At 71.0% G+C, this 57,671-nt stretch carries 50 protein-coding genes and 1 pseudogene; 30 read left to right on the plus strand and 21 right to left on the minus strand.

The genetic code is table 11. The features are described 5' to 3' along the window. Positions 1-203: 203 nt before the first annotated feature. The 5 genes from ACFW5B_RS15645 to ACFW5B_RS15665 all read right to left on the minus strand — a co-directional run bounded on the left by ACFW5B_RS15645 (position 204) and on the right by ACFW5B_RS15665 (position 4,203). A complete protein-coding gene (locus ACFW5B_RS15645) occupies positions 204-1,571 on the minus strand; it encodes an MFS transporter (protein WP_386439132.1) in 1,368 nt (455 codons plus the stop codon). A gap of 145 nt (positions 1,572-1,716) precedes the next feature. Continuing rightward, entirely contained in the window at positions 1,717-1,995 is a 279-nt protein-coding gene (locus tag ACFW5B_RS15650) for a muconolactone Delta-isomerase family protein (protein ID WP_386439133.1), read from the minus strand. A gap of 38 nt (positions 1,996-2,033) precedes the next feature. Then, complete coding sequence (locus ACFW5B_RS15655) at positions 2,034-2,741, minus strand: alpha/beta fold hydrolase (RefSeq protein WP_386439135.1); 708 nt, start codon at positions 2,739-2,741, stop codon at positions 2,034-2,036. Then, complete coding sequence (locus tag ACFW5B_RS15660) at positions 2,738-3,451, minus strand: 4-carboxy-4-hydroxy-2-oxoadipate aldolase/oxaloacetate decarboxylase (RefSeq protein ID WP_386439402.1); 714 nt, start codon at positions 3,449-3,451, stop codon at positions 2,738-2,740. Before ACFW5B_RS15660 ends, ACFW5B_RS15655 begins: the two co-directional genes overlap by 4 nt. A gap of 23 nt (positions 3,452-3,474) precedes the next feature. Beyond that, on the minus strand, positions 3,475-4,203 hold the full coding sequence (locus tag ACFW5B_RS15665; RefSeq protein WP_386439137.1) for a PIG-L deacetylase family protein: 729 nt from the start codon (positions 4,201-4,203) through the stop codon (positions 3,475-3,477). Positions 4,204-5,028: 825 nt separating this feature from the next. On the opposite strand from ACFW5B_RS15665, the gene ACFW5B_RS15670 reads away from it, so the two are divergent. Next, a complete protein-coding gene (locus ACFW5B_RS15670; protein WP_386439139.1) occupies positions 5,029-6,201 on the plus strand; it encodes a DUF2993 domain-containing protein in 1,173 nt (390 codons plus the stop codon). A 230-nt stretch (positions 6,202-6,431) separates the two neighbouring features. Here the strand turns inward: ACFW5B_RS15670 and ACFW5B_RS15675 are convergent, their stop codons facing one another. Continuing rightward, positions 6,432-6,974 carry a DUF4232 domain-containing protein gene (locus ACFW5B_RS15675; protein ID WP_386439141.1) on the minus strand — a complete coding sequence of 181 codons (543 nt, stop codon included), beginning with the start codon at positions 6,972-6,974 and terminating at the stop codon, positions 6,432-6,434. 408 nt (positions 6,975-7,382) lie between these two features. Between ACFW5B_RS15675 and ACFW5B_RS15680 the strand changes: the two genes are divergently transcribed. The 14 genes from ACFW5B_RS15680 to ACFW5B_RS15745 all read left to right on the plus strand — a co-directional run bounded on the left by ACFW5B_RS15680 (position 7,383) and on the right by ACFW5B_RS15745 (position 25,365). Then, positions 7,383-8,813 carry a cellulase family glycosylhydrolase gene (locus ACFW5B_RS15680; RefSeq protein WP_386439143.1) on the plus strand — a complete coding sequence of 477 codons (1,431 nt, stop codon included), beginning with the start codon at positions 7,383-7,385 and terminating at the stop codon, positions 8,811-8,813. Between the two features lie 406 nt (positions 8,814-9,219). After that, the gene (locus ACFW5B_RS15685; RefSeq protein WP_386439144.1) at positions 9,220-12,594 is read left to right on the plus strand and encodes a pyruvate carboxylase; all 3,375 of its coding nucleotides are present in this window, start codon (positions 9,220-9,222) and stop codon (positions 12,592-12,594) included. A 163-nt stretch (positions 12,595-12,757) separates the two neighbouring features. Then, the gene (locus tag ACFW5B_RS15690) at positions 12,758-13,573 is read left to right on the plus strand and encodes an SDR family NAD(P)-dependent oxidoreductase (RefSeq protein ID WP_386439147.1); all 816 of its coding nucleotides are present in this window, start codon (positions 12,758-12,760) and stop codon (positions 13,571-13,573) included. Between the two features lie 253 nt (positions 13,574-13,826). Beyond that, positions 13,827-14,429: a DUF4328 domain-containing protein gene (locus ACFW5B_RS15695; RefSeq protein WP_386439149.1), complete on the plus strand. Its 603-nt coding sequence runs from the start codon at positions 13,827-13,829 to the stop codon at positions 14,427-14,429. Between the two features lie 337 nt (positions 14,430-14,766). Beyond that, positions 14,767-14,934 carry a hypothetical protein gene (locus ACFW5B_RS15700; RefSeq protein WP_386439151.1) on the plus strand — a complete coding sequence of 56 codons (168 nt, stop codon included), beginning with the start codon at positions 14,767-14,769 and terminating at the stop codon, positions 14,932-14,934. 204 nt (positions 14,935-15,138) lie between these two features. Next, positions 15,139-16,722, plus strand: coding sequence for a radical SAM protein (locus ACFW5B_RS15705; protein WP_386439153.1), 1,584 nt, complete (start codon positions 15,139-15,141; stop codon positions 16,720-16,722). A 108-nt stretch (positions 16,723-16,830) separates the two neighbouring features. Next, positions 16,831-18,723 (plus strand): carbamoyltransferase C-terminal domain-containing protein, encoded by a 1,893-nt coding sequence (locus tag ACFW5B_RS15710; protein ID WP_386439155.1) that lies wholly within the window; start codon positions 16,831-16,833, stop codon positions 18,721-18,723. Between the two features lie 142 nt (positions 18,724-18,865). Beyond that, positions 18,866-19,768 (plus strand): phytanoyl-CoA dioxygenase family protein, encoded by a 903-nt coding sequence (locus ACFW5B_RS15715; protein ID WP_386439157.1) that lies wholly within the window; start codon positions 18,866-18,868, stop codon positions 19,766-19,768. Then, on the plus strand, positions 19,761-21,125 hold the full coding sequence (locus ACFW5B_RS15720) for an MFS transporter (RefSeq protein WP_386439159.1): 1,365 nt from the start codon (positions 19,761-19,763) through the stop codon (positions 21,123-21,125). Before ACFW5B_RS15715 ends, ACFW5B_RS15720 begins: the two co-directional genes overlap by 8 nt. Positions 21,126-21,128: 3 nt before the next feature. Continuing rightward, positions 21,129-22,058, plus strand: a complete 930-nt coding sequence (locus ACFW5B_RS15725; RefSeq protein ID WP_386439161.1) for an NAD(P)/FAD-dependent oxidoreductase — start codon at positions 21,129-21,131, stop codon at positions 22,056-22,058. Positions 22,059-22,166: 108 nt separating this feature from the next. Next, positions 22,167-23,084 (plus strand): SGNH/GDSL hydrolase family protein, encoded by a 918-nt coding sequence (locus ACFW5B_RS15730; RefSeq protein WP_386439163.1) that lies wholly within the window; start codon positions 22,167-22,169, stop codon positions 23,082-23,084. 11 nt (positions 23,085-23,095) lie between these two features. After that, a complete protein-coding gene (locus tag ACFW5B_RS15735; protein ID WP_386439165.1) occupies positions 23,096-23,281 on the plus strand; it encodes a hypothetical protein in 186 nt (61 codons plus the stop codon). A 1-nt stretch (position 23,282) separates the two neighbouring features. After that, positions 23,283-25,175, plus strand: coding sequence for a carbamoyltransferase (locus ACFW5B_RS15740; RefSeq protein ID WP_386439167.1), 1,893 nt, complete (start codon positions 23,283-23,285; stop codon positions 25,173-25,175). Further along, on the plus strand, positions 25,153-25,365 hold the full coding sequence (locus ACFW5B_RS15745; protein WP_386439169.1) for a hypothetical protein: 213 nt from the start codon (positions 25,153-25,155) through the stop codon (positions 25,363-25,365). Before ACFW5B_RS15740 ends, ACFW5B_RS15745 begins: the two co-directional genes overlap by 23 nt. 70 nt (positions 25,366-25,435) lie before the next feature. Here ACFW5B_RS15745 and ACFW5B_RS15750 read toward each other — a convergent pair whose 3' ends face one another. After that, positions 25,436-26,059: a class I SAM-dependent methyltransferase gene (locus ACFW5B_RS15750; RefSeq protein ID WP_386439171.1), complete on the minus strand. Its 624-nt coding sequence runs from the start codon at positions 26,057-26,059 to the stop codon at positions 25,436-25,438. Between the two features lie 134 nt (positions 26,060-26,193). After that, positions 26,194-27,227, minus strand: a pseudogene (locus tag ACFW5B_RS15755) (FAD-dependent monooxygenase). A gap of 25 nt (positions 27,228-27,252) precedes the next feature. On the opposite strand from ACFW5B_RS15755, the gene ACFW5B_RS15760 reads away from it, so the two are divergent. Continuing rightward, positions 27,253-27,534 (plus strand): TetR/AcrR family transcriptional regulator C-terminal domain-containing protein, encoded by a 282-nt coding sequence (locus tag ACFW5B_RS15760; RefSeq protein ID WP_386439403.1) that lies wholly within the window; start codon positions 27,253-27,255, stop codon positions 27,532-27,534. Between the two features lie 134 nt (positions 27,535-27,668). Further along, positions 27,669-27,977, plus strand: a complete 309-nt coding sequence (locus ACFW5B_RS15765; RefSeq protein WP_386439173.1) for a hypothetical protein — start codon at positions 27,669-27,671, stop codon at positions 27,975-27,977. An 85-nt stretch (positions 27,978-28,062) separates the two neighbouring features. On the opposite strand, the gene ACFW5B_RS15770 is transcribed toward ACFW5B_RS15765, so the two are convergent. Beyond that, positions 28,063-28,542, minus strand: a complete 480-nt coding sequence (locus ACFW5B_RS15770) for a nucleoside deaminase (RefSeq protein WP_386439175.1) — start codon at positions 28,540-28,542, stop codon at positions 28,063-28,065. 375 nt (positions 28,543-28,917) lie between these two features. Between ACFW5B_RS15770 and ACFW5B_RS15775 the strand changes: the two genes are divergently transcribed. From ACFW5B_RS15775 to ACFW5B_RS15785, 3 genes are all read left to right on the plus strand, one after another. Then, on the plus strand, positions 28,918-30,075 hold the full coding sequence (locus ACFW5B_RS15775; protein WP_386439177.1) for a hypothetical protein: 1,158 nt from the start codon (positions 28,918-28,920) through the stop codon (positions 30,073-30,075). A 309-nt stretch (positions 30,076-30,384) separates the two neighbouring features. After that, complete coding sequence (locus ACFW5B_RS15780) at positions 30,385-32,097, plus strand: amidohydrolase (protein WP_386439179.1); 1,713 nt, start codon at positions 30,385-30,387, stop codon at positions 32,095-32,097. A 28-nt stretch (positions 32,098-32,125) separates the two neighbouring features. Then, positions 32,126-32,896, plus strand: a complete 771-nt coding sequence (locus tag ACFW5B_RS15785) for a LuxR C-terminal-related transcriptional regulator (protein WP_386439181.1) — start codon at positions 32,126-32,128, stop codon at positions 32,894-32,896. Positions 32,897-32,989: 93 nt separating this feature from the next. Here the strand turns inward: ACFW5B_RS15785 and ACFW5B_RS15790 are convergent, their stop codons facing one another. Further along, complete coding sequence (locus ACFW5B_RS15790) at positions 32,990-34,141, minus strand: Dyp-type peroxidase (protein WP_386439183.1); 1,152 nt, start codon at positions 34,139-34,141, stop codon at positions 32,990-32,992. Positions 34,142-34,393: 252 nt separating this feature from the next. On the opposite strand from ACFW5B_RS15790, the gene ACFW5B_RS15795 reads away from it, so the two are divergent. After that, positions 34,394-35,605 carry a right-handed parallel beta-helix repeat-containing protein gene (locus ACFW5B_RS15795; RefSeq protein ID WP_386439405.1) on the plus strand — a complete coding sequence of 404 codons (1,212 nt, stop codon included), beginning with the start codon at positions 34,394-34,396 and terminating at the stop codon, positions 35,603-35,605. A gap of 7 nt (positions 35,606-35,612) precedes the next feature. Here ACFW5B_RS15795 and ACFW5B_RS15800 read toward each other — a convergent pair whose 3' ends face one another. From ACFW5B_RS15800 to ACFW5B_RS15815, 4 genes are all read right to left on the minus strand, one after another. Next, a complete protein-coding gene (locus ACFW5B_RS15800; protein ID WP_386439406.1) occupies positions 35,613-36,317 on the minus strand; it encodes a hypothetical protein in 705 nt (234 codons plus the stop codon). Between the two features lie 300 nt (positions 36,318-36,617). Beyond that, the gene (locus ACFW5B_RS15805; RefSeq protein WP_386439185.1) at positions 36,618-39,149 is read right to left on the minus strand and encodes an SdrD B-like domain-containing protein; all 2,532 of its coding nucleotides are present in this window, start codon (positions 39,147-39,149) and stop codon (positions 36,618-36,620) included. Positions 39,150-39,971: 822 nt separating this feature from the next. Next, a complete protein-coding gene (locus ACFW5B_RS15810) occupies positions 39,972-40,628 on the minus strand; it encodes a maleylpyruvate isomerase N-terminal domain-containing protein (RefSeq protein ID WP_386439188.1) in 657 nt (218 codons plus the stop codon). Beyond that, entirely contained in the window at positions 40,625-41,509 is an 885-nt protein-coding gene (locus ACFW5B_RS15815; protein ID WP_386439190.1) for an NAD(P)-dependent oxidoreductase, read from the minus strand. The genes ACFW5B_RS15810 and ACFW5B_RS15815 overlap by 4 nt, the downstream gene beginning before the upstream one ends. Before the next feature lie 127 nt (positions 41,510-41,636). On the opposite strand from ACFW5B_RS15815, the gene ACFW5B_RS15820 reads away from it, so the two are divergent. Beyond that, positions 41,637-42,746, plus strand: coding sequence for a GlxA family transcriptional regulator (locus tag ACFW5B_RS15820; RefSeq protein ID WP_386439192.1), 1,110 nt, complete (start codon positions 41,637-41,639; stop codon positions 42,744-42,746). Positions 42,747-42,820: 74 nt separating this feature from the next. On the opposite strand, the gene ACFW5B_RS15825 is transcribed toward ACFW5B_RS15820, so the two are convergent. From ACFW5B_RS15825 to ACFW5B_RS15835, 3 genes are all read right to left on the minus strand, one after another. Continuing rightward, complete coding sequence (locus tag ACFW5B_RS15825; RefSeq protein WP_386439194.1) at positions 42,821-43,132, minus strand: hypothetical protein; 312 nt, start codon at positions 43,130-43,132, stop codon at positions 42,821-42,823. 89 nt (positions 43,133-43,221) lie between these two features. Further along, entirely contained in the window at positions 43,222-43,941 is a 720-nt protein-coding gene (locus tag ACFW5B_RS15830) for an HAD family hydrolase (protein ID WP_386439196.1), read from the minus strand. A 223-nt stretch (positions 43,942-44,164) separates the two neighbouring features. Then, positions 44,165-45,085 (minus strand): ScbA/BarX family gamma-butyrolactone biosynthesis protein, encoded by a 921-nt coding sequence (locus ACFW5B_RS15835; protein WP_386439198.1) that lies wholly within the window; start codon positions 45,083-45,085, stop codon positions 44,165-44,167. A 99-nt stretch (positions 45,086-45,184) separates the two neighbouring features. On the opposite strand from ACFW5B_RS15835, the gene ACFW5B_RS15840 reads away from it, so the two are divergent. From ACFW5B_RS15840 to ACFW5B_RS15875, 8 genes are all read left to right on the plus strand, one after another. Then, positions 45,185-45,805 carry a ScbR family autoregulator-binding transcription factor gene (locus ACFW5B_RS15840; protein WP_386439200.1) on the plus strand — a complete coding sequence of 207 codons (621 nt, stop codon included), beginning with the start codon at positions 45,185-45,187 and terminating at the stop codon, positions 45,803-45,805. A gap of 126 nt (positions 45,806-45,931) precedes the next feature. Beyond that, positions 45,932-46,756: a HipA family kinase gene (locus ACFW5B_RS15845; RefSeq protein ID WP_386439202.1), complete on the plus strand. Its 825-nt coding sequence runs from the start codon at positions 45,932-45,934 to the stop codon at positions 46,754-46,756. Continuing rightward, positions 46,753-47,148 carry a DUF3037 domain-containing protein gene (locus ACFW5B_RS15850; protein WP_386439204.1) on the plus strand — a complete coding sequence of 132 codons (396 nt, stop codon included), beginning with the start codon at positions 46,753-46,755 and terminating at the stop codon, positions 47,146-47,148. The genes ACFW5B_RS15845 and ACFW5B_RS15850 overlap by 4 nt, the downstream gene beginning before the upstream one ends. Positions 47,149-47,425: 277 nt before the next feature. Then, positions 47,426-48,187: a 3-oxoacyl-ACP reductase FabG gene (gene fabG / locus ACFW5B_RS15855; protein ID WP_386439206.1), complete on the plus strand. Its 762-nt coding sequence runs from the start codon at positions 47,426-47,428 to the stop codon at positions 48,185-48,187. Between the two features lie 29 nt (positions 48,188-48,216). Next, on the plus strand, positions 48,217-48,987 hold the full coding sequence (locus ACFW5B_RS15860) for an SDR family oxidoreductase (protein ID WP_386439209.1): 771 nt from the start codon (positions 48,217-48,219) through the stop codon (positions 48,985-48,987). 278 nt (positions 48,988-49,265) lie between these two features. Then, entirely contained in the window at positions 49,266-49,934 is a 669-nt protein-coding gene (locus tag ACFW5B_RS15865) for a uracil-DNA glycosylase (protein WP_386439407.1), read from the plus strand. A 125-nt stretch (positions 49,935-50,059) separates the two neighbouring features. Next, positions 50,060-50,596 (plus strand): hypothetical protein, encoded by a 537-nt coding sequence (locus tag ACFW5B_RS15870; protein ID WP_386439211.1) that lies wholly within the window; start codon positions 50,060-50,062, stop codon positions 50,594-50,596. A 253-nt stretch (positions 50,597-50,849) separates the two neighbouring features. Then, the gene (locus ACFW5B_RS15875) at positions 50,850-51,758 is read left to right on the plus strand and encodes a Gfo/Idh/MocA family protein (protein ID WP_386439213.1); all 909 of its coding nucleotides are present in this window, start codon (positions 50,850-50,852) and stop codon (positions 51,756-51,758) included. On the opposite strand, the gene lnt is transcribed toward ACFW5B_RS15875, so the two are convergent. The 4 genes from lnt to ACFW5B_RS15895 all read right to left on the minus strand — a co-directional run bounded on the left by lnt (position 51,727) and on the right by ACFW5B_RS15895 (position 57,564). After that, a complete protein-coding gene (lnt, locus tag ACFW5B_RS15880) occupies positions 51,727-53,259 on the minus strand; it encodes an apolipoprotein N-acyltransferase (protein WP_386439215.1) in 1,533 nt (510 codons plus the stop codon). The genes ACFW5B_RS15875 and lnt overlap by 32 nt on opposite strands. Positions 53,260-53,398: 139 nt before the next feature. Beyond that, positions 53,399-53,881, minus strand: coding sequence for a nuclear transport factor 2 family protein (locus ACFW5B_RS15885; RefSeq protein ID WP_386439217.1), 483 nt, complete (start codon positions 53,879-53,881; stop codon positions 53,399-53,401). A 62-nt stretch (positions 53,882-53,943) separates the two neighbouring features. Then, positions 53,944-55,896 (minus strand): ABC transporter ATP-binding protein, encoded by a 1,953-nt coding sequence (locus tag ACFW5B_RS15890; RefSeq protein WP_386439219.1) that lies wholly within the window; start codon positions 55,894-55,896, stop codon positions 53,944-53,946. A gap of 147 nt (positions 55,897-56,043) precedes the next feature. After that, positions 56,044-57,564, minus strand: a complete 1,521-nt coding sequence (locus tag ACFW5B_RS15895; RefSeq protein WP_386439221.1) for a GAF domain-containing sensor histidine kinase — start codon at positions 57,562-57,564, stop codon at positions 56,044-56,046. Positions 57,565-57,671 lie beyond the last annotated feature (107 nt).

The following is a 57,671-nucleotide window of genomic DNA, read 5'->3' on the forward strand; positions in this document are numbered from 1 at the left end:
TGTTTATCCTCCCGCCTCTGGTTTGTCCCCCCCGCGCCGTCCCGACCTCCCCCCCCCCCCCCCCCCGGGGGGGCGCCCGGGGGGGGGGCGCCCGGCCCGGGCCGACCGACCACTGAGCGGCTGACCGAGCAGATGGCACCGCAGGAGCAGGAGCAGGGGCGTCCCCCCTGCCCCTGCTCCTGCTCCAAGGTGTGGTACCGCTGTCAGCCGGTGGTGCCCTCGGTGAGCGGGTGGGCCGGCTTGGCCTTGGCCGGCCCGGAGGCCGGCTCCTCGGCGTGGAGAATCCTGCTGTTGGCGCACAGAATGGCGGCCAGGCTGACCAGGCAGACCACCGCGACCAGCGCGGAGACCGCCGCGCTGCTGCCGAAGTCGGCGAACAGGGCCGTGGCCAGCAGTGGGGTGATACCGCCGCCGAGGATCGAGGCGATGGTGTAACTGATCGTGGAACCGCTGTAGCGCAGCCGGACGGGGAACATCTCCGTGATCAGCGCCGGCTGTGGGCCCGCCATGATCGAGTTGGCGACGGTGATGCCGAGGAGCGCCACCACGATCAGGGCGACCGATCTGGTGTCGACGAGCCAGAACAGCGGGAACGCCCACACCGCACCGACCGCCGCGCCGACGGCGAAGGTGGCCTTGCGGCCGAAGCGATCCCCGGCGAGACCCGCCGCGAGCACCATCAGGAGCCACACCACACTGACGCAGACGAGGATCCACAGCATCGTCGAGATGGGCAGCTTCAGGGTCGCGGTGCCGTAGGAGACCATGTACACCGAGACCAGATAGCCGATGGCCGGTGCCGCGATGGACGCGAGGCTGCCGATCAGAATCTGCACCGGGTTGCGCCGGAACACCTCGACGACGGGCAGCTTTTCGATCTGACCCGCCTCGCGGACCTTGGTGAATTCGCCGCTCTCCTCGATACGCAGGCGGATCACCAGGCCGACAACGATGAGGACCGCACTGGTCAGGAAGGCGAGGCGCCAGCCCCAGGCGGCAAAGTCCTCGGGCGACATCACGCCGGTGAGCAGCAGGAACGCCAGCTGCGACAGCAGGATTCCGGACGGCAGGCCCAGCTGCGGGAAACAGCCGTAGAGTGAGCGCCGCTTGGCCGGTGCGTTCTCGACCGCCATGAGCACGGCACCGGCCCATTCGCCTCCGACCCCGGCGCCCTGCACCAGGCGGAGGACGATCAGCAGGACCGGTGCCCAGATACCGATCGCCTCGTAGGTGGGTATCAGGCCGATCAGGGTCGTCGCGCCGCCCATCATGAGCAACGAGATCACCAGCATCGACTTGCGGCCGATCCGGTCGCCGTAGTGGCCCATCACCACGCCACCGATGGGACGGGCGATGAACCCGACAGCGAACGTCCCCAGGGCCGCGAGCGTGCCCGCCAGATCGGAGAAGCCGGGGAAGAACTGAACGCGGAACACGAGGGTCGCCGCGATGCCGTAGATGAAGAAGTCGTACCACTCGATCGTGGTGCCGATGTAGCTGGCGAAGGCGACCGTGCCGGGCTTGCGGCCGGGCACGGCGCCACTCCGCTGGGTGGGCGAACTGCTGGACATGGACGCTCCTCGTTGAGCAGATGCCCGGTCCGGGCGGACCGGGCGGGATCGAAGGTGATGCGGTGTGGTGCCCCCCCCTGCCGACCGGTCAGACGCGGTCGATGTCCATCAGCGCAGGCCGATCAGCTGCGCCTGAGGCAGGCGCTCACTGCTTTTCCTGCGGGTGCGTGGCGAGTGCTTCGACGGTGACGTCCATCCACACCCACATCGGCAAAGAGGTCAGCGCGTCGTGCAGGGCCGCGGGGTCCTCGGCCTCATAGAGCCCGAGGGTGGCGTTGCGCCCGGGCACCCGCCACAGCCGCTTGAGGGTTCCGGCCTCACGCAGTTCCATGGCCCGCTTGCGCTCGCCCTTCCTGAGCCGGTCGCGGACTTCGTCGGCGGTGTCGTTGGGCAGTCGGTTCTCGGTGCGGACCAGGAATTCCACGGTGCTTCTCCTCAGCGGCGGGAACGGTTCGGCGGGCATCAGCCCGCTGCGACGTCGAGCAACAGCGCAGCGAGTGCGCCGGGGGCGGTGACCATGGCCTCGTGGCCGGTGGCTATCTCGTGGGTCGGCCAGCCCCGGGCAGCGGCCTTCGCCGCCTGCGGTGTGAACACCCGCATCCAGTCGACGCATTCGATGAACACGGCCGGGACGTGCGCACCTTTCCCCGTCAGCCGCAGGGGCTCGGTGTAGGTCAGCCACGGGTGCGGGGTCAGCCGCGGGGTGAGCCAGTCGACGTCCGCCTCATCGGTGACGCCGAGCTTCTCCAGAGAGCGGACCGGTATCAGCCAGCCGTACCCGGGGCCCGCGACGGACTGGTGGTAGTGGTCGGCGACCGTGGCGGGCAGCAAGTCGATGGCGGCGTCGCCGTCGTCGCCGACGAAGGCGTCGAGATGGATGCGCTTGGCCAGCCGCTCGGGGACACGGTCGGCCACGCCGGTGATCACCTGTCCGGCATAGCTGTGCCCGACCAGGACGACATCGCGGGCGTCGTACGTCTCCAGAAGGGCGACGATGTCCTGGACGTGGGTGGACAGTCCGACCTGCGGGGTGAGCAGATGGGCGCGGCCGGACAGACCCGTCAGGGTGGGGGTGTACACCTCGTGCCCGGCGGCGCGCAGTGCGGGGACCACCCGCTGCCAGACCCAGCCGCCGTGCCAGGCGCCATGGACGAGGACGAACGTGCTCATCGGCAATCCTCCGTGCGGGCGGTGTCGGGGCCGGGCTCGTCGTCGGCGTCGACATAGCGCACACCGAGCCGATCGAGCAGCGGTCGCATGTCGTAGATGTCGAGACCCAACTCCCCCTGACGGAACCGGCGGCGCTTGGCCTCCTCGTTCGCCTCGCGGCGGGCGCTCGCCCCGACGACGGCCTCGCCGTCGGCGAGCGGGATACACAGCACCCCGTCGTCGTCGGCGACGATGATGTCGCCTGGGTTGACCAGGTGCCCGGCGACCACCACCGGCACGTTCACCGAGCCCGGCACGGCCTTCGCCGTGCCTTGTGCGTGCACCGCGCGGGACCAGACGGGGAAGCCCATCGCGGTGAGGTCGGCGACGTCACGGACCCCGGCGTCGGTGACCAGGCCGAGGACTCCACGGTGGTGGAGTTGGGTGGCGAACAGTTCCCCGAACATGCCGTCGGTCGACCGCGAGGTGGTGGCGACCACCAAGACGTCGCCGGCACGGCACTGCTCGATGGCGGCGTGGATCATGAGGTTGTCGCCCGGGTGCGAGAGTACGGTCACGGCGCGGCCCGCGATGCGCGCGCCGGGATAGATCGGCCGCAGCGCGGGTCCGAGCAACCCCCTTCTGCCGCACGCCTCGTGGGCGGTGGCGACACCGCTTTTGGCCAGGGCGGCCACGACCTCGCCGGACGGTCCCCGGCTCGTGCGGACGATGACGTGCCCGCTCTCCCGCCCGCTCACCGGAGTTCGTCCCCGACGAGGGGAAAGACCCGCTGATACGCCTCGGCCTGCACGATCGATGTCGCGCCGCCGTTGCGGACCGCCTGCACACCGCGGCGCAGACCGAGGTCGGTGTAGTACTGCACGAGGTGTGACTGCGCGCGCATGCACTCCATGGCCTTGCGCTTGCGGTCGAAGACCGGCGTGATGTCCAGCAGCAGGTTCGGCACGAAGCCGCACTGCTCGGGCTGGTGCGGCTCGAATTGCAGGACCTGGGGGGCGCCGATCGGGGCGGTGGTGCGGTCGTGCCCGGCGGCCTGCGCGACCTGCCGGGCGAGCAGCGTGGCCTCGTGTGCGGCATTGTGATCGCGGTTGTAGGGGTCGGAGGCGACGTGGGTGAGCAGCACCTCGGGCTGTGCCGCGCGCATCTCGGCCACGATCCGGTCCAGCCCGGCGTCATCGATCCGCAGCGGATAGTCGCCCAGGTCGAGGAAGGTGATGGACGCACCGAGAGCCGCGGCAGCGGCCTCGGCCTCCGCCCGCCGGCCTTCCTTGGCCTGCTCCAGGGTCATGCCCTCCTGCTTCCACAGGCCCTGTGATTCGCCGCGCTCGCCGTAACTCAGGCATACGATCCGCACGTCATGGCCGCGTTCGGCATACAGGGCCAGCGCGCCGCCGGCGCGCCATACGAAGTCACCGGAGTGGGCGCTGATCACCACAACGGAAGGACGCTTGTCGTCAGCCATTGCTGCTGTCCTGACCTTTCTCGGCGGTCCTGCCGCCGCCGGGGTTATGGGGGAAGCGGGGAGTCGAAGGGCCTCCGGGCCAAGCACGCGTGCCCGGCCCGGAGCGCGCAGATCGTCTTGGTGTCGTCGACCTGCGCGTCCTTGCTGAGGAGGGCACAGTGGTGGCGGGGTTTCCTCCGAGGGCATCGGATCCGCAGATGCCCCGCGCTCAGGACGTCCTGACGTCCCGCTCTGTCGCTGCGCAGCCGGTCGTCGCAGAAACAGGAACCAGCCGGCGTCCCTAGGCGCGCACCCGGGCGATTACCGGCGGCGAGGGTGTGCTCCTGGTACCGACGCCCCAGCACAGACAGGGCGAGGAACCCGGTTCGGAGGACACGTACGGTGCCCGCCCATCCGGATGCGCTCGTCGACGTGGCACTGTCGTCCTGACCGCGGAGTGCCGGGCCGGACGACTACTTCACCCCGGCGGTGAAAGGCAGTTCGGCCGCTTCCTTGCGGTGGGGCCCGCCACGTCGATGCCACGTCGATCACCTCCTCCCGGCGCCTCTCCTGGCCACCGCACGTCTTGGACGGCGACAGGTCCGACGCTACAGAGCGGTGAGATCCCGGGTATCTCGCTAATGACCGGACTCGCTCGGAGGCATGTCCCACCGCCTCTACGTCATTCGTCGCGAACCACCGGGAAGCGTCGGCGGACGGAGGACAGAGACCGCAGGGCCTGGGCTGTGCTCATCTCGCCGCTCAGACCGGCTGTACTCCGGCGTGGACCCCGCCGCATGCGCGCGCCCTTGGTTCGAGTGCCCGGGCTGTGGTCGCATGGAGGCGATGCTCTCCAACGAACCTTCCACAGACTCCAACGCGCGGGTACCGGCGCGCCGTGCTCCCCAGGACGGCCGGGCCCCGAACAACCAGGGCCCGGACGAGCCGTCGCCCCGGAGCGGCCAAGAGCCGGGCGCCTCGTCGACCCGGGGCAGCACCTGCGTCGCCGGCGCAGCCGGAGCCACCACCGCAGCCGAAGCAGGCACGGACACCACGGTCACCGGCGACGGAAAGGTGCGTCCGCGGGCCGGGCGTAAGCCGCGGCGGATCGTGCGGAGAAGCGCGAAGGCGGTCGTCGCGCTGGCCGTGGTTCTTGCGTTTCTTGCGCTCGGGGACCGGTGGGCCGTGCTCTACGCGGAGAACCTGGCGGCGCAGCAGGTGCAGAAGGCGCTGAAGCTGCGCGCCGAGCCCGGGGTGCACATCGACAGCGTTCCGTTCATCGGGCAGGTGCTCGCGGGCAACATTGACCACGTCGAGGTCGACGTTCCCGATGTCGACGCCGGGCCGGTCTCCGTCGCTCAGGTGAAGGGGACGGTGGATGACATCCGGATCGTCGGCAGCCTGCCGTCCTCGGTCAAGGGCGCGGTGCTGAGCCGAGTGCGCGGTGACGTCCTGCTGGACTTCAAGGACCTGAACCGCGAAGTCGGCGCGTCCCGGATCCACTTGAGGCCCGGCCCCGAGAGGAACACGGTGCTGGCCGGCGGCGAACTGCCGGTGGGCGACAAGCGGGCCCAGGTCCGGGGGCGTGCACAGTTGCAGCGCACCGGGGACCGTGGCCTGCGCATGACCGTGCAGGACACCCGCGTGGTGCTGCCCGGCCTGCTCACCTACGTACCGGGCAAGGGCGGTGGCCTGCAGCTGACCGCACCCGTCGCCGACAAGGTGGACGAGGGCGAGCTGCAACAGGCAACAGGGAAGCATGTCCGTCCGCAGCAGATGATGAAGGGCCGCGTGCTGGACACGCTCGTGGATCATCCCTCGCTGCTCAAGCCCACCGGCATCGACCCCTCGCTCATCCAGGGCCTGCAGAAGCTCCGGGAGCCGAAGGTCGCGCAGCAGATGGAGTTCTCCGCTCAGCTGCCGGACAACCTGCCGGGCGACATTCGGCTGCGCGGCATCTCCGTGACGGAGAACGGCATCCGGGCGCAGCTGACCGGCAAGGATGTACCGGTGGGCTGAGGCATCGCTTCTCAGTCGTCGTTTCTTATGGTGTTGACGGGGCCAATCCGGCCTCGATGGTGCCGATGCCGATGGCGTTCCGGCCCGGGTGCCCACTTCGTCAGTGCATGACCGGACTGCAACGAGGGAAGCCCCCGAGAACGCCGCCGAGTTCGCCGGTCGTGGCGGCCATGCGGAGCGAACGGCGCAGTGCGCTCCGCATGGCACTTCCTCAGCGGCCGTCCAGTCGGCTACCTCCCCACCGGGTTGAGGTAGGTGGCCGGGTGGGTGGCGCCGTCCTGCTTGAGGATCTGGCCGCCGAACGGCCACTTCAGGGTGAAGTGCTGCGTCTCGTTCGGCGGGGTCACCAGGAACTTCGCCGGAACGAACTTCTCCCTCTGCGGCGTGGACCTGGCCACCGGGAGCAGAGTGATGCTGAAGTCCACCGTGTCCCCCTGCTCCAGGACCATCTTTTCGGGCTTCTGGGAGGAGCGCGCCAGCGACCAGGTGCCGTCGGTCTGCTGAGCGCCGATCATGTCGACACCGGCGAAGCCGGACAGGGTGCAGGTGCGCTTGCTCTGGTTGGTGAACCAGATGTACGCCTGGGTCTGCTTGTCGGTCTGTTCCATCTCCGGCCTCGCGTCCTCGCCCGTGGCGAAGCCGGCCTTCAGGTCGGCGGTATGGCAACGGGTCGGCTCGGCCTTGGCCGGGGCGGCCGAGGCCGGGATGGCGGTAGCGGCGGTGCCGGCGACGACGACGGCCGTAACGGCAACGGCGGTGAGCTTGCTCTTCATTTCGGGTTCCCCCCTCGAATGCGAATCGGCGCGCGGGTTCAGTGCGCGCCTACGCACCTGAAGATGCGCCATGCCCGGGGGAGGTTCGGTGCGCCAGGGGCTGTTTCCGGACAATCAGGGTGTGGGCCGTCGCGGCGTCGTGGCATCGCCGGGAGGGCACCGCAACGGCCCGCGACCTCGCCCGGCGTCCGGTCCAACACAGCGGGACCGATGACAGCGTGTGCGACCCGCGTGCGACCTGAGCCTCATGCGGAGCCGCATGGCGCGTTGGTTCCCCTCAGCGTATTGGTCAAGAAGCAAAGCCCCGCCAACTCCCGCCAAACCCTGGGAACCTGACGCACCCGCCAGTAGCATCCGGTCGGCCAGTAGCACGCCGCCCAAGCAGTCACCCTCGAAAGGGTCTCCTGCATGCGCTTGACCTCGCGTGTCGTCCCCGCCGTCCTCGCCGTGGCCGCCTTGCTGCTCGGCGTCCTCCCCGCGCAGGCCCAGGCCCACCCCGACCGCGCCCCCGGCCGCGCCCCCGACCGGGTCACGGTCGGTGACCGGACCTTCATCGCCGACGGCCAAGGCCGCGCGCTCCAGTGGCGCGGCTTCAACCTCGCCGACAAGAGCAGCCGAGGCACCAACGCGTTCGCCGGCATCCACGAGAGCGACCTCAAAGACATGGCCGGCCGGGGCTTCAACCTCGCGCGCCTCGTGTTCTTCTGGGACGATCTCGAACCCACCCCCGGGCACTACGACCGCGGCTACCTCACCAAGATGCGCCGCATCCTCGACTGGGCGAACCGCTACCACATCAAGGTCATCCTCGACGCCCACCAGGACGTATACGGCCCCCACTTCGGGTCCCGCGGCATGCCCGACTGGGCCACCCGCGACGAGGGGCTGCCGTTCTGGCCGATACCCGACGACTGGTTCTCCGAGTACTTCGAGCCGTCCGTACAGACCGCCTTCGACCATCTGTACAAGGACGCCGACCTGCGCGCCGCGCACGCCCGCATGTGGATGACGGTCGCCTCCGCCCTGGGCAGGCACCCGGCACTGCTCGGCTACGACCTGATGAATGAGCCGTTCGCGAAGTTCCTCGAAGGCGAGGACCTCCCCGCCGCCGCGGCCCGCTTCGAGGCCACCGAGCTCACCGAGCTGTGGAACCGCCTCGCCCAGGCGATCCGCCTGGTCGACCACCGGTCGTGGGTGTTCGTCGAGCCAACGGTCATCGTCGGTCTCGGCGTGCCGACCAAGATGGGCCACATCGACGACCCGCACGCCGGCTACGCGCCGCACTTCTACGAGACCGGGATGGAAACCGGCGCCGACTACGACCCCGACGGCACCTTCATCCCCGCCTACGAGGCCGCGATCAGCGATTACCCGGCCCGTCACCGCATGCCGGTGATCGTGGGGGAGTGGGGCGGCAACCCCTACGTTCCGCACGCAAGCCGGTTCGTCACCGACATGACGGCCTCCATGGACCGGTTCTCCAGTGGCTGGACGTGGTGGCAGTGGTGCCGGGGCGGCGGCTACTGCTTCCTCGACCCCACGGGCGCCGCGAAGCCCAACGCCAAGCTGCTCGTCCAGCCGTACGCGCGGGCCGTCGCGGGCGACCCGCTCACGTTCGCGTACGACCCGGCTGCACGGATCTACACGCTCACCTTCCGCACCCGCGACAACGCAGCGGGGCCCACCCGGATCACCGTCCCCAGGGACACGTACCCGGGCGGCTACCGCGTCGACATCCAAGGCAGCAAGGCCAGTTGGGACGACCACGGCCAGACCGTCAGCGTGCGCACCCACGGCAGGGCCGGAGCCGCCTACCGGGTCACGATCAGCCCGAGGTAGCCCAACCGATGCGCTCGGGGGCCGCGGCCCGCGGCCCCCGCAGCAACGCAGGAAACCCCTTCTCCACATCACTGCGGGCGATCACCTGCCTACGGAGCCGGTGACACCGCCTCCCCCGCGTACCTGTGGTCCGTGAGCTTCAGCGCGAGCGCCCCGCACGAGCGGGTCGCCTCCGTCGTGACGGCACCCCGGGTGACCAGTGTTTTCGCAGCTCAGAGGGGTTCCGGGGGGAAACCACGGGCTTCCGGGTATCGGTGTGTTTCACCACCTCCGGCAGGGTTCATGCCGACCCATTGCCGAATTGCATCGCGCCTGGTGAGCTAGGCAAGTCACTGCAGGCCCGGTGGCTGACCTGCCCGTCGCGGACACTACGGTGGCCGTCAACGGCAGGCTGAAGGGATCGAGCATGTTCCGCAAGGTACTGGTCGCCAATCGTGGCGAGATCGCGATTCGCGCTTTCCGCGCCAGCTACGAGCTGGGCGCGAAAACCGTTGCCGTCTTCCCGCACGAGGACCGCAATTCACTACACCGGCTGAAGGCCGACGAGGCCCATGAGATCGGCGAGCCGGGACACCCGGTGCGTGCCTACCTCTCCGTCGAGGAGATCGTCCGTGCCGCGCGCCGGGCGGGCGCGGACGCGGTCTACCCGGGCTACGGGTTCCTGTCCGAGAACCCCGACCTGGCGCGTGCCTGCGAGGAGGAGGGCATCACGTTCGTCGGGCCGAGCGCGGAGACGCTTGAACTGACCGGTAACAAGGCGCGCGCGGTGGCCGCCGCACGCGCGGCCGGCGTGCCGGTGCTCGGTTCCTCGGAGCCCTCCAGCGACGTGGACGCACTGGTCCGTGCCGCCGAGGACATCGGCTTCCCCGTCTTCGTGAAGGCGGTCGCCGGCGGCGGCGGGCGCGGTATGCGCCGTGTCGAGGACCCCGGCATGCTGCGCGAGTCCATCGAGGCGGCGGCCCGCGAGGCCGCGTCCGCGTTCGGCGACGCCACCGTCTTCCTGGAGAAGGCGGTCGTCGATCCCCGCCACATCGAGGTGCAGATCCTCGCCGACGGGCGGGGCGAGGTCATCCACCTCTTCGAGCGCGACTGCTCGCTCCAGCGCCGGCACCAGAAGGTGATCGAACTCGCGCCCGCGCCGAACCTCGACCCGGCGCTGCGCGAGCGGATCTGCGCCGACGCCGTGAGGTTCGCCCGGCAGATCGGCTACCGCAACGCCGGCACCGTGGAGTTCCTGCTCGACCGCGACGGGAACCATGTCTTCATCGAGATGAACCCGCGCATCCAGGTCGAGCACACGGTCACCGAGGAGGTCACCGACGTCGACCTCGTCCAGTCGCAGCTGCGTATCGCCGCAGGTGAGACGCTGGCCGATCTCGGTCTCGCGCAGGACAAGGTCGCGCTGCACGGCGCCGCCCTGCAATGCCGTATCACCACCGAGGACCCCGCCAACGCCTTCCGTCCGGACACCGGCAGGATCAGCGCCTACCGGTCGCCGGGCGGCTCGGGGATCCGCCTGGACGGCGGCACCACGCACGCCGGTACGGAGATCAGCGCGCACTTCGATTCGATGCTGGTCAAGCTCAGCTGCCGGGGCCGGGACTTCAGTACCGCCATCGGCCGGGCCCGGCGAGCGGTGGCCGAGTTCCGCATCCGCGGTGTGGCCACGAACATCCCGTTCCTGCAGGCCGTGCTCGACGACCCGGACTTCCGGGCCGGGCGCGTCACCACCTCGTTCATCGAAGAGCGCCCGCACCTGCTCACCGCGCGCCACTCCGCCGACCGCGGCACGAAGCTGCTCACCTACCTCGCGGACGTGACGGTGAACAAGCCGCACGGCGCACGGCCCGAGCTGATCGACCCGACCACCAAACTGCCGCCGCTGCCCGCCGCCGAACCGCCCGCCGGCTCCCGGCAGCGGCTCGCCGAGCTCGGCCCGGAAGGGTTCGCCCGGTGGCTGCGGGAGTCCCCGGTCATCGGTGTCACCGACACCACCTTCCGCGACGCCCACCAGTCACTGCTGGCCACCCGGGTCCGTACCAAGGACATGCTCGCCGTCGCCCCGGTGGTGGCGCGGACGATGCCGCAGCTGCTGTCCCTGGAGTGCTGGGGCGGCGCCACCTACGACGTGGCGCTCCGCTTCCTCGCCGAGGACCCCTGGGAGCGCCTGGCCGCACTCCGTGAAGCCGTCCCGAACATCTGCCTGCAGATGCTGCTGCGCGGCCGCAACACCGTGGGCTACACGCCGTACCCGACAGAGGTGACCGACGCCTTCGTGCAGGAGGCCGCGGCCACCGGTATCGACATCTTCCGGATCTTCGACGCGCTCAACGACGTCGGCCAGATGCGGCCCGCCATCGACGCCGTACGGGAGACCGGAACGGCCGTCGCCGAGGTCGCCCTCTGCTACACCGCCGACCTGTCCGACCCGTCCGAGCGCCTGTACACCCTGGACTACTACCTCCGCCTGGCCGAGCAGATCGTGGACGCCGGTGCCCAGGTCCTGGCCATCAAGGACATGGCGGGGCTGCTCCGGGCTCCGGCCGCCGAGAAGCTCGTATCGGCCCTGCGCCGCGAGTTCGACCTGCCGGTGCACCTGCACACCCACGACACCGCGGGCGGCCAGCTGGCCACCTACCTCGCCGCGGTCCGGGCCGGCGCGGACGCGGTGGACGGTGCGGTGGCATCCATGGCCGGCACCACCTCGCAGCCGTCGCTGTCGGCGATCGTGGCCGCGACCGACCACTCCGAACGGCCCACCGGGCTGGATCTGAAGGCGGTCGGGGACCTGGAGCCGTACTGGGAGAGCGTCCGCAGGATCTATGCGCCGTTCGAGGCGGGCCTGGCCTCGCCGACCGGCCGCGTGTACCACCACGAGATCCCCGGCGGGCAGCTTTCCAACCTGCGTACGCAGGCGGTCGCGCTCGGCCTGGGCGACCGCTTCGAGGACATCGAGGCGATGTACGCGGCCGCCGACCGGATTCTCGGCCGCCTGGTGAAGGTGACCCCGTCGTCCAAGGTGGTCGGGGACCTGGCGCTGCACCTGGTGGGCGCCGGGGTGAAGCCGGAGGACTTCGAGGCAGCGCCCAACGAGTTCGACATCCCCGATTCCGTCATCGGCTTCCTGCGCGGAGAGCTGGGCAACCCGCCCGGCGGGTGGCCGGAGCCGTTCCGCGGCAAGGCGCTGGAAGGCCGCGCCGAGCCCAGGCCCGTGCAGGAACTGACCGCGGACGACCACAGCGGACTGGAGCAGGACCGGCGCGCGACGCTCAACCGGCTGCTGTTCCCCGGGCCGGCGCGCGACTTCGAGACGCACCGTCAGGCCTACGGCGACACCAGCGTCCTGGACAGCAAGGACTTCTTCTACGGGCTGCGATCCGGAACGGAGTACGCCGTCGATCTTGAGCCGGGCGTACGGCTCCTGATCGAACTGGAGGCCGTCGGCGAGGCCGACGAACGCGGTATGCGCACCGTGGTGTCCACCCTGAACGGCCAGCTGCGGCCGATCCAGGTACGTGACGCCGCCGCGGCCGCCGACGTACCGGTGACGGAGAAGGCCGACCGGTCCAACCCGGGCCATATCGCTGCGCCGTTCGCCGGAGTGGTGACGCTCGCGGTGGCCGAGGGCGACGAGGTGGCGGCCGGCACCACGGTGGCCACCATCGAGGCGATGAAGATGGAAGCCGCGATCACCGCCCCGAAGGCCGGCCGGGTGGCCAGGCTGGCCATCAACCAGATCCAGCAGGTGGAGGGAGGCGATCTCCTCGTCGACATCGGGTGAATGGCCTCTTACGAACGAAGGTGACCCAAGGCGCCGGTAGTCGGGCGGCCGGGCCGGCCATGGTCTTCGACCTGGCCGAGCCCGGTCGGCCCGGTCGGCCCGGTGCTCCGTATGCTCGCGGTGCGGGGAACCGGAAGCTGACCACCTTCGGAGGCGAACAACCATGTCGGAACAGCGAGTTGTCCTGGTGACGGGCGGGGGAACGGGAATCGGGGCCGCTACCGCCCGGCTGCTGCGCACCGCAGGGCACCAGGTCGTGATCTCCGGGCGGCGGCCCGAGCCACTGCGCCGAGTGGCCGAGGAGACCGGAGCGCTGGCCCACCCTTCCGACGCCGCCGATCCCGAGGCGGTGCGCGAGCTCGTCGAGACGACGGTGACGGCGTACGGGAGACTCGACGGTGTGGTGCTCAACGCCGGAATCGGGCGGGGCGGCGCGGTCGGCGACACCGCGGTCGAGGACTGGGAAGAGCTGATGCGGACCAACCTCACCGGCCCGTTCCTGCTGCTGCGTGCCGCGCTGCCGCATCTGCTGGCGGCCCGCGGAGCGGTGGTCACGGTGGCCTCGGTCGCCGCACTCCGCAACAGCACCGGCAACGCCGCCTACGCGACGTCCAAGGCGGGTCTGCTGCACCTCTGCCGCTCCCTCGCCGTCGACTACGGGCCGCAAGGGCTGCGGGCCAACGCGGTGTGCCCGGGCTGGGTGCGTACGGAGATGGCGGACCAGCGGATGGCGCGGTTCGCGGCGGAGGCGGGGCTCGCGGGCGGTGCCGAGGAGGCATACGAGGAGGCGAACCGGCTGACTCCGGCCGGGCGGCCGGGTGACCCGGAGGAGGTCGCCGAGGCGATCGACTGGCTGCTGTCGCCCGCCGCGTCCTACGTCAACGGGGCCGTCCTCACCGTCGACGGCGGGGTGACCACGGTCGGCGTCGGCGGTGCCGCTTTCGACCACCGGATCGAGGCGCGCACCCCGCGTCTGTAGTCGTCCGGCGAACCAGACGGCCAGAAATCCCCCTTTTTCAGTGGACAGGAGAGATGCGGGGAACGTATGTTCCGCTGGCGCTCGGGTCGTTTCGGGGAGAGACGGCCCTCTCTCTGCGCCTACACCGTTATTCAGAACCCGTGGGGGGTTTCGTATGTCCAACATGCCCATGGCGCCACCGCAGTCGTCAGGCCGGCCCGTTCGGCCCGGCGCGCGTGCGGTTCTCCGCTCACCGGTCGGGCTCTCGAAGGCCGTGACGGGGCTGCTCGGTCTTGGCATCGTCGTGGATCTGCTCGCCCTCTGGCAGGGCATCCAGTTGTACGAACTCGTCGGCAGGCTGGTCCGCAACAGCGGGTCCGTGACCTCCCAGGAGATCGACCAGACGGACTCCTTGTACCAGGCGTCCGGAATCCTGCAGGTCGCGGCCACCCTCGCGACCGCCGTGGTCTTCATCCTCTGGTTCCACCGGGCCCGCGTCAACGCCGAGGTCTTTGCCCCCGAGTACCACGAGAAGGCCCGCGGCTGGGCGATCTGGGGCTGGTTCGTGCCGGTGGTGAACCTGTGGTTCCCGCGCCGTGTTGCCATCGACATCTGGAACGCCAGCGCCGACGAGAGCACCGGCTCCAGGGCGTTGCTCAACTGGTGGTGGGCCCTGTGGGTCGCGAACCTGCTCTTCGGCCGCCTCGCCGGTCAGCGGTACGCGAAGGCCGGTACACCGGATGAGATCAAGGGGGCGATCGCCGGGCTCATGGCGAGCGACGTCCTCAGCGTCCTGGCCGCCGTCCTCGCCGTTCTCTTCGTGCGTCGCCTCACCCGCATGCAGCACGAGAAGGCGCTGCGGGGGCCGGCTCTCTGACGAAGGCACGGCATAGGGATCTCACGGGCCGCACCGCGCGCTGCGGTGCGGCCCGTGAGTCACCCGCGCGGCGGTCGCCCCCCGGTTCTGGCCGGAATTCCTCTCATGCGAGGGCCTGCGAAGGGTGCCCAGCGGCGGGCCGGCCGTATCGGATCACACGGGGTGTGCGGGCGAATCGGCAGACAGAGTGGCGCGTGGCGAAGGGTGAAGGATCAATTCCCCTTGGTATGCCCCGGAGTGACGAGCTTTTCCAACTGTGTCCGGTTGAAGGCCTATTGAGGTTTCTTTTCTTCTGCTTCAGTGGAACGCGTTGTGTCGCACCTACTGAGGAGGCCTTATGGCCGAAGTCAAGAAGGTCGCCCGCCCCGCGGTCACCGCGTCGTCCCGTCCGTGCGCGTTCGTTTCGCCGGACAAGGGCAACGCCCCGACCATCACGCCCGCCCACAAGCAGGCGGAGGCCGTTTCGGCCCCCGCTGAGCAGCGGAACGAGTGTGCGTCGGCCTAAGGGCTGAAGTTCGCCGGGGCCCCGCCCACCGGCCGGGCCCCGGTCTGTCGCGCGGACCGGACCGGGCCGAGAGCCGGGACCGGTCCGCGTCCCACGGCTCCGCGCCCGGGGCCCTTTTCGCCGACGCAGTGCGTATGCCGCGTCCCCAGGGACGCGCCGTACGGTGCGTCGGAAGTCGTGAGACGCAGGGAGAAGTCTTCAGCCATGCAGAATTCGATGTACCAGTCCTCGCGCTACGTCCGTACCCTGCGTGCCGCGGGCAACCGGGATTTCACCTCGTTCGGAGGCCGGCTCGGTTCCTATGAGGGCGACGAGCGGACCATGGCTTTTCATTCCCTCTTCGGAAATGCGCGGCTGATCGACCGGGACATCGTCGAACTCCTCAAGGAGGCATCTCAGGGCCTCAGTTGGGACCGGCTGCGGGAGCGGGTCGACGACGCCTCACTGCGCGACCTCGTCGAGGCGCGGTTCCTCGTCGAGGCGGGGCACGACGAGGCCGCGGAGATCGACGGCCTGCTGGAGAACCGGCAGAGCGCACTCGGCAGCGGTGTGTTCCACTCCTCCATCCAGCTCGTGCTCACCAACGCCTGCAACTTCTCCTGTCAGGGCTGCTTCGCGTACAACTTCGACGGCGGCGTCGAGGAGCGCAACACCTCCGGCGAGTCGGTGAAACCCGGCCCGGTCCTGGTCGAACTGCGCCGCACGCGTGAGGTCGCGGGCCCCACCCGGCAGGACTCGGGCCCCACCTTCGCCAAGGGCGACTGGAACCACGGCGCGGACGAGGCCCGCAACCCCTCGATGCACATGTCGCGCGAGGTGGCCGAGAAGACCGTCAAGGAGGCCATCGAGCTGCGCAAGGCCAACGGCGGCGGCCATCTGACGGTGTCGTTCTTCGGCGGCGAGCCCACCCTGGCGCGCGGCACCATCCTGCACGTACTGCGCACCTTCGGCGACAGCTACGACGGCGTCACCCTCTCCTACGACCTGACCAGCAACGGTTCGCGCATCGACGACGAGCTGCTGGCGGCGCTCGCCGAGCACCGCGTCGACACCACCGTCTCCATCGACTACCTGGTCCCGGAGACCGGCGAGTTCCGCGGCGGGCAGCAGCAGCGCACCTCTTGGGCCGTGGTCCGCAAGGCGATCCTCGACATGAAGGCCGCGGGCGTCCCGGTCAGCATCACCTCGGTGCTCTCCCAGTACACCTGGGACAAGTGGGGCACCCCGCTCATCGACTTCGTCGCCGAGGCCGGTCTGGAATCCCTGGACGTCATCGTGTCCTTCCAGGCCAAGGAGTTCTTCCAGCAGCACAGCCCGCACGACGTGGCGCAGCGGCTGCTGGCCGCCGTCGACTACGGGCGCGAGCGCGGCGTGCAGCTCAGCGGCTACTGGTACCAGACCTTCCAGATGATCATTGACGAGGCCAAGTGGGCCGAGCAGGCCGACTACAAGACCTGCCCGGCGGTCGGCCGTCAGCTCTCCATCGAGCCCAACGGCAGCGTCTTCGCCTGCAAGGCCACCGCCCGCAAGCTGGGCACCATCGACGACTGGCGCGGCATCTTCTCCTCTCCCGCCTACCAGGACTACGGCATGCGGGCCTACACCAACGGCCCCGGCTGCCAGGGCTGCGAGCTCCAGGGCACCTGCTCGGGCGGCTCCGCCGGGGCGCTGGAGGAGGAGAACGGCTCGATCCAGGTGATGTCGCCCGGCTACTGCGCCTACATGCGCGAGGTGGTGCAGGGCCTCCTGGAGCGCCATCACGCCCAGAGCCTCGCCATGCTGTCCTGAGCCGGGCCCCGACGATCTCCGCACCGGCCCGCCTCCGCACGAGGCGGGCCGCCGATCCACGACCCGGCCCCACGACCCCGGTCCGGGCCGAGTGAGGGTGACTGTTCCATGGCAATCATTGGGATGCACTTCGGCCACGACGCGGGTGCCGCGCTCACCGAGGGGGGCGGCTACCGCGTCATCGAGGCCGAGCGCCGCCTGGGGCTGCGCCATGTGTGCGGCGGCAACGGCGACTTCCCGCGGGCCGCCGCCGACTGGCTGGCGGAGCTGCGGGAGCGGGCGGCGAGCCCGGTGACCGGGATCGCGGTGGCCGACTGGTACACGCCGGTGTGCCAGGTGCTGCCGCCGGCGCTGGTGGAGCTCGTCAACGAGGACGCCCGCTGGACGGCCACCGGCGGCACGGGCCTCGCCGACGCGGTGACCCGGGTGATCAAACCCCTGGACTGGCCGCTGGCCAAGGGGTTCGGCGACCTCACCCTGACCGCGGTACGCCACCACTACGCGCACGCCGCCCTCGCGTACTACACCTCCGGGGCCCGCAAGGCCCTGGTGCTGGCCCTGGACGGAACGGGCAACTACGCCGAGTGCGGCATGGTCTGCCTCGGCGACGGCGACCAGCTCACCCCGGTGATGTCGTTCACCAACCGCACCGGCCCGCGCTTCGGTCTCGTCTACGAGGCGCTCGCCCGGCGCGTCCACGGCAGCCAGTTCGACACCGGCAAGCTGCTCGGGCTGACGGCCACCGGGGAGACCGATGCGTTCCTGCTGCCGGTGCTGCGCGCCATGCTCGTCCCGCAGGCCACCCGGCGCGCCTCGCCGGACCTGTACGAGCAGCTCGACGAGGACCGGCTGACCGGCACGGCTCTGCGCTACGCCGACACCTGGTGGGAGTACGACCCGTACGGCGGCGGGTATCTGGACGCGGGCCTGGCCGACTCCTCGGACGACGACGTCGTGCACTCCTTCGGCTCGGTCTTCCCCGACGAGATCCGCACCGCGGACGGGCGAAGCACCCCGGTCGGAACCTCCCCCGACGCGCGCATCTGCAGGGACCTGGCGGCCACCCTGCAGACCGCCGTGGAGCGGGACCTGGCGTCGCTGGTCACCGGCATCAGCCGGCGCTTCCCCAGCTACGCGACGCTCTGCTACGCGGGCGGCTGCGCGCTCAACATCACCGCCAACAGCCGCCTCGCCGAATCCTCCCAGTTCACCCGGGTGTCCATCCCGACCTGCTGCGACGATTCGGGGATCGCACTGGGCGCGGCGCTGGCGGTCGCCGACCCCGCCGACCGCCCGGCCCTGCTGGGCCGCTCGGGATGGGCGCCGCTGGCCTACGCCGGACCCCCGCTGGAGGGCCTGGACACGGCGGAGGGCGACTACGGCGACAACGCCGCCCAGGCCGACGGCCTGAGACGGCGACTGGGCGGCCTCGGGCTGTCCCTGCGCCGCCCGGCCGGCGACGAGGAGTTCGTCCAGACCGTCGCCGGCCTGCTGGCCGACCGGCGGTGTGTGGCCTGGCTGGAGGGCGGCCTGGAGACCGGACCGAGGGCGCTGGGCCACCGTTCCCTGCTGGTCTCGGCCCACTGGAGCGGCGCCCGCCGGTACGTCTCCCAGACGATCAAGAACCGGGAGTGGTTCCGGCCGGTCGCGCCCATCTGCCCGGAGGAGGTGGCAGACCAGTACTTCACCGGCCCCCTGGACCACACCGAGACCATGCTGTTCGCGGTGCGGGTGCGGCCCGACCGGGCCGGGCAGCTCGCCGAGGCCCGGCACATCGACGGCACGGCCCGCCTCCAGACCGTACGGCCCGACGCCCACCCCCTGCTGCACCGGCTGTGCCATGCGGTGGCCGCCCGCACGGAGTTGCCCGTGCTCATCAACACCAGCGCCAACGGAGGCGGCCGCCCCCTCCTCAACCACCTCGACGAGGCACTGGAGTTGCTCACCGACACCGAGCTGGACGCCGTGGTGCTGCCCGAACACCGCCTGATCATCGAGTGATCTGCGTCCCCGTCCCCGTCCAGCGCCCCGTACCCGTATTCCCCGATATCTCCGGCCGGGCGAAAAATGGCCGGAATGACGATGTCGGGGCCGGACCGTCCCACCCGATCATGTGCAGGCGTCGTGTCCCTGGAGAGTGCCCGTGGCCGCCATTCCACTGCGAGACATCCACAAGACGGAACCGCTGCGCGTCCTGTCCCCCGCGGACCGGCAACAGTGGATCACTCAAGGCTATGTGATCGTCCGTCAGGCGGTGCCGCCGGAGACGGTCGCCGCCCTCACCGAAGGTCTGTACTCCTTCCTCGACATGCGCCCCGAGGACCCGTCGACCTGGGCCTCGCCACACACCGGCAACGACCGGCTGCCGGGCCACAGCGGGCTGGTCGAGATGTACAACCACCAGGCCCAGTGGGACATCCGGCAGAACCCGCGGGTGTACGGGGCCTTCGCCGACATCTGGGACCGCAGCGACCTGTGGGTCACCATCGACTTCGCCAATGTCAACCCGCCCAACCGGGGACCGCGCGCCTTCGACGGGTTCATCCACTGGGACGTGGACACCTCCGCCGAGCCGCTCCAGGTGAGCTGTCAGGCGGTGCTCTCGCTGACCCACGGCGACGAGGAGATCGGCGGCTTCCAGTGCGTGCCGGAGATCTTCACCGACTGGGAGAAGTGGGTGAGCGGACAGCCCGCCGACCGCGACCCGTTCACGCCGGACATCACCGGCTACCGGATCACCACGCCACAGGTCGCGCCCGGCGACCTGATCATCTTCAACAGCCTTCTGCCGCACGGGGTGCACCCCAACGTCTCCGAGGCCCGGGTGCGCATGGCCCAGTACCTGACCATGGCGCCCGCCTGGGAGGAGAACGCCGGCCTCCGCGAGGCCCGGGTGCGGTTCTGGCGGGACCGGATCCCGCCGCATCCGCCGCAGGGCGGGGTGCGCAAGGACGAGGCCGAACTGTACGGACCGGCGACGCTGACCGAGCTGGGCGAGCGGTTGCTGGGCCTGCGTGCGTGGCCTGAGGGGAGCATTGTTGGCTAGCGCCTCCGCGTCCGCGGACCGCCCGGCCCGCCGGGCGGACCTGGGCCGCCCGTTCCGCTGGCTGTGGGCCTCGACGGCCGCTTCCAACGCGGGCGACGGCATCACCCGTACGCTGCTGCCGCTGCTGGTGGTCGCGCACCACCCCGACCCGGCGGCGGTCGCCGGGCTGACCACCGTCAACATGCTCCCCTGGCTGCTGTTCGCGCTCCCCGCGGGCGTCCTCGTGGACCGGGTGGACCGGCGCCGGATCGTGCTGGGCAGCAACCTGGTCCGCGCGGCGGCGCTGCTCGGCGCGGCCCTGGTGCTCGTCGACCACGGTCCGCTGGCCCTCCTGTACGCGCTGGCGTTCCTGCTGGGCATCGCCGAGACCCTCGCCGACACCGCCGCGCCCGCGATGCTGCCGCGCCTGGTCGACGAGCGGCACCTGGAGCGCGCCAACGGGCGGCTGATGGCAGCGACGATCGTGCTCAACGAAACGGCCGGACCGCCCGTGGCGGGCCTGCTGGTGGGCCTGACCGCCGCCGCGGCGCTGGCCACCGGCGGGGTGCTGTACGCGCTGGCCGCGCTGCTGCTGTTCGGCCTCGCCCCGCTCGCCCGCACCCGCCGCGGGGCGGCACCGGACGAGGCGGATGCGGGCGGGGCGGCACCGGGCGGGGCACGCGGCGGGGTGCTGCGCGACATCCGGGGCGGGCTCGGCTTCGTCCTCGGTCATCGCACCCTGCGGCTCACGCTGGCCGCGAGCGCCCTGTACGGCCTGGTGTTCTCGGCGACCTTCTCGATGCTGGTGCTGCTGAGCAAGGGCACGCTGGGCCTGAGCGCGGCCGGGTACGGACTGCTGCTCGCCGTCGGGTCGCTGGGCGCCGTCGCCGGCAGCTGGCTGGCGCCCCGGGCCGCCGACCGGCTGCCCACCGTACGGCTGGCCCGCTGGTCCCTGGTGGCGTCCGGAGCCGCGTACGCCGCGCTGGGCCTGGTCCGCCATCCGGTCCTGGCCGCGCTGGCACTCGCCGCCAACGGCGTCTTCATGATGGGCTGGAACATCCCCGTGATGTCGCTGCGCCAGCGGCTCACGCCGGAGGACCTCCAGGGCCGGGTGATGAGCGTGTCCCGGCTGTGCGCGTGGGGCACCATGCCGGTCGGCGCGACGCTCGGCGGTCTGCTCGCCGAAGCCCTGTCCGTGCCCGCGGTGTTCGTGGTGTGCGGGACCCTCCTGGCCGTGGGCGCGCTGCTGCTGCTCGCGCCCCTGCGCGAGGACCGCTCCGCGCCCGGCGACGCACTCCCGGCGCCCGCCGCACCACTGCCTTCCGGTACGCCGCCCGCCGATCCGCCTCCGCACAGTGACCTTCTCGACAAGGGATGACCATTGGACACACAGCTCTACGACACGGTGATCGTCGGAGGCGGCCCGGCCGGCCTCAACGGAGCGCTCTACCTGGGCCGTTCACGCCGCCGTGTGCTGCTGATCGACTCGGGCGACGCCCGCAACATGGCAGCGGGCGTCATGCACAACGTCCTCACCAACGACGGGGCGACGATCGCGGACTTCCGGGCCCGCTCCCGCGCCCAACTCGCCACCTACGACGTGACGTTCCGCGACGACCAGGTGGTGTCGGCCGAGTGCGACGGTGACCACGTGGTGGTCACCACCAAGGAGTCCGGCACCTTCCGGGCCCGCACCCTGCTGTACGCGGCCGGTGTGCGCTCGGTGCTGCCACCGGTACCGGGCCTGGCCGACCTGTGGGGCAAGACCGTCCTGGAGTGTCCGTACTGCCACGCCTGGGAGGTGCGCGACCGCAGCTTCGCCGTGTACGGAGGGACCGTGCCCAGCGAGTGCCTGGCCGCGACCCTGACGGTGTGGTCCGACCGCATCACCTACCTCACCGACCGGCGCGAGCTGCCCCAGGACGAGCGCGACCGCCTCACCGCGGCCGGCGTCCCCGTCGTCAACGACCGGGTCGGCGAGGTGAAGCCGCATCCCGAGGGCGTCGAGGTCGTCTTCGAGGACGGCCGGTCCGCGAGCTACGGGGCGCTCTTCCTCCACCTCGACATCGAGCCCCGGGTGGCCCCGCTGCGCCCCTGGCTGCAGGCCCCGGACCTGGAGGCCGTACAGACCGACGAGCGCGGCCGCACCAGCCTGCCCCGGCTGTACGTGGCCGGAGACCTCGGCCGGAACATGCAGCAGGCCGCGATGGCCGCTGCCAGCGGAGGGCTGGCGGGCATGGCCATCAACGCCGACCTGATCCGCGAGGACCGCCCCGGCTCCCTGCCCGAGCCGCCGCCCCCGGCCCCCTGAGCGCAGGTCGCCCCGTGCCCGCCGTGCCCCACCGGGCACGGCGGGTCGGCCGGTCACCACGGAAGGCACGACAGCCACGCACCGCGCACCGACGGGAGCCCCTTCACGATGACCTCACCCCGCGCCGAGTTCACCCCGCACATGGAGCACTACACCTTCGTCCTGGAGGACCAGCCCTATCTGGGGTACTTCCAGTACGGCAACGAGAAGACCCCCGTCTACACCACCGACCGGCACGGCTTCCGGGTCACGCCGGGCCCCGGCGGGCTCCGGGCGACGGTCGGCGACGACCGCCCCGAAGGCCCGGTGCGGGTGCTCGCGGGCAGTTCCGCGGTCTTCGGCGTGGGCGCCACCGGTGACGCGGCCACGATCACCGCGCGGCTGTGGAACGCCCACGCGCCCCGGCTGCCCTGGCTGAACATCGCCGGCCAGAGCCACAATTCGGCCCAGGAACTCCTGCTGTTCGCCCTGTTCCAGCACGAACTCCCGCCGGTCGAGGACATCGTGCTGCTCTCCGGGGTCAACAATCTGGTGCTCAGCCGGCTGCCCGAGGAGAAACAGGGCCGGCACGGCGCCTTCTTCGACTGCGGGCCCGCCCCCGACGTCGTCCCGCCGCCGGAGCAACGTGTCGCGCACGCCACGGAATTGACGATCCGGCACCTGGGTGCCTGGAAGCTGCTCGCGGACGGCCTGGGCGCCCGGCTGGTCTTCGCGCTCCAGCCGCTCGCGCCCTGGGTGCGCGAGGAGCCGCTGCCCCGCGAGCAGCTGCTCTTCGAGGAGCTGGACGAGGTGTCCAACTTCCGCCGGTTCCACAACGACATCTCCACCATGGCGGTGGGCCGCGCCTACGCGGACCGGCTGGCCGCCGGATGCGCCCGTCTCGACGTGCCGTTCCTGGACCTGAACGTGGCGCTGGCCGAGGCCGCCAAGCCGGAGGACTGGCTGTTCATCGACCGGGTGCACTGCACCGACCTGGGATACGACCTGGTGGCCCGGCAGCTGGCGGACCGCCTGGACCTGGCATGAGGAGCCCCGCCGTGCCCGACGACAGCAGCGCAGCGCCCGCTTCGGCGGTCGGCCGCCTCGCCTCCTGGCTGCGGCGCCGGGACCGCCCGGGGCCCGCCCCCGACACCCCGCCGGACCGGTCCGCTGACCAGCCCCCGCCGCCGTCCCGGCTGCGGCCGCAGCCCGAGGACGACGCGTCCGTCTACCCGCTGTTCTGACATGGGGACCGGTAGGGGCGGCGCGCGCGCCGACCGCTCGGGCCCCGGCGGGCCGGACGGCCCGGTCCTGGGCATCTCCGCCTATTACCACGACAGCGCGGCAGCAGTGGTGGCCGGCGGCACCCCGCTGGCGGCGGCGCAGGAGGAGCGGTTCACCCGGCGCCGCCACGACCCCGGCTTCCCCTCGCACGCCGTCGCCAGCTGCCTGCGCGAGGCCGGGCTGCGCCTGGACGAACTGGCGGCCGTGGCGTTCTACGAGGACCCGGCGCTGAAGTTCCGCCGGGTGCTGGCGACCTGGCTGGCCACCGCCCCGCACGGTCTTCCCGTGTTCCGCCGGGCGTTCCCGCAGTGGGCCGGCTGGAAGCGGCGAGCGCTGGACGACGTACGGGCGCGGCTGCGCACCCTGGCCCCCGGACAGCCGCTGCCGCCGGTCGTGGCGCACCGGCACCATGCCTCGCACGCCGCGTCGGCGTTCTTCCCGAGCCCGTACGCGTCGGCCGCGGTGCTGTGCGTCGACGGTGTGGGGGAGTGGGCGACGACGACGCTGTGGCACGGCCGCGGCACCGAGCTGGCTCCCCTCGCCGAACTGCGCTTCCCGCACTCCCTCGGCATGCTGTACTCGGCGTTCACCTACTTCTGCGGCTTCAAGGTCGACTCGGGGGAGTACAAGCTGATGGGCCTGGCGCCCTACGGCACGCCGCGCTACGCGCCGCTCATCCGGGAGCGGCTGATCGACGTCAAGCCGGACGGCTCGTTCCGCCTGGATCTGCGGCACTTCACCTTCCAGTACGGGCAGACCATGGCCGGCCGGGCCTTCGCGGAGCTCTTCGACGGGCCGCGCCGGACACCGGAAGGCCCACTCACCGAGCGCGAGTTCGACCTGGCGGCCTCCGTGCAGCAGGTGACCGAGGAGGTGATGCTCCGGCTGGCCCGGACGGCGCTGGAACGCACCGAGGAGCGACGGCTGTGCCTGGCCGGCGGTGTGGCGCTCAACTGCGTGGCCAACGGCCGGATCCTGGCCGACGGGGTCTGCGACGAGCTGTGGATCCAGCCGGCGGCCGGGGACGCGGGCGGGGCGCTCGGCGCGGCGCTGGCCGAGTCGCACCGCCGGGGCGCGCCCCGCCCCCATGTGGGGCGCGGCACGGACGCGATGGCGGGGGCGCTGCTCGGCCCCGCTTGCTCCGACCGGGAGACCGAGGAGTTCCTGACCCGTGGCGGCTACCCCGCCGTGCGGCTGCCGGAGCGGGAGTTGGTGGAGCGGGTCGCGGCGGAGCTGGCGTCGGGGAAGGTCGTCGGCTGGTTCCAGGGACGGATGGAGTTCGGACCACGGGCGCTGGGCAACCGCTCCATCCTCGCCGACCCGCGCGATCCCGCCATGCAGTCCACCCTCAACCTCAAGACCAAGTTCCGGGAGTCCTTCCGCCCGTTCGCGCCCGCGGTGCTCGCCGAGGACGCCAAGGACTGGTTCGACCTGGCCCAGGAGAGCCCGTACATGCTGCTGACCGCACAGGTCGCCGCGGCACAGCGGCGGGAGTGCGGGGCCGCGGCGGACGGGGCGACGGGCCTGGACCTGCTGCGGGTGCCGCGCTCGACGATCCCGGCGGTCACCCATGTCGACGGCTCGGCCCGCGTGCAGACCGTGTCGGCCGAGCGCAACGCGCGCTTCCACGCGCTGCTCACCGCTTTCCGGGACGGCACGGGCTGCCCCGTGCTGGTGAACACCTCGTTCAATGTGCGCGGGGAGCCGATCGTGCGCGATGTCGAGGAGGCGTACGCCTGCTTCATGCGCACCCGGATCGATCTGCTGGTCCTCGGAGACTTTCTCCTGGACAAACGGGACCAGCCCGAGTGGCGGGAGGAGGGCGACTGGCGTGCCGCGATCCCGATGGACTGAGCGGCTGCGGCATCTGGGCCTGGCCGCACTGTACTTCGCGGTGGTCACCCCGGCCGGGCTGTGCGCGCGGGCGGTGCGGGACCCGCTGCGGCGTACCTGGGACGGCCGCCGGACGAGCTATCTGGACCGCCCGGCCGGTCCTCACCTTCGCCCTGCGAGGCTCGCCCCATCGTCCCCTGATCCGCCGTAGCCGGCGGACGCGGGGTCGCGGGGGCGGTCCTGGCGGACGTCATGGCTCACCGGCTTACCCACCGGGTTGCTCACCGGCCGCCGGGTTCCCTCGCCGAAGTCACCACCACACGACGCGTACCGAGGACGAGCACGCGGGATGCGGCCTCGGCGAAGCCGCACTCCGCCGCCCAGACACTCGCCTCCTGCGCGGTGTGGGGGAGCGGTACATCACGGGCGAGGTGACCCGAGAAGCGTTCCGACGGCCGGAAGTGCGTGGCCAGGGGCAGCGTGAAACCCACCCGGCCACCCGGACGCAGGGCACGCCGCCAGTCGGCCGGCGCCCGGCGTCCCAGGAAGTGCAGCGAGGACGCGCAGAGCACGACGTCGAGAGAGCGATCGGCAACCGGCAGCGGCACCGCATCGGCGACCCGCCAGTCGATCGCCGTCGCACGCTCCACGTCCGCGGCGCGGGCCCTGCCCACTGCGATCATCCCCGGAGACAGGTCGACGGCCAGGACGGGCCGGGCGGTGTCGGGCCGGCTCTGCGCGAGTTGCCGGGCTACGGCTCCCGCTCCGCACGCCACGTCGGCGACCGCGTCGGCCGGACCGGGGGCCACCCACGCGATCAGGGCCCGCGCAATCTCCTCGTGGTGCCGGTGATCGTAGCTGTCGGCCAGATCGTCGAAGGCCCCGGCCAGAGTTGTGCTCTGCATCACCGTCCGATCCTAGTGGCGCGTCGCGATCAGCACACCCACCGTCACCCGGTCCCGGTCCCGGTCCAGGTCCAGGTCCCGGTCCAGGCCCGCCGGCCGCCGGGCGCAGCCGTCATCGGTGCGCGTGCCTGGGGCTACGTCATGGGCATGAACGCGGGCAGGGTGAGCGCCGAGTGGGCCGGTCGACCCTCCGTGGAAGGGGGCGTGGTGATGAGTTTGCGCAGCGTGTCATTGCGCTGCTCCAGGGCCTGAGCGGTGCCCGGGAAAAGCGCGGCGTCGCCCTTGCCGACCTGATCCTGGTTCAGGGTCACGAACGCACGGGTGTGGTGTTCGTAGGCCGCGAAGCCCGCGGCGTGGTCCCGGTCGGCCAGGGAACCGGCGAGCATGTACGCACCGACGAGCGCGAGGCTGGAGCCCTGTCCGGTGAGGAACGAGGGTGCGTACGCGGCGTCGCCCACCAGCGCGACCCTGCCGCTGGACCAGCGGGGCATCCGGATCTGGCTGATCACGTCGAAGAACAGGTCGTCCGCCTCGCGCAGGGCGGTAAGCATGCCGGGGACCTCCCAGCCCGCGTCGGCGAAGACCGCGGCGACCAGGTCCCGTTGGGCCTGCGGGTTCCGGAACGCGTCGAACGGCGGTTCCGGGCGGGCGAGTGCAGACCGTCCGCACCGAACACCATGTCGAACGTACGCCTGCCGCCCCCGCGGAAGGTGACATCGACCCCGTGGCCGGACTGGGCGAGGGTGTCGATGGAGTCGTCGAACAAGAACTCCACGTCATCACGGACCGCCGCGTGGAGCACGTCGGTCAGATCCCCGCGCCGCACCTCCAGGTCCCGTCCCGCGACACCGCCGGTGACGGTGTGCGGGGTGACCGAGGCCACCTCGCTGCCGTCCCCGTTGAGGAAGGTCAGCCGGCGCAGGCCGATGTGCGCCTCGTGCAGTCGCGGCAGGATTCCCATCCTCCGTACGACGTCGAGTGCGGTGCCGCGTATGTCGATGGGGTAGCCACCGCCACGAAACGCGCCCGCCTTCTCGACCATCGTGACCGCGAATCCGTAGCGGTGCAGCCAGAACGCGAGGGCGGGCCCCGCGATGCCGCCCCCGGATATCAGGGCCGTGCGCCCCGGGGTACTACGGACGTCCCTCGACAGCTCGGAGCGGGTCATTCGGTGACTCCAGTACGCAACACTGCTGCGACTCCTCCAGGCGGAATCGGGCCATTTGCCGCACCGGGGCTACAACTCCATGGCCGACACCCCCGACGAGGCAATCGCCGAGCGGTTCGCCGCCTTCGCCGCGGCCGGACTGCTCGATGTCCCCGACCCCCGACTCGCGGCCGACCAGTTCATCGCGCTGACCTTCGGCGTCGCGCTGGACAGACTCGGTTCCGCGAACGCCGCGGAGGACCCCCGCGTCCGGCCACTCGTCGTCGAGGGGGTGCGGACCTTCCTTCGGGCATACCGAAGCAGGTGACGGGCAGCGCGAGATGCCGGCCCCGGGTGGGCGCATCGCTTCTGCGGCGACTGCCGCGCCCCTTCGTTTAGTGATCGTTTATTGCGGCTCAGCAGAATGTGAGGTGTCGAGAAGGATCCTGCACGGGGGACGGTATGGCCAAGCTCTATCTGGAGAAGCTCAAGTGCGTCACGACTGAGGCCTGGAGCGGCTTCGACGAGCCGAGGCTGGTCGTCCAGAACCGCGGCACCGTGTGGAATGGAAGGGTGCTGCGAGACCGGATGTACACCGTCAAGTACGACTGCGACTTCACGGGAACGATCGCCGTCTCCCTCGGGGAGGGCGGCGACTCGGGTGAGGGTGACCGGCTCGGGAAGCAGTGGATCACGGATACGCCTGGTGAACGCAGTCTGCACTTCAAGGCGGACGGTGCTGAGTACAAGCTGCTGTATGCGGTGGAGTAGGTAGTTCGCAGGCGAACCCCCATCCACCCCCTCCTGCGGCGCCGCTGTGTTGTGTCTCTCCCGGGCTGTATTGAACCGAACAAGCTCAGGGGGAGCGGTGAAAGCGGCGGTGCAGGTCGCGGACCTGCTCCGCGAGGCCGGGAATCGGGCCCTCCACCACGAGGCCGGGGACGATGTCCCGGATCGGCAGGGTCCGCACCGGAGGCGGGGGAACATCCAAGTCGGCGAGCCAGGACGCCAGTTGTTCGGAAGAGCTCACGTACACGATGCGCCCCAGCCCGACCCAGCCGTGCGCGGCGGCGCACATCGGGCAGTGCTCACCGGAGGTGTAGACGGTCGCGGCCGCTCTTTCCCCGGGGGACATGTTCGCCGCGGACCAGCGCGCCAGCTCGAACTCCGGATGCCGGGTCCGGTCGCCCGAGGCCACACGGTTGTGGTCCTCGGCGAGGACGGTCCCGTCCGCGGCGACGAGTACGGAGCCGAACGGCTCGTCGCCCACGTTCACGGCCTCGGCCGCAAGTTCCACGCAGCGGCGCAGATGCCGCAGATCGGCGTCGTTCACCATGATGCCCCCAGATGCCTCAGGCCCGTGTTCTTCAGCGGATGCTAGATCCTCGAAGCCGCTCTAAGCAGCCGAACCGGTGGAACGGCGAATCCTTCCTGTGGAGCGTCTGAAGATCGCTGAAGAGTCCCGCACCGAGTATGACGGGACACGTCCCCGCCTGTGGACCGATGCAGACCACGACGGCTGCGGCACACGCAAGGAAGTCCTGTCGGCCGAGGCGGTCAGAAACCCCGCGAGGGCTCAGAACTGCCGCCTTGCCGACGACGCATGGCCGATTGCGCGTTCTCTGCTCCGCCGTGATCCGTATGTGATGAACACCCCGTAATCTCCCCTGAGTTGGGATTCCGGAGATGCTCGACCAAAGCGGGGGAAGTCATGGCATACAGACGTGCGGTGTTACCGGCATTGGCTGGAGGGCTGCTGCTCACAGCCCTTCTGTGGTGGGCGGGGGAAAGCGCGCACGCACTGCATCTGCCGGGCGCCCCCGGCCCGCTCGACGGTCAGACGGCCGTCGAGCTGGAGCACTGGCTCACCCCCTGGTCGTACGACCCTCCGGCCTCGGTCCAGTTCGGCACCGAGGTGCCCGGCGGCGTCCGGGACGCAGCCGGGACCGCCGGCACCAGCTACCTGGCGTTGTACACCGCCGCGCTGCAGATCCGGTTCGGCGCGGTCTTCGCCTTCTTCGTAGCTGGGGCACTGCTCCTGGTCCGCCGGCTGCCGCCGGTGCACGGCCGGATGCCGGCCACGCTGCTCGCAATATGGGCCTGGGGCCTGGTGGCCGGGACCCTTGCGGTAGCCGTCTCCGCACCGTGGCTGATCGCTTCGGGAGGGCATGGCAGTTTCCGCTTCCTGCCCCGGCTGGCGGGTGTCATCTCCTCCGGGCGGCAGGTCTTGGTGGTGACCGCGCTGGTCGCGGCGGCGGTGACAGTGCTCCTGGCGCGAGGCACTGCCAGGGAGGACGGCCCGGAGTCGCACGAGGCCGTCCCCGCGCGGGCCGCCCGCCTGGCCGCCACCATCGGAACCGCCGTGATCGCACTGTCCCTGGTGGTCCTCTCGTACCAGCCGGTCGCCGCCGCCCTCCAGCGAGTCTCCCCGGCCATCGGGCTGTTCACCGAACCGGGCGACCTCCTGCGCCAGTGGTTGCTGCTCGGCGCTTGGACGCCCCCGGGGGGCGCGCCGCTCGGCGGCTGGCTCCTGTACCGCGCCGGCGACGTGCTGCTGCTCGCCGTGGTGTGGTGGGCACTGCGGCGGCTGCCCGGACTGCTCACCCGGGCCACGGTCCCCGCGATGGCGGTGGGCGCGGTCTGCGCGACGGTCCTCGGGCTGCTGGCGAGCCAGCTGCTGAGGGTGGCCGTGGACGGGGCGGGCTCGGGCCTGCGCTGGGGCCTGCTGCACCTGTCCGCAGGCCTCGGTGAGGGCGTTCCGGCCGCCCTGACCTGCGGCCTGGTGGCGGGGGCCGCGGCTGCCCTGACGCTGCGGGCGGTCGGAGGCCGTGCTCAACCGGCGCATCGGCCGAGGACACCGGGGGCGTAGCCCCCACCCGACGGCGCACGCAACGCCGTCAAGACCGTCGGGCCCGCGGCCGGTTGCGCCGCCGATTCCCCCCAGCCGTCCGCTGTGGGACCCGCCCTGCCGACTGCCCCGAGCAAGGGACGCGATGCATTCCATGCCTTCCCGAGCCCGACGACGAACCCGGGCACGAGCCGTCAGCCCCGCCCCTGCCACCACGAGAGCGCGTATCGGTGGAATGACCGATGTGCGGGGACAGGAGGGTGGTTCATAGTCCTCGGGAGATCGTTTGCGGGCGGCCGAGGTGTGCCCGGTTTTGGAAAGGACCCTTCTGTGGACACGTATGCGGACCTGGTGTTTCTCGGCGGGCAGGTGGTCACCGTCGATGCGGAGTTCTCCGTCGCCTCGGCCCTGGCGGTGACCGGCGGGGTCATCAGCGCCGTCGGCGGGCGGGACGACGTCGCACCGCTCGTCGGACCCGGCACCCGCGTCATCGACCTGCGGGGCGCGACCCTGCTTCCCGGCATCAACGACTCGCACCTGCACGGATGCGCCTTCGGTATGGCGACGCCGCCGCTCTCCCTCGACCTCGGCCATCCCGCCGTGTCCTCCCTCGCGGACGTGGCCGAAGCGGTCCGGGAAACCGTCGGTCGGGTACCGGGCGGGCAGTGGATAACGGGGCACGGCTGGGACCCCGGATTCCTCGACGAGTGCGTCGCCGATCCGTCGCGGCAGCCCTCCCGGCGTGACCTCGACGCCGTGAGCCCGGACCACCCCGTCGTCCTGTACTCCTTCTCCGGGCACGCCACCTGGGTCAATTCCAAGGCACTTGAACTCATCGGGATCGACCGGCACACCGACGCGCCGCCCGGCGGGGCCATCGTCCTGGACGACGCCGGGGAGCCGACCGGGCTGCTCCACGAGGGGGCCCAGGCCCTCGTCCAGAACGCGCTGCCGCCGCTCAGCCGGCGGGAACGGGCCGACGCGATCCGGTCGACCCTCGCCGCACTCGCCCGGCTCGGCGTGACCAGCTTCACCGAGCCCGGACTCGGCCCCGGCGGCGACGGCATCATGCGGGGCGCGCTTGGCGCACAGACCCTCGACGTCTACCGCCAACTCCTGGCCGACGGCGAACTGACCGCCCGCGTCGGCGTCTTGGTCCTCCCCACCGGGATGGCGAGCACCGCCGAGGAGTTCGCCCGCACCCTCACCGCCCTCGACGACTCCGGTGAGTCCGGCGACGCCGATCCGCGCCGCCTGGCGATCCACGGGGTGAAGATCTTCGCCGACGGCATCGTCCCCAACAAGACGGCCTGGATGCACGAGCCGTACACCGGCGGCGGCTGCGGCTCCCTGTGCGTCGGCGGCGAGACGGATGCCGAGCGGACCGCCGAGATCGCCGCCATGATCCGGCATGCCCACGCCGCCGGGCACCAGTTGGGCGTCCACGTCACCGGCGACCGGGCCTGCGACTCCGTCGCGGACGCCTTCGCCGCGGCCGTGGCCGAGCACCCGCGGCCCGACGCCCGCCACTACGTCATCCACGGCGACTTCCTCACCGCGCACAGCATGAAGGTGCTGGCCGCCCACGGCTTCGGCGCCAACATGAACCCCACCATCAAGTGGACCGTCGCCGACATGGAGGAGGAGTTCGTCGGGGCCGAACGGGCCGCGTACGCATGGCCCTACCGCGATGCCATCGACGCCGGCGTGCGGGTCGCGAGCGGGTCCGACGCCCCCGTCACGTACCCGGACTGGCGCCAGGGCGTCGCCACCATGGTGCTGCGCGAGTCGAAGGCCGCCGGCCGGGTCAGCGGCCCCGAGCAGCGCATCGGCCTGGCCGAGGCGATCCGTACGTACACGATCGACGCGGCCTGGCAGGACTTCGCCGACGACTGGAAGGGCTCCCTGGAGCCGGGCAAGGTCGCCGACCTCTGTGTGCTCGACGGGGACCTGCTCACCGCCGACCCCCACGGCATCCCGGAGATCCCCGTCGTCCTCACCGTCGTGGACGGACAGGTCGTGCACGACACCCTTCGTGATTGACGCACTCCGGGCACATGATCATCCTTGGATGATGGCAGCGCACCGGAGCACGACGGACATCCTGGAGGCGGCCGTCCACGTCCGTGAGGCCGCCAGGAGCGCCACGAGCGGTGCGACCGGCCTCGCCACGGTCCTGGCGGCGCTGTCGGAGGTGATGGAGTACGACCACGCCTCCCTGGCCCGGTGGGACCCGCTGCGCCGGCGCCACACCACCCTGGCCGGAAGCTACCCGGACGATGCCACGGTCTACATCGAGACCCGCCTCCACCACGACCCGGTGTTCCCCGTGCTCCACAGCCCGTCCCGGGGCGGTCTCTGGCTCAGGGACGTCCCCTGTCACCTCCTGGCGGCATCGCCGGGCTTCCAGGAGGTGCTCTCCCCCCTCGGCATCGAGGACGGCGTGGCCCAGTGCCTGTTCGCCGCCGACGGCCGGTACGTCGGCATGCTGAACGTCAGCACCCGCCGGCCGCGGCGCACGCCCGACCCGGCACGGGCCGTGGTCACCCTGCTCACCGAGGCGCTCGCCGCGGCCGTCGCCCGAGGAGGTCCGCCGCCCGAGGGGGGCACCTCGGCCGGCCCCGCCGCGGACGCGGGGCGGCCCGGCGGGCTCTCGCCACGGGAGGTCCAGGTGCTCGCCGAACTGACCACCGGCCGCACCAACAGAGAGATCGCCGAGCGGCTGCGCATCACGCCGCGCACCGTAGGGACCCATATCGAGCACATCCTCGCCAAGCTGGACCTCCCCAACCGCGCGGCCGCCGCCGCCCGAGCCGTCGCCTGGGGAATCGAAGCGCGCTGACGCGAGCCCCGCGGCGCACAACGCCTGGCCGCGGGCGTGCCCCTGCAAGGAACTCCGTTCCCCCCGTGCTCAACTCGCCACAGCAAAGCGCGTTCAGCGGAACGTCTTGGCGCCGAGCGGATGCTGCTGGTCGAAGCCGGGGAGGATGAGGAAGGTTGCGCTGGCGGTGGTGGTGGTGAAGCGCAGCAGTGCGTCGGAATCATCCATATGCGCAAGCGTGTTGGTGAACGTGCGCAGGTCGTTCTGGAAGCTGATGAAGAGCAGGCCGGGCGTGGGCGCGTCGGTGCTGTAGGAGCGGCGGAGCATGAGACCGACGCCGACCACGGTGGGGTTGGCCCGGCGGACGTGGGCGTCGGCCGGGACGAGGTAGCGCCCGTCCGGTGTTTTGGCGCCGAGGTCCGGGTCCCAGGCCGCGGTCCCGCCGGAGAGGGGCGCGCCGGTGGCCCTGCGCCGGCCGAAGGCCGCCTCCTGGTCGGCGACGGAGAGGGCGGTGAACCGCGGCAGGTCGAGTTCCATGCGCCGTACCACGGCGATCGTGCCGCCGGCGACGGGAGCCGGCCCGGACAGCCACAGATGGCGCCGGTGTTCGGCCGTCGTGTGCGGGCCCACGATGCCGTCGATGAAACCGAGCAGGTTGCGCGGCGCGGAGATGCCCTTGCCCACGGGGATGTTCGGACCGCGGCGTCCGGACTGCCGCCAGCGTTCACGTAACCGACGACCGGCCTGCTCCAGGAGCGCGGCGGCGACGACCGGTAACAGCAAGGGGTCGCCGGCACAGATCTGCATGAACAGGTCCCCGCCGCGTGACTGCGGGGCGATCTGCTCGCGGGAGAACCGGGGGAGGTCTGCCGCGCCGGGCAGGGACGGCTCGGCCATGCGCACCAGCCGTGGGCCCACCCCGATCGTCACGGTGAGATCGCCCGGCGGCAGGCCCAGCAGCCGTGGATCGGTTCCCGCGGTGAGTGTGCGAACGGCCCGGCCGAGTTCGGCCAGCAGCGGGCCGACGGGCACACCGTCGTCGAGGTCGGCCACCACCGCCAGGAGGTTCGGCTGGGCCGGCTGCGGGAGCGTGATGCCTGCCTGATGGCGGCCGGTCGGCGGCACCCGTGGCGTGGACGCGGGGGAATGGGGCCGGCCTGGCTGAGGTGCCGACGCTTCGCACCCGGCGGTGAGCCCGGTGGCCGCCACGGCCCCGGTGGCACCGATGAACGCGCGGCGTGATGGAGGGGAGTCGGCTCGGCTCACGGTGTGGAGAATGCCATATCCAATCCGGCGGCGGGCGAGTTCCGCGAATGCCAAATCTGTTCTGGCACGGGCGAGTTGGTCAGCCGCCCGTGCAGGCTGACTTCATGCCAGGATGACGCCATGCCTCGTCTCCGTCTTCGTGTGATGGTCGCGTTTGTGAGCACACTGACCTGCGTACTGGCGGGCTGCGGGCCCGACGATGACGGGTCGGGCCACGGCCGGCGACCACCCGGTGCGCACGTGACGATCAGAGTGCCGGCCGACGCCCCGACGATCTCGGATGCGGTGTCTCTCGCTCACCCCGGTGACCTGGTGCTGGTGGCGCGGGGCACGTACCACGAGTCGGTGAAGGTCTCCGCGCCCCGTGTCACTCTTCGTGGTGAGTCCCGGGACGAGGTCGTCATCGACGGTCGGTTGCGGCAACCGAACGGCATCGTCGTCACCGCGCCCGGGGTGGCCGTGGAGAACCTGACCGTAAAGAACAACACGCAGAACGGGGTCCTGGTCACCGGTTCGGCGAAGGCGGCCGCCGGGCTGCCGGGGCGTTCCGGGGGCTACGACACCGGCGATGAGCCTGTCACCTTCCTGAAGTCGTTCCTGGTCTCCCACGTGACCGCGACCCGCAACGGTCTGTACGGCATCTACGCGTTCTCCGCGCAGAACGGTGTCATCGAGCGCTCCTACGCGTCGGGCGGGGCCGACTCGGGGATCTACGTCGGACAGTGCAAGCCCTGTCGCATCGTGGTGCGGGACAACGTCGCCGAACTCAACGCGATCGGTTTCGAAGGCACCAACGCCGGCGGAGACATGTATGTGGTCGGCAACCGCCTGGTCGGCAACCGGGTGGGCCTGACCACCGACTCCGACCACCAGGAGAAGCTGCTCCCGCAGCGGGGCGCCGTCATCGCGGGCAATCTGATCGCTGCCAACCAGCAGCGGTCCACCCCGGAGCAGGCCGACGGCGGGTGGGGCATCGGCATCGGCATCGACGGCGGCAGCGACAACCAGTTCCTCCGCAACCGCATCGCCGACAACAGCAACGCCGGGCTGGTGATCACCGCAACCGCCGATGTGCCTCCGGTCGGCAACCAGATCGTGGACAACACGTTCACCGTCAACGGCATCGATATCGGCTGGACGTTCCCCACCGCTACGCGGGGACGGGGCAACTGCCTGCGTGGCAACGGTCTGCGCACCACCGTGCCCGCCCGGCTCGCGACAACCGCGTCCTGCCCGCTTGCGGCCAAGTCGTCCTCGCCGGCCGGCAGATGGGCGAGGCCGAAGGCGCCCGGTGGCATCCCGTTCACCGAGGTCGCGGCGCCGGGTCCGCAGCCGCAGTTCCCCCACGCCACCACCGCGGGCGCCACCGCTGTCCCGGCGGTTCCGGCCCTCCCGAAGACGGCAGGCATCCCGCTGCCGCCGGCGTCCCTGCTCGCCGCGAACGCGCGGGTGCGGACGTCCTGAACAGCGGCTACCGGGTCGGCGTGACTCCGGGCACCGGCTTGACCGGAACGTACTTCTGGGTGTCGAAATCGATGAGCACCGGCTGCGACTCGGAACCCACGCTGACGCGGACCCGGTACATGGTGCCGTCCGGGCCGACCCAGTAGCGGACGTTGCCCGCCGTACCGGAGCGGTGACCGGAGGACGGCCCGGCCATGACGTCCACCCGATGCCCGTCCACCCGGTCCCGTCCCCACCAGGTGGCGCCGTTCTGCGGCAGCAGCTGGGCGTTGTCCGGCCGGTCACTGCCGAGACCGAGCGCGATGGTCAGTGAAGTGTCCAGCGCGCTGCCGGACGACTGCAGCGGACGGCTGTACCAGGCCGAGCGGGGCGGCGACGCGGGTGCGTGCGCCGGGGCGTTCGCCATCGGGTGTACGGACACCGAGGTGGCCGTCCACCCGATCAGCCCGTCGCTGGAGGTGTCGCGCCCGGTGCCGTGCACCACGCCGTAGCCGAGTTTGCCCCGGTAGTCGACGGACCCGGTGACGACCAGCCCGCCGGCGGTGCCCGGCACGGTGATCCTCACCGCTCGGCCGTGTGCCTGGTAGTTACGGAACCGTGTGATCGCCAGCCGGTTCACCTCATCCGAAGTCAGTGCGCGCGGACCGCTGGGGCCGGAGCCGCCGCCCGCGAGGAGGAACACGGCACCCACCGCGACGGCCGCTGCGCCGATGACGGCTGCCGCCCAGCGGGGCCGCAGCCATCGGCGCCGGCCAGTCGCACGGCCCGGTAGAGCTTGCTGAACTCCTGTGCTCCGCACGCGGCTCGACGCTGACACTCTTCTGATTCACCCTCCCGATCACCACACTGCCCGGCCGCCGTGCGGTCGCGGGCGGCACTCGCAGTCCGGTGACAGACGACGCCAAGGCCGGCCCTCGTGGACCGGCCCGAGACGTGATCCGCCCGCCCGCGTCATCCGGACCGCAGACAGGCAGATCACTGTTGTTCAGTTCGTTCAGTTCGTTCAGTTCGTTCAGTGCTTCCGGGCGCGACGCTTCCGGCCCATGAACGCGATGACCAGGCCCGCACCCACCAGCAGACCGGCGAGGGCCATCATCTTCGGCAGGCCGGACATACCGGTGTGCGCCAGCGAACCCTTGCTCCCACCGGCCGGGGCCGGGTTGTTGGCAGGTGGCGCGGGTGCCGGCGGCGTAGCGTCCGGCGGCGAGCTCGGATTCGGAGGCGTGGTCGGGGTCGAGGCCGAGGTCGAGGTAGAAGTCGGGGTTGGCGTGGGTGTCGGAGTCGGTGTCGGCGTCGAGGTCGGCGTCGAGGTCGGCGTCGGGCTGGGTGTCGGGGTCGGTGTTGCCTTCGGGATGTACACCCCGGCGTCGATCGTGTGATCGACCCCGCCCGGCTTGTCCGGCGCCGTGACCGGCGCATGGCCGTTGCACAACTGCCCGGTGGTCGGCGGGGTCACATTGGAGTCATGCGCACGGTTGCCACCGGCTCGCGGGAGCGTGAACCGCAAGTCGCTTGCCGGGGGCTGGCCGGGCACCTTGCCGGTGTCCGCGGTACACACGTCGAACTGCACCGTGTATTTCGCACCCGGTGTGAGCTGGTACTCGGCGCCGACACCACCGAAGTAGTACTCGCCGGCGGCATCGGTCCTGGTCGTGGCGACCTGTTTGCCGTCCGCGTCCAGCAGGTTGATCGTCGCCCCCGGCAGCAGCACGTGCCCCGGGTCCTGAATCCCGTTGTGGTCGCCGTCGAACCACACGACGTTGCCGATCTGGATCGGCGCGTTCACCGCCGCGTACGCGATGTCACCGAGCCCGCCGGCTTTGCCGAACCCGCCTTGTTCCCGGCTGACGAACTGGAACCCGTTGGCCTTCGGGTTGTTGCCCGGGCCCTGACCGGTCGTGATGTCGTGGTACCCGGTCCCTGAGGTCGCGACGTCGACGACCGGGTCGAACTCCGTGCTGACGACCCACTGCTGCTGCGGGATATAGGCCACCGACCCCAGCGCGGTCTCCTGGTGCGCGTTGGCGAAATAGTCGCCCGGGAAGTATTCGGCGACATCGGCGGCCTGGCCGCCACTGTTGGCAGGGGTGGCGTGGTTGGGACAGCTCCCGGTGCCTTCCCACTGGTACTCACCGGTGGGAGTGGCGCAGACCATGGTGATGTCGCCACCGGACATGCCGTTCTCCGCCGTGTCGTTGCCCGGGCGGGGGTCCAGCCCTCCCCAACTGAGCACGTCCATGAACCGGTCGCGGAAGCCCAGGATCATCGAGCCGTCGCGGGCGAAGGCGAGGGAGGCCAGCTCCGGCTGCGGGTCGATGAAGACGCCGCCCGCCTTCCGGTCGTCCCACGTGTCCAGGCCGGTGTTCCACGGGTTCCAGTGGGTGGCCTTGTCGCCGGCGCCGAAGACGGTGCCGCGTTTGTCCGTGAGCGCGTGGGTCAGCACCGTGGTGAACCGCTTGCCGTCGTAGGTGTAGACAACGGCTTTCAGGTCCGCGCGCTGCTGGGTGCTCTCCGCGTTGCACACGCCGCCGACGTGCAGCGTGTTGTTGTGGACGGCGAGACCGAACGGCCGCCAGTCGCCGGGGCTCGCACACCCCGGGTCCGGGATCGGCACCGTCGCCTCGGGCGCCGAGGCGGTGGCTCCTGTCGCGTCGAAGCTGACCAGGCTGCGGGTCAGCAGGTTCACCGCGTACAGCGTGGAGCCGTCCTCCGACAGGGTCAGGCCACCGATGCTCTCCTTGCCCGGCGCGTCGGTGAACCCGGCATCCTTGATCATGTTGGCGGTGTCGTGCTGCGTCACCGCGGCGCCCGGCACCTGCGCGAACAGCTCCGGCGCACCCGAGCCGCCGGTCGGCACCGTATAGATCGCGCCGCTGCCCTTCGGCCCGTACGGCGTGTACCGGCGGGCGAACGCGCTCTGGAACAGCCGGGATCGGTACTTGTCGTACGTCAACCCGAAGGTCGTGCCCACCTGGTCCTGCGTGGCCAGCGTGGCCGGGCACGCCACATCGGTGGGACACGTGCCCCTGGTCTTGGTCCCGAACGCCACCAACGCCCGGTTGTCGGTCCCGTTGGCGCCGTTGTGGACCGGCACGAAATACCGCGAGTCCGGCAGCGCGTAGTCGGCCGGATCCCATACGCCCGTCACCACCGAGGCGTTCTTTCCGTCCGACACATCCACGAACGACGTGAAGCTGTTGAAGTGGTTCTCCGCCGTCGACGCGGGCGCCGCCCGCAAGTAGTCGCTGTACGGAGCGGGGATGCTGACGTCGACGCGGTACCGGCCGCCGCTGAGGGCGGCCGACGGCGACACCACGACCTTTCCGGTGGCATCCGTGACCCCGGTGACATCGTGCCCGGCGGGGTCGGAGATCTTCACCTTCATGCCCCGCTGTGGGACGTCCATCGTCGCGTTGACCACGCCGGTGCCGAAGAAGTCGCGCAGCACCTGAACCGTCAGTGTGCCGTCGGCGGTTGAAGCGGCGGCCGGTTCAACCGTTGCTCCGATGGCACCGCCTGCCAGCAAAAGAACGGATAACCCCATGCGCGACAGCGCCTCCAGCCTCCAGGCCGGCCGGCGCGAGTCTCTGCCGACTCGGTTCATGGCATCACACTCCACACTTCTCTTGTCAGGAAAACGAAGCACCGCTTCTCACTGCACGCCCACCAACGGCCCCGGACGGGGATGCCGACGCGACTGCCACCAAAAAGAAAGAGGGTCCACGCCATTGCATGGACCGCTCTGTGGTGATCGCTTGAGGTAATTACGGGCGAGCTGTAAGCGTCGCAGGCCAGGAAAAGCGAACGCGCGTTCAGGGTTTCGGGCGAGGCGGCCCTGAGTTGTGTGTTCCCGCAACTCAATCACGGTGTCCTGGCCCCCCCCGCCACCGACCTCGCCGACCGCCATCGCGAGCAGCGCGCGACATTCTATCCGCTGGAGTCTCGCCGTCACCAGCAGAACCCTGACATTCATCGGGATCCGTAATAGTCCTCAAGTAACCGCAGAATGCCGCCCGGAAGAATGTGCGAATTCGACGCGATGACCGGATCGATCCGACCCTGGTGGGTGCGACTTCTTTCACCTCTGGACAGTGACGGTGGAGGACTTCGGGCCCCGGCTCGCTTTCCGCGACGCGGTGTGGACAGTTTGACGTGCAGATTGTGCATGGAGGGATGAACGGGTCGTGCTTGCCTGGTGGGTTGGCTGGTTACGTGGGCCTCCCGGCCGTCAACGCGACCGAGTAGGAGCGAATTCGAGGTCAAGCCTGATCACTAAAGACCTCACCCGGCAATGGGCGGCTGCGGCCCGTGTTCGACCGTTCCTGTGAGGCAGGTTCTTGTGGTCCAGGTGTCGTGGCCCTGGCCGTCAGGGGCGGGCGGGTGGGCGCACGGTTCCGTCCCACTGCCAGTCCGTGCGCCGGGGCAGGCCGGGCAGCGGGATGCGGCCCGTACACCACAGCAGAGTGTCGGACGGGCCGTGTCCGGACGGAGCGTCGGGGAAGAGACGGGTGAGGACGGCGGTGCCGATGTCGTCGGGCGGGGCCCAGGGCAGACCGAGGGTGCGGGTGATGTCGTAGGTGTGGACGGTCAGTTCGGTGATCCCCATGGCGGCGAAACCGGTGGCGTCGGAGTGGCCCCACGGGTGCCAGGCGCGTGCTTCGGCAGTCGTGTCGCGGACGGTGGAGGTGAGGAGGGACGCGGCGATGCGCAGGCCGTCCAGGCAGGCGGGGACGGTGGCCTGGGGGTCGAGTGAGGCGAAGAGGGTGATGTAGCGGTCGTCGGGGCGGGCGATGAGCAGGCCGGTGTAGCCCATCAGGCCGAGGGCGAGATGGTCGAGGGTCTGGCGGCAGGTCCAGTCGAGGGCGTGAGCGGGGCGTGACCAGTCCTGGTCGGCCCCCTTGAGGAGGGTGGCCAGGCAGTCGTCGGTGGCGGCGGCCAGAAGGTCCGTCCACGGCACGGTGGTAGCGGGAGCCGTCGGGTCCGGCGCGACGGGTTGAGCGGTAGCTGTTGGTGTCTCGGTCATTTGCCGGCCGCCGGGTTCTTCAGGACCTCGATCACGCTCGCGTAGCTGTCGGAGCCGTGGCCCGTGGCCTTGGCCCGTTCCATGGCGGACTTCAGGAGTTCGGGCAGGGCGTTGTCGATGCCGCGGGCCGCTGCTGCGTGGATGAGATGGTCGATGGCCGCGATCTGCACGTCAACGGTGGCGTCGTCGCCCGGGTAACGGCCGGTGTCCACCTGGGGTGCGTAGGTGGTCAGGAAGCCGGCCACGGCGGTCAGCCAGCGGATCGCGACGGGGGTGAAGGCCGTGGCCGGTGTCTTCTCCGCGCCGACCAGCGCGGTGCCGTGCAGCCAGCCGGTCATGGTGGACCACATCAGGCCGAGCAGGGCGGCGTCGTAGAGGGAAGCCAGGCCCGGGTCGGTGCCCAGGTGCAAGGGGTCACCCAGGGACGCCAACGTCGCACGGTGGTCGTCGAAGACGGCCTGTGAACCGCTGTAGAGGAACATCATCTCGGGGCTGCCGACCCCCGGCGGGGTGGTCATGATCGCGCCGTCGAGGTAGTCGGCGGCGTGCGACCGGGCCCACGCGGCGGCCTCGTGCGCCTGCTCCGGGGAACCGGACGTGAGGTTGACCAGGGCCTTGCCCGCGAGGCAACCGGCGACGGGGTCGAGGACGGCGTGCAGCACCTCGTAGTCCAGTACGCAAGCGACGGTCAGCGGGCTCGCTGCGACGGCCTCCTCGGGTGTCGCGGCCAGGCGGGCACCCCGGTCGACCAGCGGCTGGGCCCGGTGCGCCGAGCGGTTCCACACGGTGGTCTCGTAGCCCCGCTCCAGTAAAACGGCGGCCAGCGCCGAGCCCATGGAGCCCAGGCCGATGACGGTTACCGCCGGGCGATCAGACTGCATGTCACAACTCCCTGTACGTCCGCCTGCGGCGGTTGGTCACGTGTGGACCAAGATCGCAGCGTGCGGGGGCCGGGAACAGTGACACTGGTGACAGCAGCCACCAAATTCCTGCCATACCCTTCGAGGTATGCATCCTGGTTCCGTCGCCGTGGTCGTGGCCGAGGACATCGGAGTCCCCTCATGGGATCTGTACGAGTTGAGCATCCCCTGCACCGTCTTCGGGAAGCCGCAGGCGGACCTGGCCGACCCTTGGTACGACCTGCGGCTGTGCCGTATGGGGACGGGGCAGCAGGATGGCTCTCCGGCCGACAGCGGACTGTCACTGCGGACCCGCTACGGGCTCGATGACCTCGTCGGCGCCGACACGGTCATCGTGCCCTCGGTGCCCGACTCCTTCGTCGACGAGGGCGGACCGCTGCCGTCGGCACTGATCACGGCCCTGCGCCAGGCCTACGACGCAGGCGCCCGCATGGTGTCCCTGTGCACCGGTGCCTTCGCGCTCGCCGAGGCGGGGTTGCTCGACGGACGGCGTGCCACCGCCCATTGGATGCACACCGCTCAACTGGCCGAGCGCTACCCGAAGGTGCAGGTCGACGACTCGGTGCTGTACGTGGACGACGGAGATGTGCTCACCAGTGCCGGGCTGACCGCCGGCCTCGACCTCTGCCTCCATCTGGTGCGCCGTGACCTGGGCGCACACGTCGCCAATCAGCTGGCCCGCCGGATGGTGGTGCCCGCCCACCGCCCCGGCGGCCAGGCGCAGTTCATCGACCTGTCCGTGCCCACCACCGACGACGGGAGCCTGGGACCCGTCCTGGACTGGGCCCGTGCACACCTGGACCAACCCCTGGCGGTCGGGGATCTGGCTCAGCGCGCAGCGATGAGCCCGCGGACCTTCCACCGGCGACTCCAGGCGGCCACCGGGACGACTCCACTCCAGTGGCTCCTCAACCAGCGGCTGGCAAGGGCCCAAAACCTGCTGGAATCAACAGACTTGCCCATCGAGAAGGTCGGGGAGCTGAGCGGCCTCGGCACGGCGAACAACCTCCGCCACCACTTCCTCAAACAGCTCGGGGTATCGCCGAGCGCCTACCGACGGGCCTTCCCTCGGACCAGGCCCGAGTCATCTCGCTCCCTGCCTGAGGGCCGGTCCCAGGGCGGAGAGGGCCGACGGACGATTGACCGCGGCACATCCGATGCCCTGGTGACGCCGAGGGCGACGGGGCCGGACGAGTGATGCCGGGACGATGGTGAGTGGGCAACGGAGGTGTGCCCGAGCGTGGTTCGCGGGTCCGCTGCGGAATCCCGCCCTCACGGGATGAGCCGGCCTCGGCTCACGGTGAAGGTGTCCCGTCCGTCCGGCGTCGTCAACCCGTCCGGCGCGAGGCAGACCGCCACGAGCTCGTCGCCTGCGGGCTGCCTGGCGCCGTCCAGGATTGTGCACGCCACCGTGACCTGTACCGGGTAGACCGCTTCGGGGGTCAACACAGCGGGCCAGAAGACCGGCGTCTTGTCGAACAAGGACCAGCGGTGCCCAGTGGCGTCCACGAACTGAACCTCGACGATGCCGGGAAACGGCTCGTCATCGACCCAGCGAACCGCTTCACACCGCAGCTCAGGCACTGCGTCTCCCTCCCGGATCCGGCCCACGGCAACAACGAGCGCCAGTATGCCCTGAGGTGCCACGGGGTCTGCCGCGGGCCGGTCCGCCGTCATGTCGTCGTGGTACCGGGCCCAGTGGGACCCGTGCCCTGGGCAGGGATGCGGGCGTCGGCCCATCCCTGCACCGCCGGCTCCGCCAGTGAGTGGACCCACCAGTCGGCCAACGCCGTCTCCCTGTCGCTGGGGCGGGGCCCGACTCCGAGTACCCGCATGCCCGCGCCTGCGGCAGCTTGGATGCCGCAGTGGGAGTCCTCGACGGCCAGCGTGTCAGCGGGCTCCACCCCGCAGAGCTGGGCGGCGGTGAGGTAGACGTCCGGGTGGGGTTTGGGTCTCGTGGTGTCGTTGGGTACCACGATGTGGCTGAAGCAATCCCGGAGTCCAGCCATTCCGAGACAGGACTCGACGACTTCCAGTGGGCAGTTACTGGCCACGGCCAGCGGGGCGAACTGCACGGCCGAATACACCAATTCCGGTGCCCCGGGCATGGTGGTGGGGTCTGCGGCGACGAGTTCACGGAAGCGCTTGAGCAATGACTCCGTCATGTCCCCGGTCAGTTCCGGTCGCCCGGCCACATCGGCCATTAAGCGCCCGCATTCGGTGTAGTGCAGCCCTCGCGCCTTTTCCGCGAAGTCGTCCGAGGGGGCGCAGCCGTAGCTGCTCAGCACCATGTCACGGGCGTCCACCCAATGGCGTTCGGTGTCCATCAGCGTGCCGTCACAGTCGAAAACGACGGCCGCGGGGGTCCAGGAAAGGATGGTCTCTGCGGTCATTCGGGATTCCGTTCCGATGGGCCCGAAAGCGCTGATGCGACCGGTCGCGAAAGACGCAGGGCAGCGTCGGTTTCACGGACGCCCGGCACCGGGCCGAGGGATTCCGGCAGGGCAGCTCCCATGGCGGGGATTTCTTCCGCTCCAGCCGGAAAATATCGATCGTTATGTTACGGATGGCAATGCGGAAAGGTCAACCAATTCACAAATGTCAATATTGTGTGCTCTACGTATAACTGAAGGTGCCGCAGGCCGTCTCTGTGCCGCCCTGGAGGATGCGGAATGCGCACGTCGAGCCGTGCCTGGTGCACAGCACACGTGCGGGCGGGGTCAGTTCGGTGAACCGGGAGGCCTTCAGCCGGCCGAAAAGGGGTCGGCTCAGCCTGCCCCGACTGAGGTATGAGGCGGCCTGGCGGGCAGCTTCCAGCAGCACCATGCCGGGCACGTGGTCGGTGGGGTGGTCGAAGAAGAACGGGTGCAGCGGGTCGGCCGGCGAGACCAACAGCTTTCCCTGGTCGAGAGTGAGGACCGCATCATGCGGGTGATTCACGGTCAGCTGTGCGGCCGACGGTCGGTACCCGCCCTCCGGGCGGCGATCCGGGGCGGCACCGCCCGCGCTCCTGGCGCGCAGCGCGGTGAATCGCGCGCCGTCCAGGAATCGCACGCCCCCGCCTCCTTTGCCGAAAGTCACCCCGCACGCGGCGAAGGTGACATTCAGTCGCAGTCCGATGGCGGACTCGTCCGGCGCCCGCCGGACGGCGCTGGCCCGTGCCGAGCAGGTGATTTCGGTCGCTCCGGCGCGGGCCGGCAATTCGTCGGCGGGGCTGAGGTGGAAGTGCAGGTCGGTGACGACCGCGCGGAAGGTCTTTGGAACCGCGTAGAAGCGCAAGGGAATGTAGAGACCGAGCTGACGCAGTGTTTCCACCAGAATCAGCGGGCTGTGCCGCTGCGACCCGTCGCGGGGGAACGTCGCATGCGCGCGTGGCCAGGACGCCGCCGCCAGGAAGACGTGCGGGGCATCGGTCGGCCGTACATCCGTAAGGAGGACCTCTGCCACCGAGGTCCGGTGCACCAGCTCCCGCTCGACGGTACGAGACCAGCTGAGCGGCTCACTCTTTCCGACGGTCCTGGCCGTTGAGGTGCTCATACGACCAGGGAATACCGAAATTCGAACATGCGCACCCTTGAATTCCGGGGTGCGCGGAGCGGTAGGTTGCCTCCCGGCGGAACGAGAACAACGTGCGAGGTGTACGTGCAGATCCGGGCGGAAGCGACGCGCAGGTTCCTTCTCGAGGCGGCGGCGACCTTGTTCGACGAGAAGGGGTACGCCGGTACCAGCATCAGCGACATCAGTGCGCATTCCGGTCGAACCAGCGGGGCCATCTATTTCCACTACGCCAGCAAGGAGAAGCTCGCCCTCGCCATCGTCGAGGAACATTTCGCCACCTGGCCGCATTTGATCAGCCGCTACCGGCAGCCCGGCCTGCCGGCCCTGGAGAAACTCGTCGGGCTGAGCTTCGAGGTGGCACGCGCCTTTCGGGACGACATCGTCGTCCGGGCCGGAGCCCGCCTCTGGGCGGAACGCAAAGCCATCGACGCCCAGCTCCCCGCGCCGTTCCTCGGCTGGATCGAAGCCGTTACCCAGTTACTCGAAGAAGCCGCCCGTAACGGTGAACTCGCTGCCGATGTACCACCCGCCGCCACCGCCCACGGCATCGTCTGCTCCTTCTTCGGTCTGCACACCGTCTCCGACGCCCTGGAGGGACGCCGGCACATCGAGGAGCACCTGCATGACCTGTGGACTCTGCTGCTCCGCGGCCTCCAGGCCGAGCCTGATCCCGCCGGTCTGCTCAATCGCGTGCGCTGAGCGGCGCGATGACCGCCGATCTTGCAGACGTTGAGCAAGGCCGTGGTCCGGCGTGGCTGGCTCTGTGTTTGCCTGTGTTGGAGGAAGCGTGGATTGTCAGTTCGAACGGTCCTATAGCCTGGCGAAATGCTGACAGAAGTCACAGCGACCCGCTACGTCACACCCCTTCGTGAGGGCGGCTCGCTTCCGGGAATCGTCGAGGGGGACGACCTCGGTACCTACATCATGAAATTTACCGGTGCCGGGCAGGGGCGTAAGACGCTTGTTGCCGAGATCATCTGTGGGCAGCTGGGGCGTCGGCTCGGGCTGCGGGTGCCGGAGCTGGTGCAGATGCAGCTCGATCCCGTCATCGGGCTGAGCGAGCCGGACCAGGAGGTCCAGGAGCTGCTGAAAGCCAGTGGCGGGCTCAACCTGGGCATGGATTACCTTCCTGGATCGCTGGGTTTCGATCCGCTCGCGTTTGAGGTGAGTGCCCGTGAGGCGGGCCGGGTGGTGTGGTTCGACGCGTTGATCAACAACGTCGACCGGTCCTGGCGCAATCCCAATCTGCTGGTGTGGCACGGCGAACTGTGGCTGATCGACCACGGCGCCGCGATGATCTGGCACCACAACTGGCCCACCGCGGAGAAGGCTTCGACCCGTCCGTACAACGCCTCCGACCATGTGCTTGCCACCTTCGGTCCGGACCTCGCGTCGGCGGCCGATGAATTCGCGCCACAGATCACCGAAGAGCTGCTGACCGAGATCGCGGCGGAGGTGCCGGACGAATGGCTGGCCGACGAGCCGGGCTTCGACTCCCCGGATCTGCTGCGGCAGGCGTATGTGCGCACCTTGCTGGCCCGTGTTCAGACGCTCGGCGACCGGATCAACCTGGGGGAGCCCGCCAAGGACGCGCCCTCGCGGGCACCGGAACGGCCGGCCGGTAAGCCGCCGCGGAGGGCAGTGAAGTGACGGGTCTGCACAACGGGCGCGATGTGTTCGAGTACGCCCTGCTGAAGGTCGTGCCCCGGGTCGAGCGCGGCGAGATGATCAATGCCGGGGTGGTCGTGTACTGCCGTGCCCGGCGCTTCGTCGAGGCCCGGACGTATCTGGACGAGGCCCGGCTGCTGGCGCTCGACCCCACGGCCGATGTGGCCGGCGTACGGGCCGCGCTCGGTGCCGTCGAGGACATCTGCGAGGGCGGCGAGCGGGCCGGACAGGCGGCGGGGGATGACGCGGGACGTCGTTTCCGCTGGCTGATCGCGCCGCGCAGCACCATCGTCCAGCCGGGACCGGTGCACACCGGCCTGACCACCGATCCCGCCGCCGAGGCGGAGCGGCTGGTGGAGTTGCTGGTGCGCTGAGGACCACGGGATCGCCGTACGGGCGCCCGGCGCCGCCTTCGGGCGGGCCGGGCGCTTCGTCGTGGTGCGCCCGTGCCCGTGCCTCGTGCCCCGTACGCCCGTGCGCCGGCCCCCGGCCGGTTTCACAGGTGAGGTGGGCAACGGCGCGGTGGTGGGGCGTTGACAGCGGGTGGCCGGGCTTCTAGCGTCAGCCCTGCTCAGGCTACTAAGCGGTTGCTCACCCACGGGACGGTGCGGCGGACCGCTTGTCGAGGTTTCGAGGATGAGGAGAACCCGCATGTCCAGCACCGAGCAGCGCGTCGCCATCGTGACGGGCGCGGCCCGCGGTATCGGCGCGGCCACCGCCGTGCGCCTGGCCGCCGAGGGCCGTGCCGTCGCCGTACTCGACCTCGACGAGGCGGCCTGCAAGGACACCGTCGCGAAGATCACCGCAGCCGGCGGCAAGGCCATCGCGGTCGGCTGTGACGTCTCCGACGCGGAACAGGTCGAGACCGCGGTGGCCCGGGTCGCCTCCGAACTCGGTGCGCCGACCGTGCTCGTCAACAACGCCGGTGTGCTCCGCGACAACCTGCTGTTCAAGATGAGCGAGAGCGACTGGGACACGGTCATGAACGTGCATCTGCGCGGCGCGTTCCTGATGTCGCGCGCGTGCCAGAAGCACATGGTGGACGCCAAGTTCGGGCGGATCGTCAACCTCTCCTCCAGCTCGGCGCTCGGCAACCGCGGGCAGGTCAACTACTCCGCCGCCAAGGCCGGACTGCAGGGCTTCACCAAGACGCTCGCCGTCGAACTCGGCAAGTTCGGTGTCACCGCCAATGCCGTCGCCCCCGGCTTCATCGTCACCGACATGACCGCCGCCACGGCGGAGCGCGTCGGTATGGGCTTCGAGGAGTTCCAGGCCGCGGCCGCCACCCAGATCCCGGTCCAGCGGGTGGGCCGGCCCGATGACATCGCCAACGCGATCGCCTTCTTCACGGGCGACGCGGCCGGCTTCGTCTCCGGCCAGGTCATGTACGTCGCCGGCGGCCCGCTCAACTGACCGCCCCACCGACCCCAGGAGTTCTGGACATGACCGAGCAGGACAGCGGGCTCCCCGAGCCCACCGGCAAGGTGGCGCTGGTCACCGGCGCCAGCCGCGGCATCGGCTACGGCATCGCCGAGGCCCTGGTGGCCCGTGGCGACCGGGTCGTCATCACCGGCCGCAACGAGGACGCCCTCAAGGAGGCCGCCGAGAAGCTGGGCGCCGACCGGGTGCTCGGCGTCGCCGGCAAGGCGCATGACGAGGCCCACCAGGCCGTGGCCGTCGAGCGCGCGATGGAGGCCTTCGGCCGCGTCGACTACCTCGTCAACAACGCCGGAACGAACCCGGTGTTCGGCCCGATCGCCGATCTCGACCTGGGCGTGGCACGCAAGGTCTTCGAGACCAACGTCGTCTCCGCGCTCGGCTTCGCGCAGCGCACCTGGCACGCCTGGCAGAAGGACAACGGCGGCGCCATCGTCAACATCGCCTCGATCGCCGGTCTCGCGCCCTCGCCCTTCATCGGTGCGTACGGGATGAGCAAGGCCGCGATGGTGAATCTGACGCTCCAGCTCGCCCACGAGTTCGCGCCGGGCGTGCGGGTCAACTCCATCGCGCCCGCGGTGGTCAAGACGAAGTTCGCGGCCGCGCTCTACGAGAACCGCGAGGAGGAGGCGGCGGCCGGCTACCCGATGGCGCGGCTCGGCGTCCCGGAGGACATCGGCGGGGCCGCGGCCTTCCTGCTGTCGGAGGCCTCGGGCTGGATCACCGGGCAGACGCTGGTGGTGGACGGCGGTCTCTTCCTCAACGCCGGGGTCTGACGGCGACGGGCCGTGACGTCGCCGGGCCTGACGTCGCCGGGGGCGGCGGGCGGGGGAGACCTTGCCCTGGTGTGCGCTTCAAGCGGCGGAGTCCGTGGTGCCGGTCCTCAGGGGGGCCGGCACCTTCGCCGGAACGCCGTGACCTCCCCGTCCGCGGGACGGGGCGCTGCGTTCGGGGCCGGTCCGGGCGGCCCGCGGACGGCGTTGTCAGTGGTCGCCGGTAGGTTCTGGGACTGAGAACGCGATGCACACCGGAGGTTGTTGACGTGGTGACCGACATGCTGCCCGAGTCCTGGCGCGGGGTCCTCGGCGAGGAGTTGGAGAAGCCCTATTTCAAGGAGCTCACCGACTTCGTCGAGCAGGAGCGGGCCAATGGGCCGGTCTACCCGCCCCGCGAGCAGGTCTTCGCGGCGCTGGAGGCGACGCCGTACGACCAGGTGAAGGTGCTCATCCTGGGCCAGGACCCCTATCACGGTGCGGGGCAGGGTCACGGTCTGTGCTTCTCCGTGCAGCCCGGTGTGAAGACTCCGCCGTCGCTGCGCAACATCTACAAGGAGATGAAGGAGGAGCTGGGACACCCGATTCCGGACAACGGCTATCTGATGCCCTGGGCCCAGCAGGGTGTGCTGTTGCTGAACGCCGTCCTGACGGTCCGCGAGGCCGAGGCCAATTCGCACAAGGGCAAGGGGTGGGAGAAGGTCACCGACGCGGTGATCCGCGCCGTGGCCTCCCGGCCCGACCCGGCGGTCTTCGTGCTGTGGGGGAATTACGCCAAGAAGAAGCTGCCGCTGATCGACGAGGAGCGGCATGCCGTGGTGCAGGGCGCGCACCCCTCCCCGCTGTCGGCCAAGAAGTTCTTCGGCTCCCGCCCCTTCACCCAGATCAACGCCGCGGTCGCCGCACAGGGCCACGCGCCGATCGACTGGCGCATCCCTGACCTGGGCTGAGTCGGTTGGCCTGCCCGGCCAGGGCGTACCACCCGGTGCGTCGCGCACACCGCGCGCAGCTCCCGTCCGGCGGTTAGCGTCAGGGGAACGGCACCGACGGTGGGCACGGATACGGGAGTGCAGTGGTGGAAACGCGGCGGGAGGCGACGGCCGAGGACGGGGTGCTGACCCGGATCGGCCAGGCGATCATGCTGCATCGCGCCGGCGACCGGGAAGAGGCACGCAACCGTCTCTCGGCCCTGTGGCACGAGATCGGGCCGCACGGAGACGCCTTCCACCGCTGCACCCTCGCCCACTACATGGCCGACACCCAGGACGACCCCCGGGACGAACTCGACTGGGACCTGCGAGCCCTGGAGGCGGCCGAGGGCTTCGTCACCGAGCGGCCCGCGGGCGGCGCCGGCACACCGGGGGAGTCCCGGGTCGCCGACGGCCCCGGCCCCCGCCACCCCCTCATCGCGCTCCGGGCGTTCTTCCCCTCACTCCACCTCAATATCGCGGCCGACTACGCCGCTCTCGACCGCCCGGCCGACGCCCGTGCCCAGCTGCGCCGTGCGAGGGCCTCGGCCAACGCCCTCGCCGACGGTGAATACCGCCAGGGCCTCCGCGACGCGATCGACCGGTTGCAACTACGCCTCGACGGCGTGGCGGGGACGCCGTAGGGGGCGCCATCCGCAGAGGCACCCCATAGGGACACCGGCAAGGGGTGCGCCGCAGGGCTGACCCCCCGCGCGATCCCGGCCGGCCTGTGCGCCGGCGTGCTGCCCTGGTCCGGCCCCCGCCTGGCGCCCGGCCGTCCGCTGCGGAGCATGCTGGGAAGTGCCGGCCGGCTGCTGCCGGCCGGCTGCTGCCGGCCGGCACGTATGCTTCCGGCACGCGGGGTACCACCAGGGCGGCACAACCCAAGGAGTACGAGTGAAGGTCGGCTGCATCGGACTCGGCGACATCGCCCGGAAGGCGTACCTCCCCGTCCTGGGCACACAACCGGGGCTCGAACTGCATCTGCACACCCGTACCCCGGCCACCCTGGAACGCATCGGCGCCATCCACCGGCTGCCGCCGGAACGGCTCCACCCCGACCTGGACTCGCTGCTGGCCACCGGCCTGGACGCGGCGTTCGTGCACGCCGCCACCGCCGCCCACCCCGAGATCGTGACCCGGCTGATCGAGGCCGGCGTACCGACCTATGTCGACAAGCCGATCGCCTACGAGCTGGCCGCGTCCCAGCGCATCGTCGCGCTCGCCGAGGAGCGGGGCGTGGGCCTCACCGTCGGCTTCAACCGCCGCTTCGCGCCCGCCTACGCCCAGTGCCGTGAGCACGCCCGCGATCTGATCCTGATGCAGAAGAACCGCGTCGGCCTGCCCGAGGACCCGCGCACCCTGGTGCTCGACGACTTCATCCATGTCGTCGACACCCTGCGGTTCCTCGTCCCCGGCGAGGTCGACCACATCGATGTGCGGGCCAGGATCCGGGACGGGCTGATGCAGCACGTGGTGCTGCAGCTGTCCGGTGACGGCTTCACCGCGATCGGCACCATGAACCGTCTCAGCGGCTCCACGGAGGAGATCCTCGACGTCTCCGGGCAGGACACCAAGCGCCAGGTCGTCAATCTCGCCGAGGTCATCGACCACAAGGGCCAGCCGAGCATCCGGCGCCGCGGCGACTGGGTGCCGGTCGCCCGCCAGCGCGGTATCGAGCAGATCGTGCTGGCGTTCCTGGACGATGTACGGGCCGGTCGGCAGCCGTCCGCGCAGGACGCGCTGCGCACCCATGAACTGTGCGAACGGGTCGTCACCGAGGCGCTCGCGCAGACCGTCTGCTGAGCGCCCGCAGCCCCGCGTACCCGCCGGCGAGCACCAGCGCGCCCATCGCCCCGTATACCGCCCAGTCGCCGAACCGGGTGTACGGGGTGGTGCCCTCGGCCAGCGGAAGGCCGTAGACGGCCGCCGCGCTGCGGTCGGTGCCGAGCCGTTCGCCGATCCGCTCGCCCCGCGGGCCGTGGACGGCGCTGATGCCGGTGAGCGTGGCGTGCACCATCGGCCGCCCGTTCTCCGCGGCGCGCAGCGCGGCCAGCGAGGCGTGCTGCGCGGGTGCCCAGCTCTCCTGGAAGGTCGAGGTCGAGGACTGCGCGACCAGCACCTGCGCACCGTCGCGCACCAGATGGCGGCTCATGTCGGGGAAGGCGCTCTCGAAGCACACCAGCGGCCCGACGCGCAGTCCGCCCGCGGAGGCGACCGGCAACACCACCGTGGTGGTGCCGCGCAGCCGGTCGGTCGGGGCGGCCTTGCCCACCCGGGTCGCCCAGCCGAGCACGGACCGGAACGGGATGTACTCGCCGAAGGGCACCAGCCGCATCTTGGCGTAGCGCTCCCCGGTCGGACCGTCCGGCCCGATCAGGACCGCGGTCTTGGAGATGCCCGGCCGCTCGGCGTGCGCGGAGTCGGCGTTGATCAGCAGCTCGGCGCCGGTGTGCCGGGAGAGGGCGGCGAGGCGTTCGGCGAGCGCCGGGCGGTCCGCCGGGTCCTGGGTGAGGCTGCTCTCCCCCCAGATGACCAGGCGCACCCCGCGGCCCGCCAGCGACCGGGTGAGCGCCTCGCTCCGGGCCAGCCGTTCCGCCGGGGTGCCGGTCAGGTTGGGCTGGACGACGGCGACCCGTACCGTGCCGGCCGGGCGGGGGACCGGCGCCCGGAACCAGGCCGCGGTGACCGCCAGCGCGCACACCAGCAGCCCGGCGACGGCGGGCAGCCGTGCCGCCGGGCGGGCGATCAGCTCGGCCAGTGCGGTGTTGACCGCCACGATCAGCAGGCTGACCAGCCACACCCCGCCGACCGACGCCAGCCGCAGCGCGGGCGGCACCTGCCACTGACTCGCGCCGAGCAGCCCCCACGGGCCGCCCAAGTACTCCCAGGAACGGACCAGTTCGACCATCAGCCAGCCCGAGGGCACCAGCACCAGCGCGGCGGCGCACCGGGCCGCGCCGGGCGCCCCGCCCAGCAGCGCACGCACCAGCAGCCCCCAGGGCGCCCACAGCGCACCGAGCAGCAGGGCGAGCACCAGGATGAAGACATGCAGGCTCGGCAGCAGCCACTGGTGGACGGCGAGTATGAAGCCGGTGCCACCCAGCCAGCCGTCCAGCGCCGCCCGCCCGTATGTCGGCGCCGTCCGGATCAGCAGCAGCCAGGGCACCAGGGCGGCATACGCCAGCCACCACCAGGACGGGGCGGGGAAGGTGAGGGCGGGCACCGCTCCGGCGAGCGCGGCGGCCGCGCCCCGTGCCCAGGGGGAGCCGGGCCACCGCGCCTGCTGGCCGAGCGGTCTGTCCATGCCGGGCTCCCTGGTGCCGGATTCCGCCGGTCGGACGGCCAGTGTGCGCGGCAGTGCCGATCAAGGAAAGGGGGTGTCGCCGCAACGGCCGATATCGGGATGTAACGGTCGATGTCCGGTGCGGCGCTCGGCGAGCCGGTCAGTCGTCCGCCGGCCTCACCTGACGCCACTTCTCGTGGACGACGACGCCGGTCAGCCGCCAGCCTTCGGTGGTGCGGCGGGCGGCGAATTCGTAGCGGCCGCCGCAGGTGTAGTTGGGGGCGGTCGGGCCTTCCCCGGCGTCCGGCGCGGGGCCGGCCAGCCGCATCGGGTTGAGGTAGTCGGCCCGGACCGTGGCGGTGTCGCCGGAGGCGCCGTCCCGCCGGGCGAAGGCGATCCGGCGGTTGACGATCAGATGCTGCCGCATCGCGAACTGCCGCAGCATCTCGGCGAGCCAGCGGGTCATCTCCTCGGCACTGCCCTCGATGCCGCCCGCGGAGCGGTAGTCGGCCCGCCCGTCCGGGGTGAACAGGGCCAGATAGCCGGGCCAGTCACCGTCGTCCACGGCGATGGCGTACCCGGTGATCAGATCGTCGAGGGCGAGGCGGTCCATGAGCCCGGAGTGTTCCGCGCGCTGCGTCATTGCCTCAGTTTTCGGCATACCGAGGCCCCCGCCAAGAGGCGGGGGCCCGGCGTGGCGTGCCGTCAGTTGACCAGCGCCGACTCCGGCAGCAGATCCGGGCCGGAGGCCGTGCTGCCGGTTTCCGCCTCCGCCTGGGCGGTCTGCGGCTCCGAAGCCGAGTCGGCGAACTGGGTCCGGTACAGCTCCGCGTAGCGTCCCTCGGCGGCCAGCAGCGTCTCGTGTGTGCCGCGCTCGACGATCCGCCCGTCCTCGACCACCAGGATCAGGTCCGCGGCCCGTACGGTCGACAGGCGGTGGGCGATGACCAGTGCGGTACGGCCGTCCAGGGCCTCGGTGAGCGCCTCCTGAACCGCCGCCTCGGAGGTGTTGTCCAGGTGGGCGGTGGCCTCGTCCAGGATCACCACCCGGGGGTGGGCGAGCAGCAGCCGGGCGATCGTCAGCCGCTGGCGCTCGCCGCCCGAGAGGCGGTAGCCGCGTTCGCCGACGACGGTGTCCAGCCCGTCGGGAAGTCCGGCGATCAGCTCCTCCAGACGGGAGCGGCGCAGCGCGTCCCACAGCTCCGCCTCGGTCGCCGCCGGCTTGGCCAGCAGCAGGTTCTCGCGGATCGAGTCATGGAAGAGGTGCCCGTCCTGGGTGACCATCCCGAGGACGTCGCGCAGCGAGGCGGCGGTCAGGTCGCGGACGTCCACCCCGGAGAGCCGGACCGCCCCCGCGTCGGTGTCGTAGAGCCGCGGCAGCAGCTGGGCCACGGTCGACTTACCGGCGCCCGAGGAGCCGACCAGGGCGACCATCTGGCCGGGTTCGGCACGGAACGAGATGCCGTGCAGGACCTCTTCGCCGCCGCGGGTGTCGAGGGTGGCGACCTCCTCCAGGGAGGCCAGCGAGACCTTGTCGGCGGACGGGTAGCCGAAGCGTACGGAGTCGAACTCCACGGACACCGGGCCCTCGGGGACCGCGCGGGCATCCGGCTTCTCGGAGATCAGCGGCTTGAGGTCGAGCACCTCGAAGACCCGCTCGAAGCTGACCAGCGCGCTCATCACCTCGATATGGGCGCCGGACAGCGCGGTCAGCGGGGCGTAGAGCCGGGTGAGCAGCAGGGCGAGCGAGACGATCGCCCCGGGCTCCAGCTGTCCGCCCAGTGCGAGGAAGCCTCCCAGCCCGTAGACGACGGCCAGCGCCAGGGCGGAAACCAGGGTGAGGGCGGTGACGAAGTACGTCTGGACCATGGCCGAGCGGACCCCGATGTCGCGCACCCGGCGGGCCCGGACGGCGAACTCGGCGGACTCACGGGCCGGGCGGCCCATCAGCTTGACGAGGGTGGCACCCGGTGCGGAGAACCGCTCGGTCATCTGGGTCCCCATCGCCGCGTTGTGGTCGGCGCCCTCCCGGCGCAGATCCGCCAGCCGCCGGCCGACGCGGCGGGCGGGCAGCACGAACACCGGCAGCAGCACCAGTGCGATCAGGGTGATCTGCCAGGACAGGCCGATCATGACGCCGAGGGTCAGCAGCAGCGTCACGATGTTGCTGACGACCCCGGAGAGGGTGTCGCTGAACGCCCGCTGCGCACCGATCACATCGTTGTTGAGCCGGCTGACCAGGGCTCCGGTGCGGGTGCGGGTGAAGAAGGCGATCGGCATCCGCTGGACGTGGTCGTAGACCGTCGTCCGCAGATCCAGGATCAGGCCCTCGCCGATGCTCGCCGACAGCCAGCGGGTCAGCAGCCCCAGCCCGGCCTCGGCGACCGCGATGACGGCGATCAGCGCGGACAGGCCGACGACGAGGGAGGGCGCGTCGCCGCCCACGATGGCGTCCACCACTCGCCCGGCCAGCAGCGGTGTGGCCACCGCGAGCATCGCGGTCACCGTGCTCAGGACGAGGAACCACACCAGGTGGCGGCGGTGCGGGCGGGCGAACGCCGCGATACGGCGCAGGGTGTCGCGGGAGAAGCGGCGCCGGCCTTGCTGCGCGGTCATCGAACTGTGCAGTGCATGCCAGGCGGTGACTTCCATGTCCATCGTGGCCTCCAGGTGCCGGGTCGCGTCACGGAATCGCCGTGCGTGACCGGCGACAGAAAGGAACCTAGAACCTCAACCATTATTGAGGTCAAGCGATTCCGGCGCGCTCACCCGGCCGGGCCACTGCCCCTGCTGCCGCGCGGCGGATCAGCCGTCCGACCGGCCGCGGAGAGGGCGCTCCCACGTCACGGGCGGATGCCCGCCGTCCGGACAGCTCACCGTCAGCCGTACGCCCGCCCGTCCGTCGGGCAGGGTGGCGGTGGCGTCCACGACGACCGACACCCGGGCCGGCGCCGACGCCCCCACCGCCGTCAGCGCCTCGCCGAGCGCGGCCACCAGCGCCCGGCCGCTCCGGTCGTCGACCCGTGCGTCGACCGGGCCGACGAACTGCACCGACGGGCGGCCGCCGAGCGCCGCGGCGGCCGCGCCGGCCGCCCGCAGCACCCGGGTGCGGAGGCCGGGCGGCGCCTCGGGCGGCCCCTGCTGGAGCGCGACGATCGCCGTCCGGATCTCCTGGACCGTCGCGTCCAGCTCGTCGACCGCCCGGCCGAGCCCGTCCCGCACCTCCGGCAGCACGGCCTTGCGCCGGGCGGTCTCCAGCAGCATTCCGGTGGCGAACAGCCGCTGGATGACCAGATCGTGCAGATCACGGGCGATCCGGTCGCGGTCCTCGAAGACGGCCAGCCGCTCACGGTCCCGGTGCCGGTCGGCGAGGACCAGCGCCACCGCGGCCTGCGCGGCGAACTGGGTCCCCAGCGTCCGCTCGGTGTGGCTGAAGCGCGCGCCGCCGGACGTCCGGCACAGCGCCAGGGCACCCAGCACCCGCCCGTTGCTGCGCAGCGGCAGCAGCATCGTCGGGCCGTAGTGGCGCGACAGCGGGGAGACCGAGCGGGGGTCGGCGGCGAAGTCGTCGGAGAAGACGGCCAGTCCGGCCCGGAGCTGGTGCAGAACCGGGCTCTTCGCCGGTATCCGGCCGCGGAACGCCTCGGTCCGTACGGCCTCCGGCAGCACGGTGGAGATCGCCACCACTTCCATACCGCCCTCGGCGTGCGGCAGCAGGACCGCTCCGGTCGCCGCCTCGGCCAGCTCGCGGCCCTGCTCCGCGACAACGGTGAGGGCGTTGCCGGCCGCGCCGCGGGCCCCGGGCCCGGCCAGCAGCTCCGTGGTCACGGACGCCGCGCCGTCGATCCAGCGTCTCCGCTGCCCGGCGACCGCGTGCATCCGGGCATTGCGCAGCGCGATCCCCGCTCCGGTGGCCAGCACCCGCACCACATGCAGATCGCCGTCGCCGAACTCCCCGCCGTCTTCCTTGCCCGCGAGATACAGCGTGCCGAACAGCTCCCCCTGCACCTCGATGGGCACCTCCAGCGAGGTACCGGCCGACGGCCCGGCCCCGGGGGAGCTGCCGTGGGTGACCTGACCGCCCGGCCCGCCACCGTCCTCGTCGTGGATGCCGACGGCGGCGTGCCGCGCACCCGTGAGGGAGGCGGCGGTCTCCGCTATCCGGTCCAGGGCCTGGCGCAGATCGTGGCCGGAGCCGTCCGGCGCCATCGCTTCCAGAAGCTGCGGGAGCCGGGAGACCGTCCCCCCGGCCAGGGCGCGCGGGCTCTGCGCGGTCCGTTCGGGCGGGTCTCCAGCGGGGTCCGACGGCTTCAGGGCACACCTCACACTCTCCGGCGTTCCGGCCAGTCTAATTCGCCCGAAAGTGTGCTATTCGAGCCGCTCGGGTGAGGTGCGCGAGGCGGGGCCCGGAAGGCGGCCAGGGGACGCTCACC

Origin of the sequence: Streptomyces sp. NPDC058773 (assembly GCF_042746015.1) — a bacterium.
Taxonomy (GTDB): Bacteria; Actinomycetota; Actinomycetes; order Streptomycetales; family Streptomycetaceae; genus Streptomyces.

Coding starts and splice junctions, on each gene's coding strand:
- ACFW5B_RS15645 (WP_386439132.1), bottom strand. CDS start 1,571: ATGTCCAGCAGTTCGCCCACCCAGCGGAGTGGCGCCGTGCCCGGCCGC.
- ACFW5B_RS15830 (WP_386439196.1), bottom strand. CDS start 43,941: ATGACCGCAGAGACCATCCTTTCCTGGACCCCCGCGGCCGTCGTTTTC.
- ACFW5B_RS15810 (WP_386439188.1), bottom strand. CDS start 40,628: ATGACCGAGACACCAACAGCTACCGCTCAACCCGTCGCGCCGGACCCG.
- ACFW5B_RS15675 (WP_386439141.1), bottom strand. CDS start 6,974: ATGAAGAGCAAGCTCACCGCCGTTGCCGTTACGGCCGTCGTCGTCGCC.
- ACFW5B_RS15705 (WP_386439153.1), top strand. CDS start 15,139: ATGCAGAATTCGATGTACCAGTCCTCGCGCTACGTCCGTACCCTGCGT.
- ACFW5B_RS15865 (WP_386439407.1), top strand. CDS start 49,266: ATGCTGCCCGAGTCCTGGCGCGGGGTCCTCGGCGAGGAGTTGGAGAAG.
- ACFW5B_RS15770 (WP_386439175.1), bottom strand. CDS start 28,542: ATGGTGAACGACGCCGATCTGCGGCATCTGCGCCGCTGCGTGGAACTT.
- ACFW5B_RS15655 (WP_386439135.1), bottom strand. CDS start 2,741: ATGAGCACGTTCGTCCTCGTCCATGGCGCCTGGCACGGCGGCTGGGTC.
- ACFW5B_RS15835 (WP_386439198.1), bottom strand. CDS start 45,085: ATGAGCACCTCAACGGCCAGGACCGTCGGAAAGAGTGAGCCGCTCAGC.
- ACFW5B_RS15805 (WP_386439185.1), bottom strand. CDS start 39,149: ATGGGGTTATCCGTTCTTTTGCTGGCAGGCGGTGCCATCGGAGCAACG.
- ACFW5B_RS15750 (WP_386439171.1), bottom strand. CDS start 26,059: ATGCAGAGCACAACTCTGGCCGGGGCCTTCGACGATCTGGCCGACAGC.
- ACFW5B_RS15665 (WP_386439137.1), bottom strand. CDS start 4,203: ATGGCTGACGACAAGCGTCCTTCCGTTGTGGTGATCAGCGCCCACTCC.
- ACFW5B_RS15765 (WP_386439173.1), top strand. CDS start 27,669: ATGGCCAAGCTCTATCTGGAGAAGCTCAAGTGCGTCACGACTGAGGCC.
- lnt (WP_386439215.1), bottom strand. CDS start 53,259: ATGGACAGACCGCTCGGCCAGCAGGCGCGGTGGCCCGGCTCCCCCTGG.
- ACFW5B_RS15860 (WP_386439209.1), top strand. CDS start 48,217: ATGACCGAGCAGGACAGCGGGCTCCCCGAGCCCACCGGCAAGGTGGCG.
- ACFW5B_RS15700 (WP_386439151.1), top strand. CDS start 14,767: ATGGCCGAAGTCAAGAAGGTCGCCCGCCCCGCGGTCACCGCGTCGTCC.
- ACFW5B_RS15690 (WP_386439147.1), top strand. CDS start 12,758: ATGTCGGAACAGCGAGTTGTCCTGGTGACGGGCGGGGGAACGGGAATC.
- ACFW5B_RS15885 (WP_386439217.1), bottom strand. CDS start 53,881: ATGACGCAGCGCGCGGAACACTCCGGGCTCATGGACCGCCTCGCCCTC.
- ACFW5B_RS15845 (WP_386439202.1), top strand. CDS start 45,932: ATGCTGACAGAAGTCACAGCGACCCGCTACGTCACACCCCTTCGTGAG.
- ACFW5B_RS15775 (WP_386439177.1), top strand. CDS start 28,918: ATGGCATACAGACGTGCGGTGTTACCGGCATTGGCTGGAGGGCTGCTG.
- ACFW5B_RS15685 (WP_386439144.1), top strand. CDS start 9,220: ATGTTCCGCAAGGTACTGGTCGCCAATCGTGGCGAGATCGCGATTCGC.
- fabG (WP_386439206.1), top strand. CDS start 47,426: ATGTCCAGCACCGAGCAGCGCGTCGCCATCGTGACGGGCGCGGCCCGC.
- ACFW5B_RS15785 (WP_386439181.1), top strand. CDS start 32,126: ATGATGGCAGCGCACCGGAGCACGACGGACATCCTGGAGGCGGCCGTC.
- ACFW5B_RS15730 (WP_386439163.1), top strand. CDS start 22,167: ATGACCTCACCCCGCGCCGAGTTCACCCCGCACATGGAGCACTACACC.
- ACFW5B_RS15820 (WP_386439192.1), top strand. CDS start 41,637: ATGCATCCTGGTTCCGTCGCCGTGGTCGTGGCCGAGGACATCGGAGTC.
- ACFW5B_RS15740 (WP_386439167.1), top strand. CDS start 23,283: ATGGGGACCGGTAGGGGCGGCGCGCGCGCCGACCGCTCGGGCCCCGGC.
- ACFW5B_RS15890 (WP_386439219.1), bottom strand. CDS start 55,896: ATGGACATGGAAGTCACCGCCTGGCATGCACTGCACAGTTCGATGACC.
- ACFW5B_RS15815 (WP_386439190.1), bottom strand. CDS start 41,509: ATGCAGTCTGATCGCCCGGCGGTAACCGTCATCGGCCTGGGCTCCATG.
- ACFW5B_RS15680 (WP_386439143.1), top strand. CDS start 7,383: ATGCGCTTGACCTCGCGTGTCGTCCCCGCCGTCCTCGCCGTGGCCGCC.
- ACFW5B_RS15670 (WP_386439139.1), top strand. CDS start 5,029: ATGCTCTCCAACGAACCTTCCACAGACTCCAACGCGCGGGTACCGGCG.
- ACFW5B_RS15710 (WP_386439155.1), top strand. CDS start 16,831: ATGGCAATCATTGGGATGCACTTCGGCCACGACGCGGGTGCCGCGCTC.